The sequence below is a fragment of the Mycolicibacterium sp. XJ662 genome, from assembly GCF_053484035.1.
This window is the reverse complement of sequence record NZ_JBEFTL010000005.1, coordinates 228448-284659: the sequence shown is the minus strand read 5'-3', so window position 1 is coordinate 284659 and position 56212 is coordinate 228448. Positions and strand designations below refer to the sequence as shown.

Below are 56212 nucleotides of genomic sequence, written 5' to 3'. Positions count from 1 at the left end.
CACATCCTGAATAAACACCGAAAACATATAGCCACCCACAATCCCGATGACCACCACAAAACTATTGAGCAACAACGCCACCAACCCCGATGCCAACATCCGCGGCGTCACCAACCGCTGCACCGGATCAATCCCCAACACCTCCATCGCATCGATCTCCTCACGAATCGTGCGCGACCCCAGATCCGCACAAATCGCCGTCGACCCCGCCCCCGCCACAATCAACACCGTCACAATCGGACCCACCTGCGTCACCGCACCAAACGCAGCACCCGCGCCCGACAAATCCGCCGCACCCAACTCCCGCAACAAAATATTGAGCGTGAAACTAATCAACACCGTGAACGGAATCGCCACCAACAACGTCGGCGCCAACGCCACCCGCGCAATAAACCAACACTGCTCCAAAAACTCCCGCCACTGAAACGGCCGCCGAAACACAAACCGCACCGCATCAGCCGACATCGCAAACAACCCACCCACAGCCGCCATCGGCCCCGACAAATCACGCACCCGCGGCAACCCAACCGCCCACCGCTCCGGACCCCGAGCACCTTTCGACGACGCCACGACACCATCGCCGAGGACGTCTGGCACGGACATCGGCGCTCCTCGGGACTGCGTGGTCGGGCGACGTGTTGCGATGGTCTCCCGATCGCAAAGGTTCGCATTGAACCGCGGCGCCTCACACTGACCGTCCCGCTTATCGGGAGAACCGGTCAGCGGAACATTCCTCGGACGCACCCGGGTACGCGTGGCAGGCTTGGCGTGTGACTGATCTGCGTGAGATCCAGACGCCCTCAGGGGCGTTGCGCTACTACGACGCCGGAACCGGCCCGGTGTTACTGTTCCTGCACGGCTCCGGGCCAGGCGTGACCGGGTGGCGCAACTTCCACGGCGTGCTGCCCGCGTTCGCCGAGCACTTCCGGTGTTTGATCCTGGAGTTCCCCGGCTTCGGGGTCAGCGACGACTTCGGCGGGCACCCGATGATCACCGCTCAGGGCGCGGTCGTCCCGTTCCTCGACGCGCTGAATGTGGAGCGCGTCGACATCGTCGGCAACTCGATGGGCGGCGGCGTCGGAATCAACTTCGCGATTCACAATCCGGACCGCATCGGCAGACTGGTCACGATCGGCGGCATAGGAACCAACATCTTCAGCCCCGGCCCCAGCGAGGGCATCCGGCTTCTGCAGGAGTTCACCGAGGACCCGACGCGCCAACGCCTCGTCGACTGGCTCAACTCGATGGTCTACGACCAGTCGCTTGTCACCGAGCAGCTCATCGAGGAACGCTGGCAGCTGGCGACCGATCCGGACACGCTCGAAGCGGCGCGTCGCATGTACGGCAAGAAGGCCTTTGCCCAGATGATGGCGATGATGAAGGCCGCCGACCTACCGATGCCCTGGGCGTTGATGCACAAGGTGTCGGCCCCGACGCTGTTGACCTGGGGTCGGGATGACCGCGTGAGTCCCCTTGATATGGCGTTGATTCCGATGCGCACCATCCCCAACGCGGAGCTGCATGTGTTTCCCAACTGCGGGCACTGGGCCATGATCGAGGCCAAAGAGGCGTTCGAAAGCGCCGTGCTGGCGTTTTTAACGCGACGGTGAGCGCGGGGCAGTCGGTCGAGGACCGATCAACCCAACCGAAGCGGAATCGAGTTGTATGCACGGGCCCAGATGGACGTTATTCGTTCGGGCTCACCGGCGAGGGAACAGTCGGGAAAGCGCTGGAACCACTCGGCGAACGCTAGACGGGCCTCCAGCCGGGCCAACCCCGATCCCATGCAGAAGTGCACGCCGTGTCCGAAGGAGGCGTGGCGTTGCGCGCGACGAGTCACATCGAAGCGCTCGGGTTCGACGAACTCACGGTCATCGTGATTGGCTGCGCCCCACACCAGCATCACGCGTGATCCGGCGGGGATTCGGACGCCGTGCAATTGGACGTCTCGAGTGGCCGTTCGGGGCAACGCCTGAGTGGGTGCCTCGATGCGGAGCATTTCCTCGATCGCCGTCGGCCAGAGCGACGGGTCCCTGCGGACAAGGTCAAGCTGGTCGGGATGACTCAGCAGAAGCACGGTGCCCGAACCGATCAAGTTGGCCGTCGTGTCGTTTCCACCCAGGACCAAGAGCAGGCAGAAACCAAGCAGCTCTTGATCAGTGAGTCGCTCCCCATCAATCTCGGCGCTCAGGAGCGCGGTCATGAGATCGTCGCGTGGGCTGCGGCGGCGCTCTTCGAGCAGCTCGGCGAACATGGCGTAGATGTTCATCGCGGCTTCCAACGGTTCGCCGCTATCGGCCAGACCTATGAACGCCTCGGTCCAAGTGCGCATCGGCGCGAGGTACTGCTCATCGAGGCCGATCATGCCGCCCACCACGACGCTGGGGATCACCGAAGCGTAGTCGTGCTGGAACTCACAGGTGCTGCCGACGGCAATCTCATCGAGCAGCTGCCTGATGGACTTCCTGATCTCATCCTCCATCGCGGCCACTCGCCGCGCAGTGAATGCCCGGGATACCAACTTACGCAGCGCCGCGTGCCGCGGTGGATCGATGTAGATGAGCTGCGGCAGCAGCTCATTGGCCTCCGCGACGTGGCTGGAGAAGGTCTCATGGTCAGCGGCGGCGGTCCAGACGTCGGCGAACCGGGTCAGTGCGTAGAACTGACCGCCCGGGTCGCAATACACCGGGTGATCGTCTCGCATGGTGCGATAGACCTCCCAGAGTTCGGTCTGGAATTCGGGTGTAGACGGGTCGTAGAGAACTCGTGATCCGGTCATGTCGGGGCCCTTCGTTGACGCCCACAGGAGCCAAATGACGTTGCGCCGTGGGCTGTAACGCGAACGATAGGTTCCGCCTAACGCCGGAGGACCGATGCACGTCCACTAGGCGGGAAAGCAGTTCGGCCCGCCAGCCGATCATCGGTCATCAACGTTTTGGTCCGGTCCGGCGCTGAGGCGATGCCTGATCGTCTTCTAGACATGTTGTGCAATCAACGAACTCGCATCACCGGCGAAATGGAGGATCTGCTCGCCGACGTCGCGCACCTGTTCGAGAGTCAGGTGCTTGTATACCTGCGCCGACACCGACATCACGACCTCCCCGTGCTCGTCGAATATCGGGGCGGAGATGGTCGCGAGTGAAACCTGCTCGATCTGACGCAGTTCACTGGACAGGAAGTCGACAATGGTCAGATCTGCGACGGCGCCGGCCAACCGCATCGCCACGGGGCCGGCCACATCACCATCTTCTAGGGCCAAGAGCGCCGCATACACCTTGAGAAGGGGGTCGGTGAGCCGCTCGATGCCGTAGCCGCGGTGCTGGATTTCGTTGAGAACCTTCGGCATCCGCGCTCGGTAGACGTCGTTCACCGGGCCCGCAGCGTCCAACCACTGTTGACGCGCCGCCGCTGGTGCCCATGCGACGAATTCGCGCCCGAACGGCGCAACGAAAGGCAACCGTTGCCCAGCCTGCACGTGGGGGCGTCCGGAACCCGGAGCGATCGATTCGATGACCGCGATGGAGGCGTCCCTGACTTCGGAGATACAGGCTGGCATGCCGATCGCCGAGCACAGTCGACCCAACGGTTCACGCAGCGATCGCGAAACCGGCACGCTCCCCGGGTTGGGCCTGGGCATGCCACTGCCGAGTGCATACCTCCCGCTGAGCGGGTCGCGGACAACCCAACCGCACACGCAGAGCGTGGCCAGGATGGCGTGCGCGGTGGAGCGGCTGATGCGCAGGTCGTGGCAGATTTCGGCCAAGGTCACGGGTTCTGATCCGGCCTGTGCGAGGAACTCCACGATCGAAACAACGCGCCGGGTCGGCGGCGAAGGATCTTGACGCCGTTCCCGAGACGGCTCTAGCTTGTCGTTCATATATTCGGAGCCTATATCGAATATTCGGCACACGCGTAACGGCCTGGAGGACCGGATGCCTGACGGCGTACTGGACATCGATGATTTGACCTGCCCGAGGCTCGACCCTGTGCAGCGAGGGATCCTCGACCAGTTGGAAGGTGTGTCAATCGACCTGGAGCCGGCGACGTTGATTGCCGAGGCGATCGAGAAAACCGGGCTGGAGAATTTCGGGAGTGGCGATTTCCGGCCGCGGCTCGACGCGTACGCCGCGGCCGTCGAAGCCGACACCGGAAACACCAACCTCAACCGCCTCATCCTCCATAATCGGATCGTCCGACTGCTGTCACAGCGCCTGTTGTTGACCGATCTGCTGCACCGTTATCCCGAGATCCACGACATCGAGATCGACAGACCGATCATCGTGGTCGGGCTTCCCCGTTCGGGCACAACACATCTGGTGAACCTCATCGCCTCGGATGCCCGGCGGCGGGCTCTCCCGTACTGGGAGAGCCAGGAGCCGTTTGCACTGCGCGGCGAAGGCCCCGGCGTCGACGGCGTCGACCCCAGGTTCGCGCGAAGCGCCGCCGAGCACGAATCGTCGAAGACGATGACCCCACTGCTGCAGGCGATGCATGACCGGTTTCCGCAGGCGATTGAGGAGGAGGTCGAGCTTCTCGATCTCGACTTCGCGAGCTACGTGTTGGAGTGGCATGGCCGGGTTCCACAGTGGCGCGACTTCTACCTCGGCTTGAACCAGGACGAGCACTACGCCTATCTACGCACGGTTCTCAAGGCGCTGACGTTTCTGAGGGGGCCGCGGCGGTGGGTGCTCAAGTCCCCGCAGCACTGCGAACAACTCGGCCCGCTGATGCGCACCTTTCCCGACGCCACCGTCGCCTTCACCCACCGAGATCCGGTGGCGGTCATCCAATCGGCCGTCACGATGCTGGCCTACGGCGACCGCGTCCGGCGCAAAGCTATCGACCCGGAAACGCTGGTGGAGTACTGGATCGACCGAGTCGAGCGGCTGCTGCGGTCCTGTGTGCGCGACCGGGAACTCGTCGGCCCCGAGCACAGTCTGGACATTTCCTTTCATCAGCTCAACGGAAACGAGATGGCGATCCTGGAAACGTTATACGGCTACAACGGCACACCGTTGAGCCCACAGGCGCGGGCGGCGTTCCGCGGCTACCTCGACGACAACCCGCGAGGCAAGCACGGCCGGCTTCGCTATGACCTGCAGGGCCATTTTGGGCGGTCCCCGAGCGAGGTTCGTTCGCGGTTCGGTTTCTACTTCGACCGTTTCGACGTGCGGGAGGAAGCGTGACGCCCTATGAGCCCGTGTACCTGAGCCGACCCGGGGCCGACGAGATCGTCGGCGCGGGTGCGCCTGCCGAACAGGTCAGCCCCGGCATCTGGCTCTCTCCTGGGTTGTCGAACTCGTATCTGCTGACTACCGATGAGGGCCGGATCGTGGTGAACACGGGGATGGGTTTCGAGGGACCGGTTCACCGCGCCAACTATGACGCCATCAGCACCGCACCGATCCGCTACGTAATTCTCACGCAGGGACACGTCGACCATGTCGGGGGTATCGACACGGTCGCCGACCCCGACACCGAGATCGTCGCGCAGGCGAACTGGCAGACGTGGCGGCACGATAACGAGCGGCTGTCCGCGTTTCGGGCCCGCAACTCTGCGTTCGCATGGCTCGACAAGGTGCTCGCCACGATCGAAAGCACGACCGAACGGTTCGGGCCTCCGCCGCCGCAGAGCGTGCCGAACCCCACGGTCGTGTTCGACGACGAACTGATCATCGAGCTCGGTGGCCGCACTCTGCAGCTCATCTCCACCCCCGGGGGTGAAACGACCGACAGCCTGGTGGTGTGGTTACCCGACGAAGAGGTCTGCCTGTGCGGCAATGTGTTCGGGGCACTGTTCGGACACATTCCGAACCTGGTCACCGTCCGAGGCGACCGCTATCGGGACGCGCTGACCGTGGTGGAGTCGATCGATCGAGTCCGCGCGCTCGGCGCCGAGACGTTGCTGACGGGGCACTTCGGCCCGATCCTCGGAAAAGAGCGCATCGCGTGGGAACTGACCCGCCTGCGCGACGCGGTGACCTACCTTCACGACCGGACAGTGCAAGGGATGAACGCCGGCAAGGATGTTCACACGCTCATGCGTGAGGTCCAGTTGCCGCCGGAACTCGAGGTCGGCCAGGGCTACGGAGCCGTACGGTGGAACGTCCGCGCCATCTGGGAGAACTACGCGGGATGGTTCCACCATCGATCGACCGCCGAACTCTACGCCCAGAGCCCGGACCTGGCCGAAGCGGACTTGCTCGAACTCGCAGGCGCAGGACCGGTTCTGGACCGGGCGCGCTCGCTCCTTCAGTCTGGGGAACCCCTGCGTGCCATCCAGCTCGGCGAGATCGTGCACCGCGCCGACCCCGACAACACCGACGCCAAACAGTTGTTGGTCACCGCACACGACGTGTTGCTGCGAGACAGCTCGAATTTCTGGGAAGCGGCGTGGCTACGCAAAAAGATTGAGGACCTGTCATGAACAACCGCATATCGTTTGATTTCACCGGCGCGACAGCGTTGATCACCGGGGGCACCAGCGGCATCGGCCATGCCACCGCGACCCTGCTGCGCGACAGCGGTGCGCACGTGACGATCACCGGCACCAGGGCAGGACCGCGGGACTACGACGTCGACCTGGCGGGGCTGAAGTATCGCCAGTTGGCGCTGACCGATACGACCGGGATCGACGCGCTGGCCGCATCGTTTCCGGAGTTGGACATCTTGATCAACAACGCCGGGGGCAACTTTCCGGGGGGCCTCGACGAATCGACTCCGGAGGGGTTCGCCGCGTCGGTGGACGTCAACCTGCTGGCGCCGTACCGGTTGACCGAAAGGCTGCACGGCGCGCTGAAGGCGTCGAAGGCTCCCGGCGGCGCGAGCGTGGTGATGCTCGCGTCGATGGCCGCGATCCGTGCTGTCGCAGTGGTTCCGGGATACGGATCGGGAAAGGCGGGGGTACTCGCGATGACCCGCAACCTCGCGATGCGGTGGGCCGCAGACGGTATCCGGATCAACGCCGTCGTGCCCGGGGTCGTCACCACCCGCATGACCGCACCGATGGATCACGTACCCGAGATCAAACAGGAACAGGTCGACCACATTCCGCTGGGCAGGTTCGCCGAACCGACGGAGATCGCCGGCCCGATTGTTTATCTGTGCAGCGGCAACGCGTCGTACAGCACCGGGTCGGCGATTGTCGTCGACGGCGGCTACAGCATTTTTTGACGACACCGACCACATCGATCAGAAGGAAAACTGTTGTGAGAGCAGCGTTCATCACCGCTCCGCAGACCACCGAGATCCAGGAAGTGCCCACACCGCATGCCGGTCCGCGCGACGTGGTGGTGCGGATCCGGGCGTGCGGCATCTGCGGCTCGGACACCCTCTACATTTCTCTCGGTGGGCTGCCGCCGCGGCAAGGCAGAATGCCGATCGGCCACGAACCGGCTGGTGAGGTGGTGGAGGTCGGCGCCGAGGTGAGCGGCATCGCGGTCGGTGACCGGGTCGTCGTCAACCCGATGGCCCTGGCCGACGACATCATCGGCAACGGCGGCTCGACCGGGGCGCTGGCCGAGTACCTGCTCATCAGAAACGCCGTGCGCGGCAAGAGCGTCGAGGTCGTGCCCGCTCACGTCCCGTACGAGGTGGCGGCGCTCAACGAACCGATGGCGGTGGCGCGTCATGCGGTCAACCAGGTGGCGCCTCGACATAGTGACAAGGTGCTGGTCTTCGGGGCGGGACCGATCGGTCTGGGGATCACCCTGGCGTTGAAAGCGCGAGGCCTCGCCAATGTGGTCGTCGCCGACATCCTGCCGTCCCGGCTGGACAAAGCGCTCAAGGTTGGCGCCGACGCCGTCATCAATTCCGCCGACGAAGATTTGACGGCGCGGTTGATCGAGCTGCACGGGCCCGGGGACTCGATGTGGCCGGACAGGGCAGGCACAGACGTCTTTCTGGACGCCGCCGGTGTGCCTGCGGTCATCGACTCGGCGATGAGCGCCGCGAAACGCGGCGCCAAGCTCGGCGTCGTCGCCGTTCACAACGAGCCCGTCAACCTGGACCTGATGAACGTGATGAGCAATGAGCTGACGATCATCGGGTCCATGGGTTATCCGAGTGAGATCTTCGAGGTCACCGAGGACATCATCGCGAACTGGGAGAAGTACCGCGTGATCATCAGCCACACTTTCGATTTCAGCGATCTGGCCGAGGCGCTGCAGTGTGTCGCCACGCCGGGCAAGGCCGACAAGGTTGTCATCACGATGAACTGATTTACGGCGCCGAGATGAGTTGAAAACCCTTGTATCCGGCGTTGGCGACCTCGTTGCAGATGTCGAGGTACACCCCGAAGCCGCCGATGAACAACATGAACCCGCGCGGTTTTCCGGGCACGTTGGCGCCCATGTACCAGGAGTTCGCTTTGGGGAACAAGGTGGCTTCGGCGCGTCGGTTGCATTCGGCGATCCAGGTGTCCACCGCATCCGGCATGGCTTCCATCGCGGCGTACCCGTGCTCGTCGAGATAGCCGATCGCATCGGCGATCCAGTTCACGTGGGCTTCGGCATGCAGCACCATATTGGCCAGCACCGCGGGTGCGCCGGGTCCGGACACCAGGAACAGGTTGGGGAAGCCGTCGACGCCGAGGCCCAGATATGTTCGTGGCCCGTCGACCCAGTCGTCGCGCAGCTTCTGCCCGCCGCGGCCCACGATGTCGATCTTGGCCAGCGCGCCCGTCATCGCGTCGAAGCCGGTGGCCAGCACGATGGCGTCCACGTCGTAGTGGGCATCGGAGGTGTTGATACCGGCGGCGTCGACGGACTCGATCGGTGTCTTACGCACGCTGACCAGGGTCACGTGTGGCTTGTTGAAGGTCTGAAAGTAGTTGGTGTCGGTGCAGATCCGTTTGGTGCCGATCGGATGGTCGTCGGGGATGAGCAGGTCTGCGACCTCGGGGTCGTCGATGACCGCCCGCACTTTCTCCTCGTAGAACTTGCGGGCCTCTTCGTTGGCCGCCATATCGATCATCTGATCGCTGAAGGTCTTGGAGAACAGCACTCCGCCCAACTGCCAACGCTTTTCGAACGCCTCCCGGCGCTCCTCGGCAGTGGCCTCCATCGTGAGCTTGGGGTGGGCGATGTGCGGTGACCCGCCGCCGCTGCGCCACGACAGCCTGCGTCGCTCGGCGTACGTCGCCTTGATCTGAGCCCGCTCGTCATCGGAGAGCGGCCGGTTCCCCGACGGCACGCTGTAGTTGGGCGTGCGCTGGAAGACGTACAGCCGCTCGGCCTGTTCGGCGATCACCGGAATGGACTGGATCCCTGAGGATCCGGTGCCGATCACCGCGACGCGTTTACCCGTGAAGTCGACGGTCTCGTGCGGCCAGTGCGCGGTGTGGTACAGCTCCCCCGCGAAGCCGTCCAGGCCCGGGAAGTCCGGCGTCAGCGCCGCCGACAGCGGACCGGTGGCCATGATGCAGAACCGCGCGCTGACGACGTCGCCGCGGTCGGTGGTCACCGTCCACCGGATGGCCTCTTCGTCAAGCACCGCCGCGGTGACCCGGGTGTTGAAAGTGATGCCGTCGCGCAGTTGCAGCCTGTCGGCGACCCAGTTCAGATAGCGCAGGATCTCGGCCTGGGTGGCGTACTTCTCCGACCAGTCCCATTCCTGCTCGAGCTCGCTGGAGAACGAGTAGCAGTAGTCGACGCTCTCCACGTCGCAGCGCGCCCCGGGGTAGCGGTTGTAGTACCAGGTGCCGCCGACTTCGGGCGCTGCTTCAAACACCCGCACCGACAACCCCTGGCCGCGCAGCTTGTGCAGTGCGTAGAGGCCGGCGAATCCCGCACCGACCACGACGGCATCCACGTCGACCACCGAACGCTGCTGATCCGCGGAGCTACTCACGGCGCCACGGTAGGCCGGTCGCACCGCCGCTGCACGGTCGACTTCCCGGTCACCGGACGGTCGAGCCACTGAATCCAGTCCGCTGAACGGGATTGCCGCCCGAACGACCGCCGACTGCGGTAGACCATAAAACAGTCCACCCACAGATAGGACTTTTGAAGATGAGCGAGCGCGTACTCGACCGGCTGATGGAACTGGCCGACCAGTTCAAGGAGCAGGCCGTCGAGGCCGAGAAGATCGGCCAGCTGCCCGACGCCACGGTCAAGAGCATGAAGGCCATCGGCTCGATCCGGCTGCTGCAGCCCGAGTCGCACGGCGGATACGAGGTTCACCCCCGCGAGTTCGCCGAGTCGGTGATGGCCACCGCTGCGCTGGACCCGTCGGCCGGCTGGATCAACGGCGTGGTCGGCGTGCACCCCTATCAGTTCGCCTACGCCGATCCCCGGGTAGCCGACGAGGTGTGGGGCGAGGACCCCGACACCTGGATCGCCTCACCGTATGCGCCCCAAGGCGTGGCCAAGCCGGTGGACGGCGGCTACCTCTTCACCGGCCGCTGGCAGTTCTCCTCCGGCACCGACGCGTGCGACTGGATCATCCTCGGCGCCATGCTCGGCGACCAGGACGGCAAGCCGCTGATGCCGCCGCAGATGCTGCACATGATCCTGCCGCGCAGCGACTACGAGATCGTGCCTGACTCCTGGGATGTGGTCGGCCTGCGCGGCACCGGATCCAAGGACGTCATCGTCCGCGACGCGTTCGTGCCGGAGTACCGCACGATGGACGCCATGAAGGTGATGGACGGCACCGCTCAGATCGAGGCCGGCATGACCAAGACCCTCTACAAGATGCCGTGGTCGACGATGTTCCCGCTCGGGATCAGTTCTGCCACGATCGGAATATGCGAGGGTGCGCTGGCCGCGCATCTGGACTATCAGCGTGAGCGCGTCAGCGCCGCCGGCACCGCGATCAAAGACGATCCGTATGTGCTGTACGCCGTCGGCGAGGCGGCCGCTGACATCAACGCCGCGCGCCAGGAGATCCTGGCCAACGTCGACCGCATCTACGACATCGTCGACGCAGGCAACGAGGTGTCCTTCGCCGACCGGGCCGCAGGGCGCCGCACGCAAATCCGCGCGGTGTGGCGCGCCGTCATGGCGGTTGACCAGATCTTCACCCGCTCGGGCGGTAACGCGCTGCGCATGGACAAACCACTGCAACGGTATTGGCGCGACGCGCACGCGGGTATGTCCCATGCCATCCACGTGCCGGGCACCGTCTATCACGCCTCCGCGCTGAGTTCGTTGGGCGTGGATCCGCAGGGTCCGCTGCGGGCGATGATCTAGAAGGGCCACCCGATGAGCGATCTGAAAAGCCTTGGCTACGTCAAGGTTCAAGCCACCGATATGCAGCGCTGGCGCCACTTCGCGTTCGGCGTGCTCGGCTTCGCCGAGGGCTCCGGACCCGACCCGGACGCACTGTATCTGCGCATGGACGAGCGCGCCGCGCGCATCATCGTGGTGCCCGGCGACGTCGACAAGATCGTCACGGTGGGTTGGGAGGTACGCGATCACGCCGCGCTCGAGCGAGTGAAGGCTACGCTGACCGACGCCGGCATCGCGGTGAAGGAGTTGTCGCTTCAGGAGGCCGACGCGCGCCGCGTGGAGGAAGTGCTCGCGTTCGACGACCCAGCGGGCACGTCGACAGAGGTGTTCCACGGTGCGGTGCTCGATCACAGCCCCGTCGTCACGCCGTTCGGCGCCAAATTCGTCACCGGTGACCAGGGGCTGGGCCACGTGGTGCTTCCGGCGCTGGATGTGCCGGGCCTCTTCGAGTTCTACACGGAGGTACTGGGTTTCAAGTCCCGCGGCGCCTTCCGGGTGCCGACGCCACCGGAATTCGGCCCGCTGCGGGTGCGGTTCCTCGGGATCAACGAGCGCCACCACAGCCTGGCGATCTGTCCCGCGATGACGCTGCGCGACCCCGGGTTGATCCACCTGATGGTGGAGGTCGACAGCCTCGACACCGTCGGGCAGGCACTGGACCGGGTGAACAAGGACGGCTTCCAGCTGTCCTCGACGCTGGGCAGACACACCAACGACAAGATGGTGTCGTTTTACGTCCGCGCCCCCGGCGACTGGGACATCGAGTTCGGCACCGACGGTATGCGGGTCGACGAAACCTACTACACCGCAGAGGAGATCACGGCCGACAGCTACTGGGGTCACGAGTGGGTCAGCGACCTGCCGGCCGCGATGCGACCGTGACACCCGACGTCGACGTCACCGCCGTTCCCGCCGCGTCGGTCACCACCTGGGACCACGAAGCCGACGTCGTCGTCGCCGGATACGGCGTGGCCGGCGCCGCCGCGGCGGTGGAGGCCTGCCGGGCGGGCGCTGACGTGCTGGTGCTCGAACGCACCGGTTCGTGGGGCGGCGCGGCGTCGATGGCCGGCGGGTTCATCTACCTCGGCGGCGGCACTGCAATCCAAAAGGCCTGTGGTTTCACCGATTCCGTCGAGAACATGGCGGCGTTTCTCAACGTCGCGATGGGCCCCGGCGCCGACGAGAACCGCATCGCCGACTACTGCACGGGCAGCGTCGCCCACTTCGACTGGCTCGTGGACTGCGGCGTCGTGTTCAAGCCGGAGTTCTTCGCCGAACCGGGCTGGGAGCCGATGGGCGACGAGGGCCTGATGTACAGCGGCGGCGAGAACTCCTATCCGTTCAACACGATCGCCGATCCCGCGCCGCGCGGCCACGTGCCGCAGATGTCGAACAAGAAGCAGGGCGAGGCCAGCGCGGGCTTCATGCTGATGAAGCCGCTCGTCGAAACCGCCACCGCGGCGGGCGCGCGGGCGCTCTATGACGTACGGGTGCAGCGCCTCGTCGTCGAATCCGACGGTCGGGTGGTCGGCATCTGCGCGCGCCAGTACGGCACCGAGGTCACGATCCGCGCCCGCCGCGGCGTGGTGCTCGCCACCGGCAGCTTCGCCTACAACGACGCCATGGTCGCGCGGTACGCACCGCGCATCGCGGGCAGGCCAGCCGCGTCCATCGAGCAGCACGACGGTCAGGCCATCCGGATGGCGCAGGCGCTCGGCGCGGACCTCGCGCACATGGACGCCACCGAGGTGGCCATCTTCATCGATCCGCAACAGCTGGTGCGCGGCATCCTCGTCAACGCCCGCGGGCAGCGCTACGTCGCCGAGGACACCTATCCGGGCCGGGTCGGGCAACTCACGCTCTACCACCAGGACAACACCGCCTACCTGATCATCGACGGCGACGCACAGGAGGAGGCGATGGCCTCGTTGTCGCCGCAGTTGATGTTGCGTCCGCCGACGTGGGTGTGCGAGACCGTCGCCGAACTCGAACACGAAATTGGTCTCGCCCCAGGCGCATTGCAGGCCACCGTGAACGCCTACAACGAGGGCGCGCAGCGCGGTGAGGACCTGCTGCTGCACAAGAAGGCGCAGTGGCTCAAACCCATCGGCTCGCCGGTGGGCGCCATCGACCTGCGCGAGAGCACGGGCGGCTTTACCTTGGGCGGGCTGCACACCACCCTGGAAGGCGAAGTGCTGCACGTCAGCGGCGCGCCGATTCCCGGGCTGTTTGCCGCAGGCCGATGCACGGCCGGGCTGGCCGCATGGGGCTACGCCAGCGGCGTCTCCCTGGGCGACGGCAGCTTCTACGGCCGCCGCGCCGGACGCGCCGCCGCCAAGGCCTGACCCCTTTCTGACATCACCATCGGCCGTGAACACGGCCACTTTCGTCGATTCACCGTGAGACCGACCACACCCTGCTATATTTCTATTAGTCATATACCGACTAGAAACACTTGGTCGTCTCGGAGGACACATGGCAACGAAAGTCGAACCGTCTACCCCCAGTGCCGTCATCGACCGGGTCTCCCTGGTCCTCGACGCGTTCGACGGGCCCGGCCGGTTGACTCTCGCTCAGATCGTGCGCCGCACCGGCCTACCGCGGTCGTCGGCGCACCGCATGCTCGAACGGCTGGTGCAGTTGCGGTGGCTGCGCCGCAACGGCCGCGATTACGAGCTGGGCATGCGGCTCGTCGAGCTCGGGTCGCTGGCCGTGCACCAGGACCGGCTGCACCGCGCGGCGATCCCACTGCTGCACGACCTGCACCGGGCCACGGGCCTCGTCGTGCACCTGGCCGTGCTCGACGGCGCCGACGTCGTGTACCTGGAGAAGATCGGCGACCGGATGACCGCGGCCATCCCGACCCGCGTGGGCGGGCGCCAGCCCGCGCACTGCACGGCGGTCGGCAAGGCCGCGCTCGCGTACCGCCAGGACGGCCAGGACGGCCAGATCGACGTCGACCTCACGAACCGCAAGACCCGGTACTCGATCGGCACCGCCGCCCAGTTGAACGCCGAACTGGACAAGGTGCGCGGTCGCGGCGTGTCCTTCGACCGCGAGGAGTCGCTGGCCGGGTTCGGGTGTGTGGCCGCACCGATCGGCGGTCCTGGGGAAGCCGTTGCGGCCGTGTCGGTTTGCGGTCCGATGAGCCGGATGATGTTCGATCAGCGGTTGGCCGCGCCGGTCCGCATGACCGCGATGGGCATTTGGCGCAACGTCGAAGACGGGCCCCAACGGGTGGCGCCCACCTTGCAGCCGATCCGGCCGCTGCGCGCCGTTCCGACCCGGGAACCGGCTACGCTGCAGTACGCATGAGCCTGGACCCACAGATCGCCGGTTACCTCGAGGCACTCGATGCCGGCTTCCCTGCCGTGCACACCATGACCGGTGCGCAGGCCCGCGCGGTCATCAAGTCGCGGTTCGTCCCGCCGCGCGAGCCCGAACAGGTCGACGCGGTGACCGATGAGATCGTGGCTGGGCCGGATGGTTCGATTCCGGTGCGCATCTACCGGCCGCTCAATGGCGCCGGAACGCTGCCGGTACTCGTGTACGCGCACGGCGGCGGGTGGGTGTTCTGCGACCTCGACAGCCATGACGGGTTGTGCCGGGCGTTCGCCAACCTGCTTGGCGCCGTGGTGATCTCCGTCGATTACCGGTTGGCTCCCGAGCACCGCTGGCCGTCGGCGGCCGAGGACGTGTACGCGGTGACGCAGTGGACGGCGCAGAACGCCGACGTGCTCGACGTCGACGCGGCACGGCTGATGGTCGGCGGGGACAGCGCGGGCGGCAACCTGGCGGCCGTCACCGCGCTGATGTCGCGCGATCGTGGCGGGCCCGTGGTCGCGGCACAGTTGTTGGTGTATCCGATGATCGCCGCCGACTTCGACACCCGCTCGTATCGGATGTTCGGACACGGCTTTTACAATCCGCGTCCGGCGCTGCAGTGGTACTGGAACCAGTACGTGCCCTCAACCGCCGATCGCGGTCATCCGTACGCCTCACCCCTTTCCGCCGACCTGCAGGGGTTGCCGCCTGCCGTCGTGGTCATCGCCGGCCACGATCCGTTACGCGACGAGGGCGTCGCATACGCGGACGCGTTGGTCGCGGCCGGTGTGCGCACCGTGCAGTGCCACTACGAGGGCGGCATTCACGGGTTCATGACGATGGCGATGCTGGATCTGGCTCAGCGGGCCCGCGCCGAGTGCTGCGCAGAACTGTCCGCGCTCCTGGCCGGCAGAACGGCGGGCGCTCCGTAACGCTGCTCGGGATCCAGCACACAGTGTGTGCGCCCGAAGACGGTCACCATGCACTTGTTGTTGTGCGTGCAGCGGCTCTTGGTGTCGGGATCGGCGATCATCTTGTTGACGAGGTCGGGTTCACGCAGCAGCGCGCGGCCCATCGCCATCAGATGGAAGCCCTCGCGCATACCGGTCTCCAGATGTGTGCGATTGGTGATGCCGCCGAGCAGGATCAGCTTGGTGTGGCGCATGGTCGGGACGAATTGCCGTGCGGCGTCGAGCATGTACAGGTCCTCATACGGGTATTGGCCCATCGCCCACTTGCCCGCCAGCCGCACACCGGTACGCATACCCTTCGGCATGACCTCGGCGAACTCCTTGACCGGAACGTCGCCGCGGAACAGATACATCGGTTTGAAAACCGAAGAGCCCTGGGTCAGTTCGATGGCGTCCAGAGTCTTGTCGGCGTCGAGCAGCTGCGCGGTGCGCAGCGCCTCGTCCACCCAGATGCTGCCGGGCAAGCCGTCGTCCATGTCGAGTTTGGCGATCACGGCGATCGACGTACCGACCGTTTCGCGCACCCGCACGGCGATCTCGCGCACGAGTCGCGACCGGTTGTCGATGCTGCCGCCGTATTCGTCCCTGCGGCGGTTGATCAGCGGGCTCAGAAACGAGCTCGGCAGGTAGAGATGGCCGAAATGCAGTTCGACGGCGTCGAACCCGGCGTCCACCGCGACCTGCGCGGCGCGACCGAACTGGTCGATGACCTCGGCGATCTCGGCGCGGGTGATCTCGCGGCAGTACGCCATCGACGACGGGTTGACGAACCGGCTGGGCGCCACCGGTGTCACGCCGGTGAGCTTCTTGTGCGCGACCACACCGGCATGACCGAGCTGGGCCGAGATCGCCGCGCCCGCATCGTGAACGGCGCCGGTGAGCCTGCGCAGGCCGGGCAGCGCGGCGTCGCTCATGGCGATCTGTCCCGGCGCGCTCGCCCCTTCGGGCGACACGCAGCAGTAGGCGACCGTCGTCATCCCCACGCCGCCGTCGGCGTAGGAGCGGTGAAACTCGATCAGGTCATCGGTGACCAACCCGTGCGGGGAGCGGCCCTCCGACGTCGCCGCCTTGACCACGCGGTTGCGCAATGTCACTGGACCGAGTCGGACCGGCGCGAACGGGTCCGGCGTCTCAACGCTCATCTCAAAGACGGTGCGCCCCGCGGCCGCGGCGGTCAACGGTGACGTCCCGATGGCCGGGAGCGTGCGCGCAGTGCGTTGCCCAGCCGCCCTAGCCTCGCGGTATGGCCGACGGTGAGGTGTTCGTCATCGACCGCGTCGTCACCCGGCCCGGCTGCGCGCGACGGTTCGTCGACGCCTACCTCGCCGACTACGCGCCGGGGGCCCGGGACCGCGGCATGACGCTGCGCAGCGTGCTGCTCAGCCCGCCGATCTGGTTCCAGGACCAACCCAACACCGTCACGGTGACGTGGACGCTGCCCAGCCCGCAGGCGTGGTGGGAGATGACGTGGAAGGGCCGGCCCGACCCGTCGCTCGGACAGTGGTGGGATGGCATCGCCGAGCTGGTCGTGGCGCGCACCCGCGAGGTCGCGGCCGCGGCAGCCGATGTCGACGGGCTGGGCGATGTTTAGTGTGACGCGGCTGATCACCGCGGACGAAAGCGACCGGGACCGGCTGGTGCGCGACGTCCGCGCGGCGGCGTCGGAAACGGGTGCCGCGCATGCCGTCGTCGCAGCGACCCTGCCCGGCTCCCGCAACGGCGGCGACGTCCTCGCGCACCTGAGGTTCGCCGACCGCACCGAATGGGACAGTGTCGCAGCGCGATTCGACGGTGTCATGGCGGATCCGGCGGTCCGCCACGTCGACGGCGTGACGTATGCGGGCACGATGACCGCGTCGGCTCCGGACAGCCCGGCGACCGTGTACCGGACGCTGCTGCTGCGGGTCGCGCCCGGCACATCCGACGCCGTCGTCGAACGCTTCGAGGCCGACCTGCGGCTCATGCCGTGCTACGTCCGCACCATCACGGCGTGGCAGCTCAGCCGCGTCGAGTCGGCGATCGGTACCTCGCCGTGGACCCATGTGTTCGAACAGCATTTCGTCGACGTCGACGGATTGATGGGGCCGTATTTGATGCACCCGATTCACTGGGCCTACGTGGACCGCTGGTTCGATCCCGAGTGCCCCGACGTCATCGTGCGCGACCGGGTCTGCCACAGCTTCTGCCATTACGAGTGATTTCGGCGCGCTAACGACCCGTCACGGTCCGTGAGCGCGCCGAAATCCCTACATGCCGGCGGGCAGGATGTTCGGGTTGGCGGTGGCCGGCGGTTCCAGGGGCGGCAACACCGTGCGGCCGTCGAGGCTGTGCACCGGCAGTTCCTGCGACCACGGGTAGTGCAGGCTGAACGCCACCAGCCCGGTGCGTTCGGCGGCCGGCAGGTGACACATCGCGAGCACGGTCTCGGCGAGATACTCCACGGGTTCGGTCGGAAAGGTCTCGGGTATCAGCGATGCGGCGCCGGGGGTGCGGATCGCCGTCGAGGGGCCCACGCAGTTGACCGCGATGTTGGCGTCGAGCAATTCGGCCGCCACCCCCTGGGTGAACCGGTGCAGCGCGGCCTTCATCGACGCGTACACGACGTCGCCGGAGGTCTTGTTGTACTCCCGGTAGGGCCGCACCGGCGCGACCCCGGTGACCGATCCGATGTTGACGATCCAGCCCGCGCCCTGCGCCCGCATGTGCGGAATCGCCGCGCGGGTCAGCACGAACGGGGCCCGCAGGTAGTGCTCGACCGTGCGGTCGAACGTCTCCATCGTCATGTCTTCGACGAGGCCGTAGTCGGCGAAACCCGCGTTGTTGACCAGGATGTCGATGCGTCCGGTGCGGTCGAGCACCTCGTCGACCAGGTTTTCGCGCTGCTGCGGATCCTCCAGGTCCGCGGCGATGCCGATTGCCGTGCCACCGGCGGCCTCGATGAGCTCGATCGTCTCACCGATGGTGCCCGGCAGTTCCGTCGCAGCCGCGCGGCGCACCGAGGTCGACAGCTGATACGAGCGTGCGGTCACCACGACCGTCGCCCCTTCTGCTGAAAGACGTTGCGCGACAGCGCGTCCTATCCCCCGGCTGCTGCCCGTGACCAACGCCGTCCTACCGGCAAGACGTTTGCTCATCGCAGCGTGAAGTGGTCTTCGACGGGGGCGCGGTGCTGGTGCCACACGTCGACCAGCCGGTACGGCGACGCCACCACCACGCGTCCGGAGCCCGAACGGTAGTAGGTGTGGGCGGTCGGGGTGTGACACCACACGGTCTGCGACATCGCCTCGTCGATGTCGGCCACATACTGCTCGTAGGCCTGTCGGGTGACCTCCATGGTGGTGGCGCCGCGCAGCGCCATCAGTTGCAGGCACTCGATGACGAAGTGCGCCATCACCTCCATCGAGAAGTTTGCGCCCGCCCCGTGACCGGGGCTGTAGTTGGGCGCCGAGTTGATGAACAGGTTCGGGAAACCGGGTACCGTGCCGCCGCGGTATGCACGTGGGCTGTCACCCCACTCCTGTTGCAGGGTGCGCCCGTCGCGGCCGCGGATGTCAATGGTGGACAGGAAGTCCAGGTGGTAGCCGGTGGCGTAGATGATCACGTCGAGATCGATCTGCCGACCGTCCTGGGTGACAATACCTTTCGGGTTCACCTCGGCGGGTTCGGCAGCCTCCACGTCGACGTGGTCGCGGGTCAGCGCCGCGTAGTAGCCGCCGGGATCGCGCACGATCCGTTTACCGTACGGCGCGAAGTCCGGCGTGACCTTCTTGGCCAGCTCGGTGCCCTCGCCGAAGGTTCGGTTGATGTAGTCCAGACAGATCTGCAGCAGAACGTCGTTGGCCGGCGATATCGAGAGGTTCTTCTCGGCCCATTCCGGGTCGCGCAGGATGACCGGGTAGTTGTTGTCCGCGGTACCCCAATAGGACTTGAGCCGGTGCCATTTCGCGTAGTACGGCAGGTGGCGGCCCAGAAACCGGCGGTGCTCGGGCACGTCGTCGGACAGCCGCTTACGTGGGGCCACCCAGTGCGGCTGGCGCTGGAACACGGTCAGGTGCTCGACGTCGTCGACGCACGCATCGACGATCTGCACCGCTGTGCAGCCCGCGCCGATCACCGCGACCCGCTTACCTTTCAGGTCCAGTGAGGAATCCCAGAGCGCCGAGTGAATGCTGGTGCCGGCAAACGTGTCTCGGCCGGGCACGTCCGGCCAGCGCGGACGGTTCAGATAGCCGGCCGCGGTCACCACCACCCGCGCGTAGCTCACATCCCGGTTGCCGTCGCGGTCGACCGAATGAATCTGCCACTGGAGGCGATCCTCGTCCCACCACAACGCCTCCACCTGGGTGCCGAACCGGGTGTGCTCTCGCAGCCCATGCTTGTCGGCCAGGTCCACCAGATACGCCTGGTATTCGCCACCTTCCGGGTAGTAGCTCGTCCAGTCGGGATTCACTTCCCGCGACAACGAGTAGTAGGCAGATGGGGTGTCGACGCCGATGCCCGGATAGGTGGTGGTCAGCCAGGTCCCGCCGACTTCGTCGTTGCGGTCGAAGATCTGGAAGCTCACCCCGGCGTCGGCCGCGGACAGCGCGGTGATGATGCCGGCCAGCCCGGCGCCGATGATCGCCATCGTCATCGTCTCCGGAATCGGCACCGTGCGCGGCAGGGTCGGTTGCGAAAGCGCGAAGCCGCCCTGTTCGAGCAGCAGCGGAACGAACTCGTCATCGACGTCGGAGCCCAACGCCACGGGCAGCAGGCGGGTGAACAACTCCGGGTCGTCGGCATTTCGTGCATCCGGGGCCCGCGGGGTGTCCAACGCGTCGACGATCGCGCTGACCAGTTCCTCCATGGTGGCGGGGTCGGTGACACCGGAACGTTCGGGTGGATCGGGCACGTAGGAGATCTTGGGCCCGAACCGGTCGATCACCGCACCATCACCGGTCAGCTGGGCCAGTACCGCCAGCAGGACACCGGGGTCCGCCTGTCGCAGGTGCGCTCGAAGTTCAGCCGCATCGACGGGCACGCGCGATGTCGTGGCCTGCGCATCAGTCGTCACACCGACGAGTATCGATGCGAACCGCTCGAATGAACATCGTGATGCCTACTGAGCGGGACACCAACCGGCCGGGACCCGCCGTCCCGGCCTACGCTGCGGTTCATGCAACGGTCGCAGGATCTGGACGCCGTGATCGCACAGGCACGCAGCCACAGCCTCGGCGACATTCCGCGTCGGTCGGCCCGTAAACAGCCCGACAAAATCGCGATCATCGACGGCGAACTGCAGCTGACGTTCGCCGAATTCGACCACGTCGTCGACCGGGCGGCGGCTGCGTTGCACGACAACGGGTTTCGGCCGGGCGACCGGTTGGCCCTGTTGTCACGCAACTGCTGGCAGTACGCGGTGCTGGCATTCGCGACGGCCCGCACCGGGGTGGTGCTGGTGCCGATCAACTTCATGCTCACCGCCGAGGAGATCGCCTACATCCTCGGCCACAGCAACGCCACCGGGTTCATCGTCGAGGCCGAGCTCACGCCGACCGCGGAAGAGGCGATGCGCTCAGGTGGTGCCGTCACGACCACGGCGGCGCTGACACCGGCAGGGCACACGCCGCCGCCGGGCTGGGCCGACTTCGCGCAGTGGCTGACCACCACCTCGCCCGCACCGACACCGCACATCGACGACGACCAGCTGCTGAGGCTGATGTACACCAGCGGCACCGAGTCGCGGCCCAAAGGGGTCATGCACTCCAGCCGCAGCCTGATCTGGCAGTACGTCAGCACGATCATCGCCGGCTCGATGTCCGGCGACGACATCGAGATCCACTCGCTGCCGCTGTACCACTGCGCGCAGTTGGACAACTTCCTGGCCACCGACATCTACCTGGGCGCCACCAGCATCATCCTGCCGCGACCCGATCCGGAGCTGGTGTTGCGCACGATCGAGCGCCACCGCGTCACCAACTACTTCGCCCCGCCGACGGTGTGGATCTCGCTGCTGCGCTCACCGGTTTTCGACGAGGTGGACCTGTCCAGCCTGCGTAAGGGCTACTACGGTGCCTCCGCGATGCCGACCGAAATTCTGGCCGAGATCCGCCAGCGGCTGCCGAGCTTGCGGCTGTGGAACTTCTACGGCCAGACCGAATTGGCGCCGCTGGCCTCCGCGCTGGGCCCCGAAGAACAGGGCGCGCACGCGGGCGCGGCCGGACGGCCGGTGGTCAACGTGGAGACGACGATCCTCGACGACGACAACAACCCGGTGGGCACCGGTGTGGTGGGTGAGATCGCGCACCGCAGCCCGCATTTGATGCTCGGCTACCTCGATGACGCCGCCAAGACCGCGGATGCGTTCCGCGGCGGCTGGTTTCATTCCGGCGACCTCGGCTACTACGACGAGCACGGTCTGCTGCACGTGGTGGACCGTAAGAAGGACATGATCAACACCGGCGGCGAGAACGTCGCCAGCCGCGAGGTCGAGGACGTGCTGTACCGGCACGGCGGTGTCGAGGAGGTCGCGGTGTTCGGGCTGCCGCACCCGGTCTGGGTCGAGGCCGTGGCGGCCGCCGTCGTTCCCCGCGCCGGCGCCGCGCTGACCGAGGACGACGTGCTGGGCCACTGCCGCCGGCATCTGGCCGGGTTCAAGACACCCAAACAGGTGTTCTTCGTCGACGCGTTACCCAAGAACCCGAGCGGCAAACTGCTCAAACGTGTGCTGCGCGAACGCTTTCGCGCCGAGCAGCACACATCCGACTGAACCGAGAGGAACCCCGTGTTCACTGGACGGATCGCGCGATTCGACGCGCCGGGAAGGCCGTTCGAGATCGAGACCGTGAGCCTGCCCGAGGTGGGGCCCGGCGAGATCCTGATCAAGGTGAGCCGCACCAACATCTGCGGTTCGGACGTGCACGCCTGGCACGGCACGTTCGCCACCGGCGGTTTGGGTGGACAGTTGCCCACGGTGCTCGGCCACGAGATGGTGGGCGCGGTGGAGGCGCTCGGGGACGGCGTCGCAGCGGACTCCAACGGCGCGCCGCTGACGACGGGCACCCGCGTGGTGTTCCCCTACTTCTTCGCCTGCCACACGTGTCGAAACTGCCTGGCCGGCCGGCGCAACGCGTGTGCGAACCTGAAGATGGCGATGCTGGGCCGCGCCGACGAGCCGCCGTACTTCGTCGGCGGTTACGGCGACTACTTCCTGTTGCCCGCGGGGGCGGTGGTCTACACCGTGCCCGACAGCGTCCCCGACGACGTGGCGTCCGGCGCGAATTGCGCGCTGTCGCAGGTGATGTACGGACTCGAACGGGTGGATCAGCAGCTCGGTGAGTTCGTGGTGGTGCAGGGCGCCGGCGCGTTGGGCCTCTACGCCGTCGCGGTGGCCAAGGCCCGCGGCGCGGCCCGCGTCATCGCCATCGACGGGGTGCCGGAACGGCTCGAGCTGGCACGGGCTTTCGGCGCCGATGAGGTGATCGACATCAACGAGGCCGCGACGGTGAAGGACCGCACCAAGATCGTGCGGAAACTGACCGACGGCCAGGGTGCCGACGTGGTGGTCGAAGTCGTGGGCCACCCCGCCGCGATCGACGAGGGGCTGAAAATGCTGGGTCAGTTCGGTCGTTACGTCGAGATCGGCAACATCAACATCGGCAAGACGTTCGAGTTCGACCCGTCGCGGTTCGTGTTCGGCAACAAGACGATGGTCGGGGTGTCGCTGTACGACCCCGCGGTGCTGTCGCGGGCGCTGAGCTTCCTCGAACAACACCAGGACCGGCTGCCGCTCGCGCGTCTGGCGGCCGCGCAGTATCGGCTCGAGGACATCAACGCGGCGTTCGCCGCGGCGGAGGCCCGAAGCGACGTGCGCGCCAGCATCGTCTTGTGACCGGGTTCGAGGGGCTCGGCCAGACCAGCTCTCTACAGTTGCCGTCATGAGCATGCAGACAGCCCCCAGGCTGGTGCCACCCGCGGCCGTCGACGCCGCCGCGACGGCGGCCGTGCGCACCGAGGTCCGCGAGTTCCTCGCCGAGCAGCTGGCCGCGGGCGCGTTCACCCCCGCGGTCGACGCATGGCTGACGGGATGGGATGAGGACTTCACGAAAGCACTTGCCACACGGGGCTATCTCGGGATGACGGTGCCCGTCGAGTATGGCGGGCACGGGCGGTCGTTCGTCGAACGCTTCGCCGTGACCGAGGAGCTGCTCGCCGCGGGCGCACCGGTGGCGGCGCACTGGATCGCCGACCGGCAGATCGTGCCGTCGCTGCTCAAGTACGGCACCGAAGCGCAGAAGCAGAACTTTCTGCCGCGGATCACCCGGGGCGAGTGCTACTTCGGCATCGGCATGAGCGAACCCGATTCCGGGTCGGATCTGGCCAGCGTGCGCACCAAGGCGGTGCAGGTCGACGGCGGTTGGTCGCTGTCGGGCACCAAGGTGTGGACATCGGGTGCGCACCGTGCGCACGCGTTCATCGCGTTGGCCCGCACCGCACCCGTCGATGAGCAGAACCGGCACGCCGGGCTCAGCCAGTTCATCGTCGATCTGCGCGGACCGGGCGTGGACATCCGTCCCGTCGTCTCGATGAACGGCGCACACCATTTCAACGAGGTGATCCTCGACGAGGCGTTCGTGTCCGACGACATGGTGTTCGGCGAGATCGGCCAGGGTTGGCGACAGGTGACCTCCGAACTGGCCTTCGAGCGCAGCGGACCCGAGCGGTTCCTGTCGACGTTCGTCCTGTTGGCCGCATGCGGCGAAAACATGGCTGCGCAATACGTTCCGCGCGATGCCGACCTGGGCCGGCTGACGGCCCGCATCGCCGGCCTGCACCAGATGTCCACCGCCGTCGCCGGTGCCTTGGAGCGACGCGAGCCCGCCGACATCCCCGCAGCCGTCGTCAAGGTCCTGGGCACCACCACCGAGGGCGACATCGCCGACTTCGCCGACACCATCACCGGCGACACCACCGATCCCGAGTTCGCCCAACTGGTTTCGAACGCCGTCGACCAGCGGCCCGGCTTCACACTGCGCGGCGGAACCAACGAGGTGCTGCGCGGTGTGATCGCGCGAGGATTGGGGCTGCGATGACCGCGAGCGTCGACCCCGCACTGATCGAGATGATGGGCGCCGTCTTCGCCGAGTACCGCGAAGCCCACCCGCCGGTAACGGTGATCGAACGTGACCCGCAGTTGTGGGGACGCCTCGACGAACTGGGCCTGGTCCGGTTGACCGGGCCGGAGAACCGCGGCGGCAGCGGGGCCGGCTGGTTCGAAGCCGCCGAACTGCTCGCCGCCGCGGCACGTAACGCGGTGCGGATCCCGCTGGCCGAACACGACCTGCTGGCCTGCTGGCTGCTCGACGCGAACGACATGCCCGGCGACAGCGCCACGCGCACACTGACCCTGCTGGACGACGACGCGACCGCGCACAGCGTTCCCTGGGCCGCGGGCAGCGACCGGGTGGTCGTGGTGTGGCACGACGGCGGCGGCCACCGCGTCGCCGACGTCGACACCGGCGCGCTCGAGATCACCGCGGGCGCCAACCTGATCGGTGAGCCGCGCGACACGGTGGTGGCCGACGTCCGCGCGCTCGACGGCGTACCCGTCGCCGCGGAGACCGTCGAGCAGCTGCGGCTCAAGGCGGCGCTGGTGCGGGCGATCCAGGTGTGCGCGGTGCTCGACGAGACCGTGCGGTTGTCCATCGACCACGTGGGCTCGCGCATCCAGTTCGGCCGGCCGCTGTCGCGCTTCCAGGCGGTACAGCACCTGATCGCCGACCTCACCGCGGAGGCGGCGCTGGCGCGGGCGGCGACCGAGTCGGCGTTGACGACGGCGGTCGGCAGCGACTGGGCGGCGACGAACCTGCGCTTCCGCGTCGCGGCCGCCCGGTCCTGCGTCGGGCATGCGGCGTCGGTGGTCGTGCGCAACGCCCACCAGGTGCACGGTGCGATCGGCACCACCCACGAACACCGCCTGCACGAGTTCACCCGCGCCGCGCTCGCGTGGCGCTCGGAGTACGGATCGGTGCGCTATTGGGACGAGCAGGTCACCGCCGCGGCGCTGGCCCCGGGCGCGGACGTGTGGGCGCTGATCACCGACTGAGCCCGGTGTTCCACTCAACGGGCACCGCGGTCCCAACTCGGCCTCGCCGCAGGTTGACTCGCTGCCATGAGCAACGACATCACGCTGTCTGAGGTCCAGGAGTTCATCGCAGGCTTCTGGTACCACTACGACCAGGGCCACTTCAGCGAACTCGGCGCCCGGCTCGGCGACGAGGTGGAGTACCTGAGCCGGTCGGATTCGGGTAACTGCCCGTTCGAAGACCTGCTCGCCGCGGAGTTGCACGGCAAAGACGAGACGTTGGCGTGGCTGACCCAGCACCGCAACGAGAACCCCTACCCGCTGCGCCACCACGCGACCAACATCTTCCGCACCGGCGTCGACGGCGCCGTCACCTCCGCCCGCTTCTACCTGTATGTCAACCAGGTCACCAACAACGTCCCGTTCGACGTCTCCAGCGGCGTGGTCGATGTGGGCATCCGGCGCTCGGAGGACGGTGGGCTGGTCTTCACGTCGATGACCGTGATCCTCGACGCCGAGGACTCCATCCCGTTCGCCGAACACGCCGCCAAGTCGGCCGCGACGGCTTCGTAACAGGTGGACGCGCGGGCCGCCTTCGGCGGTGGGGTCGCGGTCATCACCGGCGCCGGCAATGGGATCGGCGCGGGCCTGGCGCGCCACGCCGCCGCCCTGGGCATGACCGTCGTCCTGGTCGACGTCGACGCCGCAGCCATCGCCGCGTTACGTGAGGAACTCCCCGGCTCGGTGGACATGGTGTGCGACGTGCGCGACCCAGGCGCGCTCGAAGACGTTGCCGCACGGGTCTACTCGGACATCGGCCCGGTACGGTTGCTGGTCAACAACGCAGGCGTCGAACAGTTCGGGTACCTCTGGGACATCCCCGTCGCGAATTGGGACCGGCTGGTCGACATCAACGTCAGCGGGGTGTTCTACGGGATCCGCGCGTTCCTGCCGCGCATGTTGGCCGCCGACACCCCGGCGTGGGTGTGGAACCTGTCGTCCATCGGCGGGGTGGTCGCGATGCCGTTGCAGACGCCCTACATCATGAGCAAGCACGCGGTGCTGGCGTTGACCGAATGTCTGCGCCTGGAGGTGGAATTGGCTGGGCACGGTGACCGGATCCACGTGCAGGCGGTGGTGCCGGGCGCGGTGCGGTCGAACATCTTCGAGGCCGCCGGTGGGGTCGACGACGGCGACGTCGAGGCCGCCGAATCGCACCGGGCCGCGATGCTCGACATCAGGGACACGGCAATGGATCCGCTGGAGGCGGCGCGTGTGGTGTTCGATCAGTCGGTCGCCGGTGACTTCTATCTGCTCACCCAGCCCGAGTACGTCGGCAACGCGATGGCCGAGCGGGCCGCCGTGCTGGCCGAGCGCCGCGCACCGATGCTGCGCACCAAGCAGCGCTTCGATCCCGCACGGCATTGACACCCGCGAAGTACCGTCTGGATCCCGACGCCGCCGAGCGCGTCTCGGCCTTCGGGCCGATCCCCCCGATGCGGCAACGCGGTCTGAGCGAGGTGCGCCGGACTCTCGAATCCGCGCCGCACCCCGACGACATGCCGGAGATGGCCGAGGTCGAGAACCGCGTCATTTCCGGTCCGGGGGGCGCCATTCAGGTCCGGGTCTACCGGCCGACCCACGCCGACCGCTCCCCCGTTCTGGTCTATTTCCACGGCGGCGGAATGGTTTTGGGGTCGAACCATTCGTTCGAACCGCTCGCCCGCGCGCTGGCTGCCCACAGCGGCGCCACGGTGATGTCCGTCGAATACCGGCTGGCACCCGAAGCGCCGGCGCCTGCACAGTTCGAGGACGCCTACGCGGCCACCTCATACGTCGCCGCCAACGCCGGCGAACTGCGGATCGACGCCCGACGCCTGGCCGTCGTCGGCGACAGCGCGGGCGGCTCGTTGGCCGCAGCGGTCGCGCTGGCCGCACGTGACCGCGGTGGCCCGCCGATCTGCTGTCAGGTGCTGCTGTATCCGGGCCTGGACCGCGACATGACCTGCGCGTCGATTGTGGACATGCCCGACGCGCCGATGCTGCACCGCGACGACATCGACTACATGCACGAACTCGCCGACCGCGACGTGCGCATCCCGCCGGACCAATACCGTTTTCCCGCAATGGCAACCGACCTGACCGGGCTGCCGCCGGCCGTCGTCGTCACCGCCGAATACGATCCGATCCGCGACTGGGGCGAGCGGTACGCGCTTCGGCTACGCGACGCCGGCGTCCAGACCACCTTGACCCGCTATCCCGGCATCTACCACGGATTCCTGATGCGCTCCGACGCGACGGCCAGAGGACGGTTGGCGATCGCCGAAATCGGTGCGCTGCTGCGCGCGAAGTTCGCCAACTTCTAGGCCGAGCAGACGCAGAAGGTCACAAATTTGTGCCGGACAACGGCCTTCTGCGTCTGCTCGCCGGAAAAAGGGTGTCCCGATCACCGGACAGGTGCGCAGGCGACGGTCACGGACCGCGCCAGAATCAAGCCATGCTTACCGAACAGCAGCGGATCGAGCTTTCCGACGTCCTGCGGCCGGCCTCGCCGCCGCGGGAAATCGACAACGTTTACACCGACGACCAACGCGAGCGGCTGCTCGATGTGGTGCGCACCCAGGGGCCGTGGCGGCTGATCATCGCCCAGCATTTCGCGTCGGCCGAGGAACTGATGGCCACGATGAGCGGAATGTTCCCCGAGGGGTTCACGCCGTCGCTGGACCTGTTCCTGACCGCGACGTTCCGTGGCTACCTGGCGAACTACGGCACGGTGCTGTACCCGCAACTGCACGACTGCTTCTACAACCAGCGCTTCGTCGAACTCGCCAAGAGCTACTGGGGCGCCGAGTACGCCAAGCCGCAGATGATGCTGTTCAACATCAACGGGCCGTGCGCCAACCGCGATCCCGGCCACCTGGACGCGCCGAGCTTTCGCGGTGTGCGCCACGAGAACGCGCCGACCTGGCTGACCAGCGTGATGGGCAAGTCGGGCTTGTTCCGCGACTACCTGATCAAGATGGCCCAGGTGATCACCTGGTTCTCCCTCGACGAGGGAAGCGGTTTCACCTACTGGCCCGACGGTCCGCTCAAAGAGCCGCGGCGCATCATGCCGCCGATCTACAACCGCGGCGTGCTCGTGCAGAACGAGATGATGGTGCACCGCGGCGAGGCCAACGGCCCACTGGACCTGCAGACCCCTCCGGGTCTGGCCTTCGACACCGTGTTCACCGGTGACCCCGCCGATCGCGACCACTGGCTGCTCAAGAACGGCGGCGACGTGATCGCCCGCCACCACACCGACGAGTTGCGGTTCCTGGTGCACTGGTCGGCCGAGGTGTTCTCCGACTTCGACGAGCTCAAGAAGAACATGGACGGCAGCGACGACCTCACCGTCGACAAAGCCATCGACATGCTCGTCGACGACGTGCACAAGAAGGGCATCAAGCTCGACGTGCCCGGCGAACCGCTGCACGACCCGGAGTTCATCGCCGCGCTGAACGCGGTCTACGACCTCGGCGGTCCGACGACCTATCCCGAGGAAGCCCCGATCAGCGCGTTCCAGCTGACCTGACGCTCAGCGCACGATCACGTCGCTGGGTGGGCGCGGTGCGCCGAGCATGTCGCGGTGCGACGGCGGCTGCCTGCCGTCCTCGTCGGTGATCTCGTAGCGCTGGGCGAGTTCGGCGGCGATCAGGGTATGCCCACTGTGCTCGCCGCGCTGCGGGTCGCGATACAGCGCGTCGATCACATGCCCGACGAACTCGGGTGTCTCGGCGTGCTGCGCCATGGCCGGCAGCCCTTCGGGGTTGGCGTCGAAGGCGCTGCGCAACTTCTCCGTCAGCAGTATCCCCATCCAGATCGACGCGGTGTGCACGGCGGTGCCGCGGAAGTCGACGGCCATATCGGCGGCCATCTTGTCGACGCCTGCCTTCTGCGCCCCGTAGGCAGGACCGTGCATGTAGCACACCGAACCCGGCGAAGACGTGAACACGATCAGTCCCCGCTCGGCACGAAGCAGCAGCGGCGCCGCGAAATAGGATGCGACGTACGCCGATCGCAGACCCACGTCGATGATCTCGGCCAAGCCGATGGGCTTGTCCCAGAACGGTTTCGGATCGGTCAGCGCGTCGTGCACCGCGGCGGCGTTGTTGACCAGCAGGTCCAGCCGGCCGTAGTCGGCGTCGACCCGGCTAAACAGTGCGGCGACGGCGTCGTCGTCGCGGTGGTCCAGTGGCACCGCGACGGCCCCGTCGCCGGTGTCGGTGACGGTGCGGCCCGTCGCGTACACCCGCCAGCCGCGGGCCCGCAGTGCCCGGGCGATGCCGTGGCCCGCGCCGCGGCTGGCACCTGTCACGACGGCGACGGGCGGGTCGTGGTTTTCGGTCACGCACCAAAGACTACGGCGCGGGCCGCCCCGCGACCCCATCCGACAACAACAGCCGCGCCTCCGCGCGGCCGTCGAGGGTGCGGGTGGTGCGGTTGGTGATCTGCCAGCGCCCGTCGATCCGGTTGAGCCGGAAGTGGTTTGCGGCTGCGCGCCACACCGTGTAGCCGTCGTCGCGACGGGTCACCACCAGCGATTCGCACACCGCGACGGCTTCGTCCCCGTGCACGGTGGCGACCACCGGACCCAGGAAGTGGGTGCAGCCGCGTTCGATCAGGCCTCGGTGCGCATCGGAGGCCACCATCGCGGCGACATCGGCACGGCTGCGCATCGGCCAGCCCTCGACGTCGTAGACGCCGTCGACAGCCCACAGCGCGGCCGCCGCATCGGCCTCACCCGCGTCGACAAGCGGGCCGTATGACGCGATGATGCGTTCGATCGCGCGCTCGTCCTCGATGCGCTGCAATCGCGCTTCGAGTTCTGCCAGTCGGTCGTCGGTCACGACGGCTCCTCACATATCGTCGGCCACCGTGCGGAGCGCGGCGAGTTGGTCACAGTAGTCGTCGGGGCTCGACGCGGCCAGCGAGCAGGTGACGGCCATGGCGCCGAGGTCGGCCAGCTTGCCCAACCGGCGCAGCGTTGTGTCGGCGTCCCCACGCGGATCCAGCGGGCCCACCGGTAACACGACGTCGAACTGCGCCGGAAGCGTCACGGCGGCAAGCAGTCTGGCGATCTCGTCACTGCGCAACCCGAACGGCATCCAGCCGTCGGCCAACTCGACCGCACGACGCAACGACCGCGCGCTGCGGCCACCCACCCAGATCGGAACACGTGGCTGCACCGCGCACGGTTCGACCACCATCGAGTCATACCGGTAGTACTGGCCGTCGTAGGTCGGATGCGGTGTGGACAGCGACGCCCGCAGGGCGCGGATCGCGTCGTCGGCGCGGTCGCCCCGGTCCGCCCACGCGGCGCCGAGCAGGTCGAACTCGGCGGTCAGCGAGCCCACGCCGACGCCGAGCACCAGCCGGCCGCCGCTGACCCGGTCCAGCGTGCCGTAGCGCTTCGCGATCGCCAACGGGTGGTGGTATCCCAGCACCACCACCGACGTGGCCAGCCGGATGCGTGACGTGCGGGCCGCCAAGAACGCCAACGTGGCCAACGGATCCCAGTAGACCGCACCGCGCACCGAGGTGTCGTCGTCGGGGACGGCGACATGCTCCGAACACGTCAGGTAGTCGAACCCGAGTTCGTCGGCCACCTGCGCGATCCGCGCGATGTCCTCGATACCGGCGTCGCGCTCCCAGGAGCCGGCCACACCGGGCATCTGAATGACCACCGGTGTCGATAATCCGATTCGCACAGCTTCAGTTCTAGTCGATGTCTTCGTTGCCGATGAGCCGTTGTATCGCCCGGTGCGCCCCCAGCACCACCTTCGCCCGGTCCGGGTGGGTGCGCCGCGCGACGTCCTCGGCGTTGCCGCCCGCGACGAACACCGGACCGTTGGGCAGTTGCTCCAGCCCTTCGCGGGCCACATCCTGCGGTTCGGCCACGCGCATCCCCGGCACGTCGAAGTTCAGCCCGACGCGTTCCATCGCCGGCGTGCGGGTCACCCCCAGCACCAGCTCCAGGACGTGCACGTCGTAGTCCCGGAGCTCCAGCCACAGACTCTCGGCGAAGATCCGACCGAACGCCTTCACCCCGCCGTACACGCTGTGGCGCATCGAGCCCAGGTAGCCGACCATCGAACCGACGAGCAGGATTCCGCCGCGGCGGCGATCGCGCATCGGGCGGGCGAAATGCTGGACCACGGCGAGCATGGCGCTGACGTTCAGAGCGATGACCCGTTGAAAGTCCGCGAGCTCACCGTCGAGGAAGTTCTCGCTGCAGGTGTTTGCGCCGGCGTTGTAGATCAGCAGCCCCACCTCGAGGCCCTCGGTGGCCTCAACGATGCGCGCCACGGCCCCGTCACTGACCAAATCCACTGACAGTGTTCGGACTTCAACGCCGTGTTCGCGACACGCGGCGGCGGTGGCGTCGAGCGGGCCGGGTTTGCGCGCCAGCAGGACGAGATTGATTCCGGAGCGCGCGAGCAGCTGCGCGAACTCCGCTCCGACGCCTTCTGATCCGCCCGCGATGACCGCCCATGGCCCGTATCTCGCTAGATCTGTCATAGCTTGATTCTGCGTCACGACGACGATGCGTCCGCCGTTTCGTCGACGATACGCACCGTGCCGTTGTCCACCGCCTCGTCGATCGAGTTGCGCAGGTCCGAGCACGACAGGAACACGCCGCCGCCGTGGTTGTCGAGTTCGTCTGCCTGCCGTCGTTGCGGGCACCGCGCGGTTGCTTGCGCGTTCCACTGGATGCTGGTCTGTTGCCAGCTGCTCTTGCGCACCAGCACTTCAGCGGCGCAGCGGCTGCACCTCACCGGCACCGGCGGCAGGTCCTGCAGGCGGTTGTCGGCCCGGACAGCCATTTAAGCCTGCGCGGCGCGTGCCGCGATGTTGTCCTCGACCTGCTTCTGCCACGCCTCGCGGGGGCGGGTGACATCGATCTCGTATTCGAAGCGGTCGACCATATCCGGTTCGACGTCGGCGACGTCGACGTAGAACTGCTCATACCAGCGCCGCAGCTGATAGACGGGGCCGTCCTCCTCGCACAGCAGCGGGTTGTCGATACGGGCCTTGTTCTTCCAGATCGCCACATCCTGTTCGAAGCCCACCTTGACCCAGTCGCCGAGCGCGATCGCGGTCTGCGTCGCGGCCTCCTCCGGCAGGCTCGCGGACTTCTTGACGATGATCCCGTACTGCAGCACAAAGGAATTCGCGTCGATCGGGTAGTGGCAGTTGAGCAGTATCGTGTTCTGGTCTTCGTGCTCGAAGTGGTAGGTCAAATCGTCGATCATGAACGACGGGCCGAAATACGACGCCGCCGATGTGGTGCCGAGCATCTTCGGTTGGCCCTCTGGATGCGGTATGTCCTCACGGGCGCCGCTGTTCATGTACTGCGTGGCGACGTGTCCTTCAAAGATGTTCTTGAAGTAGGTCGGCATCGACCCGTGAATGTAGAAGAAGTGCGCCATATCGACGACGTTGTCGATGATCTCGCGGCAGTTGGTGTGCACCACCGTGGTGTACCAGTGCCAATCGGTCCACTCGTCGCTTCCGGCGCCTTCGATGCGCGGAATCGTCACCTCGTCCGGCGGCGGGTTGCCCTCGGGGTCGTTCCACACGAACAACATCCCGTCCTGCTCCAGCGTCAGCCAGGTCCTCGTCCGGGCCAGCCGCGGCGCCCGCTTGCTGTAGGGCACCTTTTTGCACCGGCCGTCACCGCCCCACCGCCAGTCGTGGAAGGGGCACGCGATCTCGTTGCCCTTGACTTGGCCTTGGGACAGGTCACCGCCCATGTGCCGGCAATAGGCGTCGAGCACGTTGATCCTGCCGTCACCGCTGCGGAACACCACCAGCTTCTGGCCGAAGGCGTTGACGGTGTGCGGCTTACCGTCCCCGAGTTCGCGGGCCAGGCCCAGGCAGTGCCAGCCGCGAGCGAACCGCGTCGGCGCCTGCTCTGTTTCGATCTCGCGGACCTCGACATCAGTCTGCAACGTCATGGCTGAAGTTCTACCGCAGAAGACCGGCCGGGTTCGAAGATCGTCCCGCTGGTAGGGATGCTGAATTCGGGCTGCCGCACCTGCTCTCTACTGTCGACAAACGTGACGGCTCACGACTCAAACACGATCCCTGCCGGGTTAGGAATCCAGGACACCGTCGTCGACCTTCTGGTCGTCGGTTCTGGCACCGGGATGGCCGCTGCGCTGGCCGCCAAGGAGGTCGGGTTGTCCGTTCTGCTCGTCGAGAAGTCGTCGCACGTCGGGGGTTCGACCGCCCGGTCCGGCGGTGCGCTGTGGTTTCCGGCGAGCCCGGTCCTCGAGGAGAACCGGGCCGGTGACACCGCGTCGCGCGCGCAGCAGTACCTGGACTCGGTCGTCGCCGAAACCGCGCCCCGACACCGCTCCACAGCGTTTCTCGCACACGTCGGACAGACGGTCGAGTTGCTGCGGCGAACCACGCCGATGCGGTTGTTCTGGGCGAAGGACTATTCCGACTATCACGCCGAAAAGCCCGGCGGCACAGCGGCCGGTCGCACCTGCGAGTGCCGGCCGCTGAACACGTCGATCCTCGGCGTCTACCGCAGCCGGCTGCGCGGCGGGGTCATGGAAGTCAAGATCCCGATGCCCACGACCGGTGCGGATTACCGGTGGCTGAACCTGATGTCGCGGGTGCCGCGCAAAGGGCTGCCGACGGTCGTCAAGCGCTTCGGCCAAGGGTTCGGCGGGTTGCTGCTCGGCCGCCGCTACGCCGCCGGCGGTCAGGCGCTGGCCGCCGGTCTGTTCGCCGGTGTGCTGCGTGCGAACATCCCGGTCTGGACCGACACCGCGTTGCGCCGCCTGACCAGCGAGAACGGCAGGGTCACCGGCGCCGTGCTGGATCACGACGGGCGCGAGGTGACCGTCACCGCGCGGCGCGGTGTGGTGCTGGCGGCCGGCGGTTTCGACCACAGCATGGAGATGCGGTGGAAGTTTCAGTCCGAAGCCCTCGGCGAGCACATGAGCCTGGGCGCCGACACCAACACCGGTGACGCGATCCGCTGCGCACAAGAGCTCGGCGGCGCAATCGATCTGATGGATCAGGCATGGTGGTTCCCCGCTGTCGCCCCGCTGCCGGAGGCGGCTCCGTTGGTGATGCTGGCCGAACGGTCGCTGCCGGGCTCGGTGATCGTCGACCAGGACGGCACCAGGTTCGTCAACGAGGCGACCGACTACATGTCGTTCGGCCAGCGGGTGCTGGAGCGCGAGCGCGCAGGTAACCCGGTGGAGTCGATGTGGATCGTCTTCGACCAGCAATACCGCAACAGTTACGTCTTTGCCGCCGAACTGTTTCCGCGGATGGCCATTCCCCGCGCCTGGTATGACGCGGGTATCGCGCACCGGTCAGACGACCTCGACGAGCTCGCCGACAAGATCGGGGTGCCCCGGGCGCAGTTCGTCGCGACGATGACGCGGTTCAACGCTATGGCGCGTGCCGGTCACGACACCGACTTCCACCGCGGAGGTGGCGCATACGACCGCTACTACGGCGACCCGACCATCAAGCCCAACCCGAACCTGCGGGCCCTCGACAAGGGGCCGTTCTACGCGGTCAAGATGGTGCTCAGCGATCTCGGCACGTGCGGCGGTCTTCGCGCCGACGACCGCGCCCGGGTGCTGCGCGAAGACGGCAGCGTCATCGAGGGCTTGTACGCGATCGGCAATACCGCGGCCAACGCGTTCGGTGCGGCGTATCCCGGTGCGGGAGCGACCATCGCGCAGGGTTTGGTGTTCGGATACATCGCGGCGCGGCACGCTGCCGGCGTCGCGGCGCTTCCCGGCTAGTCGGAATCTTCCGCGTCGGCCTTCTTCTCGATCTCGTACCAGTATTCCGGTTTGGGCCAAGGGATTCCAGCTTCGGTACCATCGGTGGCCTGGGCGAACACCGCTTGCGCGTCGTCGAGGTCCTTGATCATCTGCAGGGTCAGTTCTCGTTCGGCGGCGTAATGCCGCTCGGCCCACTGCAATCCGACGCGGGCGAACGCCCATGCCGGCTCCACGTCGGCCCAGCGCGCATCTTTGGCCGCCTCGGCGTGCATCTGCTCCGCCCAGGCCAGGTGCTCCTGCAGGATCTCCTTGAGCCTGGCCGGATTGGTCAGATGGCCCAATGTCACCCGCAGAATGGCACTGTGCTTGAGCACCGGCGGATCCAGCGGCGCCTCGTTGGCCCAGCGCGTCACGGCCTCCATACCGGATTCGGTGATCTTGTAGAGCCGACGGTTACGGGCGCCTGCGCTGCTCTCCACCCGCGACGTGACGAACCCGTGCTGTTCAAGCTTCTTGAGCTCGGAGTAGATCTGGCTGTAGGCGGGGCTGCCGTAGAAGAACCGCATGCTCCAGTTGATCCATTTGCGAATGTCGTAACCGGACAGCTCCGTGTCGTACGACAGCATGCCGAGCAGCGCCCACGCGGTCGCTGTCAGGTTCGGCATCGCCGAGGTCGATTCCACCGGTCAAGGCTATCAACGGCGGTGTCGGCGCCCTTGTTAGCTGCCGCTCACCGGGACACGGCGTCGCTGGGTTCGCCGCCGATGTCAGACTGTGTGTGTCATCGAAGCGGCGATGGAGGCAGATGTGGCTGCGTATGACCAGGTCGTCGACGTCCTGGTGGTCGGCTCGGGCGGTGGTGTCACCGGCGCCTATACCGCGGCGCGCGAAGGCCTTTCGGTGGCGCTGGTCGAGGCGACCGACAAGTTCGGCGGCACCACGGCCTATTCGGGCGGTGGCGGTATGTGGTTTCCGTGCAACCCGGTGCTCCAACGCGAGGGCAGCGACGACACCGTCGAGCAAGCCCTGGCCTACTTCCACGCCGTCGTCGGCGACCGCACTCCTCGGCAGCTGCAGGAGACCTACGTCCGCGGCGGCGCCGCGCTCATCGAATACCTGGAAGCCGACCGGCATTTCGAGTTCGCCGTGCTGCCGTGGCCCGACTATTTCGGCGCGGTGCCCGGCGCGCGAACCGACGGCCTGCGCCACATCGTCGCCAAGCCGATTCCAGCAGCGCGGCTCGGACCGTACGCCGGTTCGGTGCGCGGACCGCTCGACAGCGAGCGCCTCGGCGCCCCCCAACCCGATCTGCTGACCGGTGGACGTGCGCTGGTCGGCCGGTTTCTCGCCGCGATGCTCGACATGCCCAACGCTTCGATGAGTCTGAATTCAGCGCTGGTGGAACTGATTACGGAGGACAACGCCGTCGTGGGTGCGGTCCTGGAGCGTGACGGCAAGCGGGTCGTCGTCGGCGCCCGTCGTGGTGTGCTGCTGGCGGCGGGCGGATTCGAACACAACCACCGCATGCGCGAGCGCTACGGAGTTCCCGGCCGCGCCGCGGACACCATGGGAGCACCAGGCAACACGGGCGCCGCGCACGAGGCCGCGATCGGGGTCGGCGCGTCCACCGACCTGATGGAGCAGGCGTGGTGGTCGCCGGGTTTGACCCATCCCGACGGTCGTTCGGCGTTCGCGCTGTGGTTCACCGGCGGCATCTTCGTCAACCAGGCCGGAGACCGCTTCGTCAACGAATCCGCGCCATACGACCGGCTTGGCCGCGAGATGATCCGTCAGATCGACAGTGGGGCACTGCGGTTGCCGTGCTGGATGGTCTACGACGACCGCGAGGGCGAGGTACCGCCGGTCAAGGCGACCAATGTGTCGATGGTCGAAACCGACCGCTACCGCGCCGAGGGCCTGTGGCACACCGCGGACACGCTCGAAGCGCTCGCATCGCTGATCGACGTGCCCGCCGACCGCCTCGCGGCCACGGTCAAGCGCTTCAACGACCTGGTGGCCCGCGGCGAAGATGACGACTTCGGACGTGGCAATGAAGCCTACGACCGGGCCTTTTCGGGTGGACAGCTGCCGATGGTTCCGATCGACAAGCCACCGTTTCACGCCGCGGCGTTCGGGCTGTCGGACCTGGGCACCAAAGGCGGGCTGCGCACCGACACCCGCGCGCGCGTGCTGGACACGTCCGACAGGCCGATCCCCGGCCTGTACGCGGCCGGTAACACGATGGCGGCGGTCAGCGGCACCGCATACCCCGGCGGTGGCAACCCGATCGGCGCGTCGATGCTGTTCAGCCATCTGGCGGCGCTCGACATGGCCTCGCGGGGACCGCGCGCATGACCGACGACTTCGAACCGCTCACGCAGTCGGTACGGCAGCTCATCGACGCCACCATCCGCAGCGAGGTGGGCCGCGACGTGGCCGCCGAGGCCAAGAGCCACGTCGACCGGGCCGTCGAACTGTTGTCCGCCGAGTTGATCCCCGGTTCCTACGGAGTGCGCGCCACCGCCGAGGGCCGGCCGACGGCGCTGGGCAACGTGTTGATCGGGGCCCGCAACGCCGTCGCTCCCCCGCTGGTGATCCACCATGAGGCGGGCGGGCGCGCAGCCACCGAGTTCGAACTCGGCGCCGCCTATGAAGGCCCCGCGGGACACGTGCACGGCGGGGTCTGCGCGCTGATCCTCGACCACGTGCTCGCCGCTCCCGCCCACCAACCGGACAAGCCCGCCGTCACCGGAACCATCACCGTCCGCTACGTCCGCCCGACCCGGCTGGGCCGGCTGCGCGCCGAGGCGTGGGTAGACCGCGTCGAGGGCGCCAAGACCTACGTGGTCGGCCATATCGCCGATGCCGAAGGTGCCACGGTCGAAGCCTCCGGCGTCTTCATCCGGCCCAAGCAGCGGTGAATTCGCGACATCTGGCTGACACCCGGTGTCCGACAGTGTTGTATCGGCCCATGGCATCTCTTCAGCGATACACCGACCGTCGTGTGCTGATCACCGGCGGTGGTTCGGGCATCGGGCAGGCCACCGTCCTTCGCGTCCTCGACGAGGGCGCCTGCGTGGTGGCCGCCGACATCAGCGAGGCCGGGTTGAAGGACACCGTCGCCAAGGCCGAACCGCACGGTGACCGGCTCACCACACTGGTCATGGACATCAGCAGCGAACCGTCGGTGCAGGCCGGCGTCGCCGAGGCGGTGCGGACGCTGGGCGCACTGGACACCCTCGTCAACGCGGCCGGTGTGCTGCGCTCCGCGCACTTCCTGGACACGACGCTGGCCGACTTCGAGCAGGTGCTGCGGATCAACCTGGTCGGCACCTTCCTGGTGACGCGCGAAGCTATCCCCGCGCTGCGCAAGGGCACCAAACCCGCTGTGGTGAACTTCAGTTCGACGTCGGCGGCGTTCGCCCACCCGTACATGTCTGCCTATGCCGCGTCCAAGGGCGGCATCCAGGCGATGACGCACGCGTTGGCCCTCGAGTTCGCCAAGGAGGGTATCCGGTTCAATTCCGTTCAGCCCGGCTCGATTTCGTCGGGTATGACCGACGGCACCGGGGAATCCAAGCAGAGCGTCGGCCCCGGTCTGCCCGCTGACACCGACTTCACCCTGTTCGGCAAGGTGCAGCCGGTGCTGCCCGTCGACGACGGGGCAATGTTCGCCAAACCCGACGCGGTCGCCGCGGTGGTCGCCATGCTCGGCAGCACCGACGCCTACTTCGTGACCGGCACCGAGGTCCGCGTCGACGGCGGCACCCACATGTAACCTCCTGCAGATGAGCGCACCCCGACCCCTTCGCGTCATCCAATGGACCACCGGCAACATCGGCAGGCGGTCACTGCACGCCATCCTCGGCCGCGACGACATGGAACTGGTCGGCGTCTACGCCCACGGCGCGGACAAAATCGGCGTGGACGCCGCGCAGCTGGGCGGCTGGCCCGAACCGACCGGGGTGACCGCCACCGACGACGTCGACGCGTTGATCGCCCTTGCACCCGACGCCTGCTGCTACAACCCGCTGTGGCCGAAAATCGACGAGCTGGTGCGGCTGCTGGAAGCCGGCGTCAACGTCTGCTCGAGCGCGGCGTGGATCACCGGCGGCAAGCAGTCACCCGAAGACCTCGACCGCATCCGAAAGGCTTGCGAGAAGGGCAATTCCACAATCTTCGGCAGCGGCGCGCATCCGGGCATGTCCAACATGGTCGGCATGGTGCTGTCCGGTGCGTGTGAACGGGTCGACGAGATCCGCATCACCGAGTCGGTGGACTGCTCGACCTACGAGTCGGCCGGAACCCAGACCGCGATGGGCTTTTCGCAACATCCCGACACGCCGGGCCTGGCCGAGAGCGTGCGGCGCGAAAGCGAGGTGTTCGCCGAATCCGCGGCGATGATGGCCGACGCCATCGGCGCGAAACTGGACCGGATGACGTTCGACGTGACGTTCACCGCCGCCACCGGCGACAGCGACCTGGGCTTCATGCAGATCCCGGAGGGCACGGTGGCCGGGGTGCACGGCTATCACCGCGGCTGGGCCGGCGATCACAACGTGGTCAGCGTCGGGTTCAACTGGATCATGGGTAGCCACGTCACCCCGCCCAAACCGCTCGAACACGGCCACGTCATCCAGGTATTCGGGCTGCCCAATATGCGCACCGTGCTGCACTGCCTGCCGCCCAAGGACTGGACCGAACCCGGTTTCATGGGGCTGGGCATGATCTACACCGCGCTGCCGGTGACCAACGCCGTGCCGGCCGTCGTCGCCGCCGAGCCGGGCATCGTCACGCTCAAGGACCTGCCGCCGGTCACCGGCCGTGCCGCGGTGTGAGCGTCACTGCGGTTCGCCGCCGACGAGGCTGACATAGCGACCCAGGTACAGCGGCCAACCGCCGTCGCCGCCAACACCTTCCGCGACCGCCTGCCAGCCCTCGCCGTGGCGTTCGATGTGACGGTGTTCGAGATCGACGCGGGTGCGGTCGGCGGCTTCGGCGGTGAAACGAACTTCGACTTCGCTACACCGGGAGCTGTCGGCCTCCAGCTGCCACGTCGGACCGATGTTCCAGCTGAAGACCACCCGGTTCGGCGACTCGTAGGCGATGACGGTCGCCCACTTGCACAGGCTGCCGTCCACGCCACGGTCATAGATGTGCCCGCCGACGCGGGGTTCGAAGACCGTCTCGGCGATCGGACCGCCGAGCAGATTGTGTTCACGTGGCTTGAAATCACCGAACTGCTCGGTGAATACGCGAAACGCCCGCTCGAGCGGTGCAGCCACGACGACATGGTGGCGGATGGTTTCGGGCCGAGTTTGCGTCATGGTTGGTCACCTTCCATAGATTCGACGGTCTCTTTGAATCCGGCCAGCGTCTGCGCCCAGAACCGGTCGAGATAGTTCCGCAACGCCATCAACCCGGCCTCGTTGACGCGGTAGATCCGCCGCGTTCCGGCGATCGATTCGACCACGAGATCGGCGTCCTTGAGTACGCGCAGATGCTGAGATACCGCGGGCCGGGAAATCGGCAACTGCTCGGCCAACACCCCGACCGCCGCCGGTCCGTCGGCCAGCTTTTCCAGAATGGACCGCCGGGTCTTGTCGCCCAGTGCGTCGAGCACAGCGGATGCAGTTGCAGACACATCCGTAAGTCTGCGCTAACGGTAAGCTTGTGTCAACCGTTCGTTGTTACTTACGGATCGACCTGGACGACGATGCCCACCGCCCCGGCGCCCACGTGGATCGACAGCACCGGCCCCATATCGGAGACCGTGAGCGACTCGATCTGCGGCAACCGCGTCGTCAACTCCGCACCGATCGCGTCGGCGCCGTCATGGTTGTCGACGTGGTGCACCGCAACCGCGGCCCGGCCGTCACCGACCACATCGACCACCCGGTCCACCATCGCCGCATGGGCTTTGGTGACCGTGCGGATCCGCTGATCGAGCACCAGCCGCCCGTCGACGTCGAGGCACAGCAGCGGTTTGACGGCCAGCGCGGTGCCCAGCCACGACGCGGCAGCCCGGATGCGTCCGCTGCGGCGCAGGTTGTCGAGGCGGTGCACGACGAGAAACACCCTGCCGCGGTCGCACGCCTCGCGAGCGGCGGTTTCCACGGTGTCGAGGTCCGCACCCGATGCCGCGGCACGCGCGGCGCTCAGCGCGACGAAACCCACACCCATCGCGACCGATCGCGAGTTGATCACCCGCACCGCCGGGCCGAACTCGCGGGCAACCTGCACCGCCGAACTGTACGAGCTGGACAGGGCCGCCGAAAGGTGCACGGCCACAACGCCGTCGCCGCCGCTGTCCTGCAGCGCCTGCCGATAGGTCTCGGCCAGCTCGGCCGGCGTCGCTCCTGCGGTGCTGGCCCGCGGCAACACATGGATGTCGTAGGGCACCTCGTCGACGCCGTCGCGCAGGTCGACCTGGTCGACCAGCACATGCAACGGAACCTGCCGGATCTGCCACTGCTTGAGCTCGTCTGGGTGCAGCCGCGACGACGAGTCCGTGACCACCACTACGGGCACGAGACCCCCGCCTCCACCAATGCCTTGATCATCAGTTCGGCAACGGCCTGATGGCCCTCGAAGTTCCAGTGGATGCCGTCGGGGTTGCCCTGGCCGGCCATCACGTATTCGCCGACGGCCGCCTTGAGGTCGACGAGCGGAACGTCGTGGCGCTCGGCCCATTCGGTGATCGCGCGGACCGTGGGTTCGCGGCCGTGGTGTGCGCGGCCGTAGGTCTCGGCGATGTGCACCGACGGCAGACACGCCACCACCGGTATGCCGGGCCGGTTGAAATCGATGGCGCCGCGGGTCATTTCGAGATACTCCGCCGATAGGTGCCCCGGCAGCGCCGAGCGCGAGACCGGTGAGAGCCGCGGCTGTAGCCAGCCGTAGCCGTCGCGCACCCAGCGCCGCAGCCACGGTGGACGCACATAGCGGATCAGTTCCCGCAACGCGGTCGGCAGCGGTGACGGCAGCGAATCCATCCCGCCGGTCGCGAAGATCACCGCACCGGCCCACGGCAACGCCGCCCACGCCCGCGGATCCTGGGTGGCCGCCCACCACACGTCGCGGCAGGTCCAGCCGATCCGCCCGATCAGCTCGACATCCCAGTCCAGTTGTCGGGCAACGATGTTGGGCCAGATCCGCGGGTCGTCGGCGGGCAGTCCCCCGGCCGGCCCGTAGTAGGACAGCGAGTCGCAGAAGATGAGCAGGGTCGGGCGGGGTGGTGGGTCACAAGACATCGTTGGCAACCTGCGCCGAGGCGTTCCACACATCGAGGCGCCAGCGGATGTCCTCGACGGGGGCATCGGCGTCGCTGTGCGCGGACAGCTGCACCCAGCTGGCGTTGCCCATTCCGCCCAGGATCGGCCAGTTGTCGACCGGCAGCCGCAGCAACGCGGCCGTCAACGCCGCGATCAGTCCGCCGTGGGCGACCAGCACCACCGGCCGTTCGGGCGCCTCAAGGCCCCAGTCGGGCTGGTCGGCGACCAACTCGGTGACCAGCGGCATGGCCCGGGTGGCGACGTCGACGCGGCTCTCCCCGCCGTGCGGTGCCCAGCGGGCATCCTCGCGCCAGGCCAGCCGCGCGCCCGGCGCGACGGCGTCGACCTCGAGGTGCGTCATCCCCTGCCAGTCGCCGAGGTGCGTCTCGCGCAGCCGGGTGTCGACCAGCACCGGCAGCCCGGCGCGGTCCCCCAGCACCACCGCGGTGTCCAGCGCGCGGCGCAGGTCCGAGGACACAACGACCCGCGGCTGACGCTTGGCCAGCACCTCGGCGGCCGCGACCGCCTGCTCGCGGCCCAGCTCCGACAGGTCGGTGTCGAGCTGGCCCTGCATGCGGCTGCCCGCGTTGTACTCGGTCTGGCCGTGGCGCAGCATGACCAGGCGGCGGATCCTCACGTCTGGCCGTCCAGGTCGACGGGTACTTCCGGGCAGTCGCGCCAGAGCCGGTCCAGCGCATAGAAGTTGCGTTCGTCCTCGTGCTGGATGTGCACGACGATGTCGACGTAGTCGAGCAGGGTCCAGCGTCCCTCGCGGGCGCCTTCGCGGCGCGCCGGCTTGTACCCGGCCACCCGCATCTTCTCCTCGACCTCGTCGACGATGGCGTTGACCTGACGCTCGTTGGAGGCCGAGGCGATGACGAAACAGTCGGTGATCACCAGCTGGCTCGAGACGTCGATGACGACGACGTCGTCGGCCAGTTTGGCGGCGGCGGCCCGCGCGGCCACCGTGGCCATCTGGATCGCTTCGTCAGAGGCGCTCATTGCTGCTTTCCCTGTGTCGCTATCGGTGGGGCGGCGTAGAGCTTGCGCTTCGCCACGTACTGAACCACGCCGTCGGGCACCAGGTACCAGATCGGGCGGTTCTGCTCGGCGCGTTGCCGGCAGTCGGTCGACGAGATCGCCAGTGCAGGCACCTCGACGAGGGTCAACGCGTCCTTGGGCAGGTGTTTGCCCGCGGCCGCGATGTGCTCGCCGTCCAGCTCGTAGCCGGGTCTGCTGACGCCGACGAACTTCGCGATCGCGAACATCTCCTCCCAGTTCTGCCAGGACAGGATCGACGCCAGCGCGTCGGCGCCGGTGATGAAGTACAGCTCGCTGTCGGGGTCGAGGGCATGCAGGTCGTCCAGCGTGTCCTTGGTGTAGGTGGGCCCGCCGCGGTCGATGTCGACGCGGCTGACCGTGAACCGCGGGTTGGAGGCGGTGGCGATCACGGTCATCAGGTAGCGGTCCTCGGCTGCGGTGACGTCACGGTGGTGCTTCTGCCACGGTTGGCCGGTCGGCACGAACACCACCTCGTCGAGCTCGAACAGGTCGGCCACCTCGCTGGCGGCGACCAGGTGTCCGTTGTGGATGGGGTCGAACGTCCCACCCATCACACCCAGCCTGCGTCCAGAAGCCACAAGCAGCGAGCTTACTTCTCGCGCCGAGTGTGGGCGCGTGTCACGGTTCCGGCCGCGACAGTGTGCGGGTAACCCACGTTCGCGCCGGACCTAGACGGGCAGCAGCGCATCGATGACCGTCGCCAGCTGTTTGGCCGAGCGGCATTCGTGCATGGGGATGACGTCCTCGTAGCGCGGCACGGCCGAGTCACCGCTGCCCCACAGGTGCCGCGGCTCGGGGTTGAGCCAGTGTGCATGCCGGCTGGAGCTGACCATGTGGGCCAGCAGTTCGGTCTCCGGGTTGCGGTAGTTGTTGCGGCCGTCGCCGAGCACCAGCAGCGAGCTGCGCGGCGACAACACGTTGGGCCAGCCGTCGAGAAACGACACGAACGCGTGGCCGTAGTCGGAGTGCCCGTCGCGGGTGTACACCGCGGCCTCGCGGGTGATGCGCTGCACCGCGACGGCCAAATCGGCGTCTGGGCCGAACAGTTCGGTCACCTCGTCGGTGGTGTCGATGAAGGCAAAGACGCGAACCCGACTGAACTGCTGGCGCAGCGCGTGTACCAGCAGCAGCGTGAAGTGGCTGAACCCGGCGACCGACCCCGACACGTCGCACAGCACCACCAGCTCGGGACGCGCCGGATGCGGCTTCTTGAGCACGACGTCGATCGGCACGCCGCCGGTCGACATCGACTTGCGCAGCGTCTTGCGCAGGTCGATCTCACCGGCCCTGGACCGGCGCCGACGCGCCGCCAGCCGGGTCGCCAACGTGCGCGCGAGCGGCGCGACCACCCGGCGCATCTGGTTGAGCTGCTCGCCCGACGCGCGCAGGAACTCGACGTTCTCGGCCAGCTGCGGCACCCCGTACATCTGCACGTGGTCGCGGCCCAGCTGCTCGGCGGTGCGCCGCTTGGTCTCGGCCTCCACCATCTTGCGCAGCTGGGTGATGCGTTGGGCAGCCATCGCTTTGGCGATTTGCTCCTGGGTGGGCGTCGGCTCGTCACCGTAGGGCGCCAGCAGCCCCGCCAGCAGCCTGCCTTCGAGGTCGTCGAGGTTCATCGCCTTGAGCGCCTGATACGACGAGTACGACGGGCCGCGGCTGGAGTTGTACCGGCCGTAGGCCTCGACGATCTGGGCGATCATCGCGGCCATCCGCTCGTCGAGGTTGGCCAGCTCCTCGTTGTCGGCCAACAGATCCAGCAGCATCGCGCGCATCGCCTCGACGTCCTCGGGCGGCAGGCCGTCCTCGTCCAGCAATGGTTGGTCGTCGTCGTCGAGCAAGACCGTCCTGGCGCCCAGTGCCGCGGGGAACCACAGATCGAACATCGCGTCGTAGGTGTCGCGGTGCTCGGGGCGGCGCAGCACCGCACATGCGATGCCCTCGCGCAGCGCCTCGCGGTTGCCCAGGCCCAGCACCGAGATCACCCGGCCGGCGTCGACGGTCTCCGACGGCCCCACCGAAATCCCTTGTTTGCGCAGCGCTTCGACGAACCCGACCAGGTGACCGGGGATACCGTGGGGCGCCAGCGGCTGCGGCGGACGGGTGCGGCGGACGGCCATCGATGGGCTCCTAGTTCAGGCGGAGTTCGCCGCTTGCCTTGATCTGATCGGACTGGTGTTTGAGCACCACACCCAGCGTGGCCGCGATCGTCGCGTCGTCGATCGTGTCCATCCCGAGCGCCAATACGGTGCGGCCCCAGTCGATGGTCTCGGCCACCGACGGCAGCTTCTTGAGCTGCATCCCGCGCAGCACCCCGATGATGCGGACCAACTCGGCGGCCAGATGTTCGGGGAGTTCGGGCACCCGCGACAGCAGGATGCGCCGCTCCAACTCGGCGTCGGGAAAGTCGATGTGCAAGAACAGACACCGCCGCTTGAGCGCCTCGGAAAGCTCACGGGTGGCGTTGGAGGTCAGCAGCACGAACGGGGCGCGCTCGGCGGTGATCGTGCCCAGCTCCGGGACCGTCACCGCGAAGTCCGACAGCACCTCCAACAGCAGGCCCTCGATCTCGATGTCGGCCTTGTCGGTTTCGTCGATCAGCAGCACGGTCGGCTCGGTGCGCCGGATCGCGGTCAACAGCGGGCGCGAGAGCAGGAACTCCTCGGAAAACACGTCGTCGCGGGTGCTGTCCCAGTCACCCGAACCGGCCTGGATGCGCAGGATCTGCTTGGCGTGGTTCCACTCGTAGAGCGCGCGCGCCTCGTCGACGCCCTCGTAGCACTGCAGCCGCACCAGACCCGATCCGGTCGACTGCGCGACCGCGCGGGCCAGTTCGGTCTTACCGACCCCGGCGGGCCCTTCGACCAGCAGCGGCTTGCCCAGCTGGTCGGCGAGGAAAACCGCGGTGGCCGTTGCCGTGTCGGGCAGATAGCCGGTTTCGGCCAGCCGCCGCGCGACATCGTCGATGTCGGCGAACAGCGGTGCGGGGCGTGCGGGGACAGTCAATGTAGTAACTCCTGATTCAGGCCGGGCGGGTGTGGCCGTCTCCCCACACGATCCACTTGGTTGACGTGAGTTCGGGCAGCCCCATCGGGCCGCGGGCGTGCAGCTTCTGGGTCGAGATGCCGATCTCGGCGCCGAACCCGAACTGCTCACCGTCGGTGAACGCCGTCGACGCGTTGACCATCACCGCGGCCGCGTCGACCTGGTCGGTGAAACGTTGGGCCGCAGCCAGATCGGTGGCCACGATGGCCTCGGTGTGCCCGGTGCCGAACTCGTTGATGTGGGCGATCGCGCCGTCGACGCCGTCGACCACCGCCAGCGCGATGTCCATCGAAAGGAACTCGGCGCGCAACTGGTCCTCCGAGGGGCTGCCGTGCACGGCCACCCCGGCGTCGGAAAGCGCCTTGGTCAACCGCGGCACCGCCTGCTCGGCGATCGCGGCGTCGACGAGCACCGACTCGGCGGCGTTGCACACGCTGGGCCTGCGTGTCTTGGCGTTCAGCAGGATCCGCTCGGCGACGTCGAGGTCGGCCGACTTGTCAACGTAGACATGGCAGTTGCCCACCCCGGTCTCGATCGTCGGCACCGTCGCGTCGCGCACCACGGCGTCGATGAGGCCGGCCCCGCCGCGCGGGATCACGACGTCGACGAGGCCGCGGGCCTGGATCAGGTGGGTGACGCTGGCGCGGTCCTCGCTGGGCAGCAACTGCACGGCGTCGGCGTCGAGCAGTTCGGTCGCCAACGCCGCGCGCAACGCGTCGACCAGGGCGGCGTTGGAGCGCGCTGCGGACGAGCTGCCCCGCAGCAGCACCGCGTTACCGGACTTCAGCGTGAGCCCGAACGCGTCGACGGTCACGTTGGGCCTGCCCTCGTAGACGATGCCGACGACGCCCAGCGGGACCCGCACCTGGCGCAGCTGCAGCCCGTTGGGCAGGGTGCTGCCGCGCAGCACCTCGCCGAGCGGATCGGGCAGCCGCGCGACCTGCCGCAGTCCGTCGGCGATGCCTTCGACGCGGTTCGGGTTCAGCGCGAGCCGGTCGAGCATGGCCTCCGGTGTGCCCGCGGCCCTGGCGGCCTCCAGGTCGGCTTCGTTGGCCGCGAGGATCCCGCTGACGTGCATCAGCACGTGGTCGGCGGCGGTGTTCAGCGCGCGGTTCTTGGTTTCGGTGCTCAGGGTGGCCAGCGCGCGGGCCGCGACGCGAGCGCGCCGGGCGGCGTCGTGGACCTGTTCGCGCAAACCGGGTAGCGAGGGGGCCTGCACAGTCATTACCCCAGCGTATCGAACGGTGTCCGGGCCGTTGGACATGTGTCGGGTAGGCGCGGACGATAGCTCGACCGGTACTTCTACGGCGGAACTCCGACGAGAGGGCCGGATGGGGTGACCTACCGCCGACAGTTGTCAAACCGCACAGCGCTCTTTAACGTCCGGAGAGTGGCGCGGGTGTGCGTAGTGGGCAGCGTGAACCTCGATCTCATCTTCGCCGTGGACGCGCTACCCCGACCCGGCCAGACCGTCCTGGCGTCCTCGATATCGACGTCGCCGGGCGGCAAGGGTGGCAACCAGGCGGTGGCCGCTGCACGGGCCGGCGCTCGGGTGCGCCTGGTCGCCGCGCTGGGCACCGACGCGGCGGCCGACCAACTCCGGGCCCACCTGCGCGCCAACGACGTCGGGCTCGACGGCGTGGTCAGCCTGCCCGGGCCCAGCGGCACGGCCGCCATCACAGTCGACGCCTCGGCCGAGAACACCATCGCGGTGGCCCCCGGCGCCAACGCCGCGCTGAGCGTGGACTCCCCCGAGGCGCAGGCCGTCATCGCCGACTGCGACGTGATGCTGCTGCAATTGGAGATCCCGGTCGCGACCGCCATCGCCGCCGCGCGCACGGCACGCACCGCAGGCGCGGTCGTCATCGTCAACGCCTCCCCGACCGGCGCCAAACCCCACGACCTGCTGACCCTGGCAGGATTGGCCGACGTCGTCGTGGTCAACGAGGCCGAAGCACGCGAATGGCACTGGCCGGTCCCGCACCTGGTGATCACCCGGGGCCGCCGCGGCGCCAGCTATCTCGGCACCGACGAACGGTTCGACGTGCGCGCGCCGACGGTGAAAGCCGTCGACACCACCGGCGCGGGTGACGTCTTCGCCGGCGTGCTGGCCGCCGGCTGGCCGCACGGTCACGAGGACGCGCTGCGCCGCGCATGCGCGGCCGGGGCCCTTGCCACGCTGGTGCCGGGCGCGGGCGACTGCGCCCCCTACGCCGAGGCGATCGACGACGCAGTAACCAACCGGAAGGCAGAAAAACAGTTATGACGACCACCCAGCCGAGCAGCAGCACACCCCGTCCACCCGACGGCGACTGGCTGGGCACCCCGTATCTGCGCTTCACCCGCGAGGGGCCGTTCGGGGTCTGCACGCTGGACCGGCCCGAGGCGCGCAACGCGATGACGCCCGCGATGTACTTCGGCATCCGCTACGCGGTGCGCCACGTCGACGCCGACCCCGACCTGGCCGGCCTACTCATCACCGGCGCCGGCGACGTCTTCGCGCCGGGCGGTGACCTGGGCGGCGGCGACGGCAGCGACAACTGGCTGACGTTCGGTTCGGCGCTGGGTATGGACGTGACGCCGTTCGAGACGCTGCGCCAGTCGGTCAAACCGGTGGTCTCGGCGGTCAACGGGTTGTGTCAGGGCGGCGGCCTACAGATCGCGCTGTGCAGCGATATGGCCGTCGTCAGTGACCGCGCCACGTTCCGGGTGCCCGAACTGCTGCGCGGTATCGCCGACACCTACTACAGCCAGATGCTGACCCGGCTGATCGGGCCGGTGCGCACCCGCGACCTGATGTTCACCGGCCGCACGCTGAGCGCGCAGGAAGCGCTGGACTGGGGCATGGTGGCCCGGGTGGTGCCACACGAGGAGTTGCTCGAGCAGGCCCGCGAGGTGCTCACCCAGTGCGCGCGGACCGCGCCGGGCGCTCGGGGTGTGGTCAAGTCGAGCATCGACAACTATCTCGGGCTGTTCGACCGCATCGGGATGCAGGCCAGCTACTCCTCCCCCGAGGCGGTGGAGGGCTTCCGGTCGTTCAAGGAGCGGCGATCGCCGGAGTGGGTGCACCCCGACCTGCGCGTCGACGGCCGCCTCTAAGGGGTGGGAGGGATAGTACAGCTTAGGCTGTACTATCGAGTGCATGCAGACGGTCACCCACCGCGACGCGTTGGCCCGGTTCGGCTGGGCGCTGTCGGACCCGACCCGCGCCGAGATCCTGCTGATGCTGCGCGACGGCGCCGGCTATCCGTCGGAACTGGCCGACAAGATCGGGGTGTCGCGGCAGATCCTGTCCAACCACCTGGCGTGCTTGCGCGGGTGCGGGCTGGTGGTCGCGCAGCCCGAGGGTCGGCGCAGCCGTTACGAACTCGCCGACGCCCGGATCGCCCATGCGCTCGACGACCTGGTCGGTCTGGTGCTGGCGGTCGACCCGGCCTGCTGTTCGGCGGCTGATTCGCAGGGGTGCTGTTGATGCCGGCGACGACGGCTGCCCGGCGCGACGTCCTGATCCGCCGCGTGCGCCTGTTCGTGGCAGCGACCATCAGCTACAACGTGATCGAGGCGATCATCGCGCTGGCCGAGGGCAGCCGGGTGTCCTCGACGGCGCTGATCGGGTTCGGGCTCGACTCGGCCGTCGAGGTCGCCTCCGCCGCGGCGGTCGCCTGGCAGTTCGCCGCGCCGAATCCGGAGACGCGGGAGAAGGCCGCGCTGCGGTTCATCGCGTTCTCGTTCTTCGCGCTGGCGGCCTACATCACGGTCGACGCGGTGCTGTCGCTGTTCGGGATCGGCGAGGCGGAGCCGTCGCGCATCGGCATCGCGCTCGCCGCGCTGAGCCTGGTCATCATGCCGGTGCTGTCGTGGGCGCAGCGCCGCGCCGGACGCGAGTTGGGGTCGGCCTCGGCGGTCGCCGACTCCAAACAGACGCTGCTGTGTGCGTACCTGTCGGCGATCCTGCTGATCGGGCTGGTTCTCAATGCGTTGCTCGGGTGGTCGTGGACCGATCCGGTGGCCGCCCTGGGCATCGCGGTGATCGCGGTTCGTGAAGGCGTCGAGGCCTGGCGCGGAGATCCGTGCTGCCCATGAAGAGCTGAGGTCATGCCCGTCGTCGCGCTCGTGCTGTTCGGTGTCTTCGCGCTGCTCGGATTCGGTTGGCGCAGTTGGGTTCAGTGGCGACGCACCGGTTCGACGGGCTTTCGCGGTCCCCGGCCTCGGGCGATTTCGGTGCGCTGCATAGCGCTCACCGCTGCTTAGCGCACCGAAACCGCTCATTAGACTGCCGGGTATGGCGATTGTTGGAAAGCTGCTCCGCCGATTCCGCGCAGGCGCACACCGCAGCCCGCTGGCCGCACCGGAGTACGCCGGCGCCGACACCATCGACGTCACCAGCCCGGCGTTCGGCGAGGGCGCCCCGATCCCGCAGAAACACGCCGGGTCAGCCGTCGGCGACAACGTCTCGCCGCCGCTGCGCTGGAGCGGGGTGCCCGCGCCGACCCAACAACTCGCGCTCGTCATCGACGACGTCGACGTACCCGGCCCCAAACCGCTGATGCACACCATCGCGCTCATCGAAGCCGACCGCCGCAGCCTCGACGAGGGCGAGCTCACCACGGGCGCCACCGGCGTGCGCTTCGTCAAGGCGTTCGGCGACTCCTACGTCGGGCCCGCGCCCATCCCCGGTCACGGTGCCCACCACTACCGGTTCATGCTGCTGGCGCTGGACACCAAGGTGGCCGACGACGTGGCCGACCACAAGGCGTTTCTGGCCGCGATCGCCGGTCACGTGCTGGCGCGCGGCGCGCTGACGGGCACCTACGAGCGCTGACCGGACCCGTCATCGGTGCGCGCTACCGTGGACGTGATGGCACGCAGACAGGTGAACACCAAGCAGGAAGCGGGCTGGCTCTGGATGCCGTTGATCATCGGCCTGATCATCGGTGTGACCGTGGCCGCGATGACCGACCAGTGGTGGTGGTCGACGGTCGGGGCGCTGGCCGGTGCGGCCGTCGGCGCGATCGGCGCCGGCAAGCTGCGCCGCAAACGCTAACCCGACTCGGGGATCTCCCGCTCGATCTCGTCGAGCCACACCCGCGCTGACATATCTGACGGCGCGCGCCAGTCCCCGCGCGGCGAGAGTGAACCGCCGTGAGACACCTTGGGCCCGTTGGGCACTGCTGACCGCTTGAACTGGGCGAACGAGTAGAAGCGCTGGGCGAACACCTGCAGCCAGCGCCGGATCTCGTTGAGCGAGTATGACGGTCGCTTTTCCTCCGGGAACCCGGCGGGCCAGTCACCGCGGTCGACGTCGCTCCACGCATGCCACGCCAGAAACGCCACTTTCGAGGGCCGGAACCCGTACCGCAGCACCTGGAACAACGAAAAGTCTTGTAGCGCATAGGGCCCGATCTTGGCTTCGCTGCTCTGGATCTCCTCGTCCTCACCGGTGGGCACCAGCTCGGGGGTGATCTCGGTGTCCAGCACCGACTGCAGCACTTCGTTGACCTCGTCGTCGAACTGGTTTGAGACGACCACCCAGCGGATCAGGTGCTGGATCAGCGTTTTGGGCACTCCGCCGTTGACGTTGTAGTGCGACATCTGGTCGCCGACCCCGTAGGTGGACCAGCCCAGCGCGAGCTCGGACAGGTCGCCGGTGCCCAGCACGATGCCACCGCGCTGGTTGGCCAGCCGGAACAGGTAATCGGTGCGCAGCCCCGCCTGCACGTTCTCGAACGTGACGTCATAGACCGGTTCCCCGCGCGAGAACGGGTGCTCGATCTCCTTGAGCATCAACTCGGCGGTGTCGGAGATGTCGAGTTCGGCGAACGTCACGCCCAGGGCTTCGGCGAGCCGCACCGCGTTGCCCTTGGTGCGGTCCCCCGTCGCGAAACCCGGCATAGTGAACGCGAGAATGTCGCTGCGCGGCCGCTCTTCTCGATCCATCGCCCGCGCGGCGACGATCAGCGCGTGGGTGGAGTCCAGCCCGCCGGACACGCCGAGCACGATCTTCGGATAGTCCAGGGCACGCAGGCGCTGCTCGAGCCCGGACACCTGGATGCTGTAGGCCTCGTAGCAATCCTGTTCCAACCGTTCGGGATCGGACGGCACGAACGGGAACCGCTCGACCTGGCGGCGCAGCCCGATGTCTCCCGAGGGCGGGTCGAGTTGAAACTCGATGCGCCGGAACGTGTCCGGGCTGATGCCGTGGTGAATGCGGTTGTCGTCGAAGGTGCCCATCCGCAGCCGCTCGTTCCGCAGCAGCTCGAGGTCGACGTCGGCGACCGAGCGTCGCTCGCCCTTCGGGAACCGTTCGGACTGCGCCAAACACACCCCGTTCTCCCAGATCATCGTCTGACCGTCCCAGGCCAGATCGGTGGTGGACTCGCCCTCACCGGCCGCGGCGTAGACGTAGGCGGCCAGGCACCGCGACGATGCCGAACGGGCCAGCAGACAACGGTCCTCGGCGCGTCCGACCGTGATCGGGCTGCCGGACAGGTTGGCCACCACCGTCGCACCGGCCAGCGCGGCCTGTGCGCTCGGCGGGATCGGCATGAACATGTCCTCGCAGATCTCGACGTGCAGCACGAACCCGGGCATGTCGACGGCGGTGAACAACAGGTCGGGTCCGAACGGCACGTCGGTGTCGCCCATCCGGATCGCGCCGCGCACGTTGTCGCCGGGGGCCATCTGGCGGCGTTCGTAGAACTCGCGGTAGGTGGGCAGATACGACTTCGGGGCCACGCCGAGCACCTGGCCGCGGTGGATGACCACCGCGGTGTTGTAGACCCGATGCGCGTAGCGCAGCGGCGCACCGACCACCAGCACCGGCAGCAAATCCGCCGATGCCGCGACGACGTCGAGCAACGCATCTTCGACGGCGTCGAGCAGGGCGTCCTGCATGACGATGTCCTCGATCGAATACCCCGACAACGTCAGTTCCGGAAACACCGCGAGCGCGGCGCTGTCGTCGTGGCAGGCGCGGGCGAGTTGCAGCACCGACTCCGCGTTGGCCTGCGGATCCGCGAGGGCGGTGTGGTGTGTGCAGGCGGCCACGCGCACGAACCCGTGCCGGTACGCCGAGTAGAAATTCATGCTTCATTGTTGCCCGAAACCCGAACCGGGTATGCAAGAGCCCATGAGTGACACCGCTGTGCTGGTCATCGACATGATGAACACCTACCGGCATCCCGATGCCGAAAAGCTGAGCCCGCACGTCGCGGAGATCATCGATCCGCTGGCCGATCTGGTCTCGCGGGCCCGGGAGCGCGACGACGTCGAGCTCATCTACGTCAACGACAACTACGGCGATTTCACCGCTGAGTTCAGCGACCTCGTGCAGTCGGCGCTCGACGGTGACCGGCCCGACCTGGTCGAGCCGATCGTCCCGCAAAAGGGGTGCCGGTTGATGACCAAGGTCCGCCACAGCGCCTTCTACGCCACTTCGCTGGCGTATCTGTTGACCCAGCTCGAGCCGCGGCGGGTGATCCTCACCGGCCAGGTCACCGAGCAGTGCATCCTCTACACCGCGCTGGACGCCTACGTGCGGCATTTTCCCGTCGTCGTCCCACCCGACGCGGTGGCCCACATCGACCCCGAGCTCAGCGACGCCGCGCTGACCATGATGCGCAGCAACATGGACGCCGAGATTCTCAGCGCGTCCAAGTGCTTGGACTAGCCCCGTACCCTCGAGGACATGGAGGCTGCGGAACTCGTCGCGCTGCTACGGGGACGGCGGGTCGCGGTGCTCACCGGTGCGGGGATGTCGACCGACTCCGGCATTCCGGACTACCGCGGGCCGGACTCCCCGCCCAGCAACCCGATGACCATCGGACAGTTCACCTCTGACCCGGAGTTTCGGCAGCGATACTGGGCGCGCAACCACCTCGGATGGCGGCACATGGACGACACCGCGCCCAACGCCGGTCACTGGGCGCTGGCGCGACTCGAGCAGGCCGGCGTCGTCAGCGCGCTGATCACCCAGAACGTCGACCTGCTGCACACCAAGGCGGGCAGCCGCGCGGTGGTGAACCTGCACGGCACCTACGCCGAGGTGATCTGCCTGGACTGCGGGCACGCGATGTCGCGGGCGGCGTTCGCCGACCTGCTGGAAGCCGCCAACCCGGGCTTCGCGCAGCGCGCCCAACGGCTCGGCGGCATCGCCGTGGCCCCCGACGCCGACGCGGTGGTCGACGACACCGCGTCGTTTCGCATCGTCGACTGCGCGCAATGCGGCGGCATGCTCAAACCCAACATCGTCTACTTCGGCGAGAACGTTCCTAAAGACCGTGTCGCACAGGCGTTCTCGATGGTCGACGCCGCCGACGCGTTGCTGGTCGCCGGGTCGTCGCTGACGGTGTACTCCGGCTACCGGTTCGTCCGGCACGCCGCGGCCGCCGGGATGCCGATCGCGATCGTCAACCGCGGCCCCACCCGCGGCGACGACCAGGCCACGGTCAAAATCGACCACGGCTGCTCGGAGACGCTGACGTTATTGGCCGACGAACTGATTTGTGCACGAAAATCGGCGCTCACCGCCGGAAATCGTGCACAAATCGCTTAGACGGCGACCAAGTCGTCGGCGTGCACCGCGGGGCGGCGCATCTCAGCGGGCAACTCTGACGTCGAGCGGCCCAGCATGGTCTCCAGCTCGGCGTGGTCGTAGGCCACCACGCCACGCGCGACCATCGTGGCGTCCTGCGCCCGCAACTCCACGACGTCACCACCGTAGAACCGACCGGACAGCGACGTGATCCCGGCGGCCAGCAGCGACCGGCGTTGCCGCACGACCGCCTGCACCGCGCCGTCATCCAGCGTCAACGACCCCGACGCCTCGGCCGCGTAGCGCACCCAGAACCGGCGCGCCGACATCCGTTCGCCGCGCGGGGCGAAGACGGTGCCGACCGACGCGTCGCTCAGCGCGGTGGCGGCGTCTGATGCCGCGGCCAGCAACACCGGCACCCCGGCGTCGGCGGCCAGCAGCGCCGACGACAGCTTCGAGGCCATCCCGCCGGTGCCCAGGTTGCTGCCCCGCCCGGCGACCACACCGTCGAGGTCGCCCGGCCCGGTCACCTCCGGGATGAAGTTCGCCGCACCCTTGCGCGGATCGGCGTCGTAGAGGCCGTCGATGTCGGACAGCAGCACCAGCGCGTCGGCCCCGACCAGGTGGGCCACCAGCGCCGAGAGCCGGTCGTTGTCGCCGAACCGGATCTCGTTGGTGGCCACGGTGTCGTTCTCGTTGACGATCGCCACCGCATGCAGCGCGCGCAGCCGGTCCAGGGTGCGCTGGGCGTTGGTGTGCTGTACCCGCATCGAGATGTCGTGCGCGGTCAGCAGCACCTGCCCGACCGTGCGGTCATAGCGGGCGAACGCCGTGCTCCACGCGTTGACCAGCGCCACCTGCCCGACGCTGGCGGCGGCCTGTTTGGTGGCGAGGTCGGCCGGGCGCTTG

At 67.7% G+C, this 56212-nt stretch carries 58 protein-coding genes and 2 pseudogenes (2 of these 60 running past the window's edge); 34 read left to right on the top strand and 26 right to left on the bottom strand.

Annotated elements, in window-relative coordinates; all coding sequences use genetic code 11:
• Positions 1 to 492, bottom strand: partial view of an MlaE family ABC transporter permease gene (locus ABQE93_RS16945; RefSeq protein WP_448409127.1) — the 5' portion only. 252 nt of this gene lie to the left of the window's left edge; 492 of the gene's 744 nt are visible here — the first part of the coding sequence; its start codon is at positions 490 to 492; its stop codon lies off the left edge, out of view.
• 278 nt (positions 493 to 770) lie between these two features.
• Here ABQE93_RS16945 and ABQE93_RS16940 point away from each other — a divergent pair, with 278 nt between their 5' ends.
• Positions 771 to 1610 carry an alpha/beta fold hydrolase gene (locus tag ABQE93_RS16940; RefSeq protein ID WP_448408771.1) on the top strand — a complete coding sequence of 280 codons (840 nt, stop codon included), beginning with the start codon at positions 771 to 773 and terminating at the stop codon, positions 1608 to 1610.
• A gap of 26 nt (positions 1611 to 1636) precedes the next feature.
• On the opposite strand, the gene ABQE93_RS16935 is transcribed toward ABQE93_RS16940, so the two are convergent.
• Both ABQE93_RS16935 and ABQE93_RS16930 read right to left on the bottom strand, forming a co-directional pair.
• Positions 1637 to 2704 (bottom strand): cytochrome P450, encoded by a 1068-nt coding sequence (locus ABQE93_RS16935; RefSeq protein ID WP_448412421.1) that lies wholly within the window; start codon positions 2702 to 2704, stop codon positions 1637 to 1639.
• Between the two features lie 270 nt (positions 2705 to 2974).
• Entirely contained in the window at positions 2975 to 3955 is a 981-nt protein-coding gene (locus ABQE93_RS16930; RefSeq protein ID WP_448408773.1) for a helix-turn-helix domain-containing protein, read from the bottom strand.
• Between ABQE93_RS16930 and ABQE93_RS16925 the strand changes: the two genes are divergently transcribed.
• The 4 genes from ABQE93_RS16925 to ABQE93_RS16910 are packed head-to-tail and all read left to right on the top strand — an operon-like array spanning position 3933 to position 8219.
• Positions 3933 to 5186 carry a sulfotransferase family protein gene (locus ABQE93_RS16925; RefSeq protein ID WP_448408774.1) on the top strand — a complete coding sequence of 418 codons (1254 nt, stop codon included), beginning with the start codon at positions 3933 to 3935 and terminating at the stop codon, positions 5184 to 5186. The genes ABQE93_RS16930 and ABQE93_RS16925 overlap by 23 nt on opposite strands.
• Complete coding sequence (locus ABQE93_RS16920) at positions 5183 to 6427, top strand: alkyl sulfatase dimerization domain-containing protein (RefSeq protein ID WP_448408775.1); 1245 nt, start codon at positions 5183 to 5185, stop codon at positions 6425 to 6427. The genes ABQE93_RS16925 and ABQE93_RS16920 overlap by 4 nt, the downstream gene beginning before the upstream one ends.
• The gene (locus tag ABQE93_RS16915; RefSeq protein WP_448408776.1) at positions 6424 to 7173 is read left to right on the top strand and encodes an SDR family NAD(P)-dependent oxidoreductase; all 750 of its coding nucleotides are present in this window, start codon (positions 6424 to 6426) and stop codon (positions 7171 to 7173) included. The genes ABQE93_RS16920 and ABQE93_RS16915 overlap by 4 nt, the downstream gene beginning before the upstream one ends.
• A gap of 35 nt (positions 7174 to 7208) precedes the next feature.
• On the top strand, positions 7209 to 8219 hold the full coding sequence (locus ABQE93_RS16910; protein WP_448408778.1) for a zinc-dependent alcohol dehydrogenase: 1011 nt from the start codon (positions 7209 to 7211) through the stop codon (positions 8217 to 8219).
• 1 nt (position 8220) lies between these two features.
• Here ABQE93_RS16910 and ABQE93_RS16905 read toward each other — a convergent pair whose 3' ends face one another.
• Positions 8221 to 9849 (bottom strand): flavin-containing monooxygenase, encoded by a 1629-nt coding sequence (locus ABQE93_RS16905; protein WP_448408780.1) that lies wholly within the window; start codon positions 9847 to 9849, stop codon positions 8221 to 8223.
• Positions 9850 to 10010: 161 nt separating this feature from the next.
• On the opposite strand from ABQE93_RS16905, the gene ABQE93_RS16900 reads away from it, so the two are divergent.
• The 5 genes and pseudogenes from ABQE93_RS16900 to ABQE93_RS16880 all read left to right on the top strand — a co-directional run bounded on the left by ABQE93_RS16900 (position 10011) and on the right by ABQE93_RS16880 (position 15487).
• Entirely contained in the window at positions 10011 to 11192 is a 1182-nt protein-coding gene (locus ABQE93_RS16900; protein ID WP_448408781.1) for an acyl-CoA dehydrogenase family protein, read from the top strand.
• 12 nt (positions 11193 to 11204) lie between these two features.
• Complete coding sequence (gene bphC / locus ABQE93_RS16895; protein ID WP_448408782.1) at positions 11205 to 12113, top strand: biphenyl-2,3-diol 1,2-dioxygenase; 909 nt, start codon at positions 11205 to 11207, stop codon at positions 12111 to 12113.
• Positions 12110 to 13576 carry an FAD-dependent oxidoreductase gene (locus tag ABQE93_RS16890; RefSeq protein WP_448409129.1) on the top strand — a complete coding sequence of 489 codons (1467 nt, stop codon included), beginning with the start codon at positions 12110 to 12112 and terminating at the stop codon, positions 13574 to 13576. The genes bphC and ABQE93_RS16890 overlap by 4 nt, the downstream gene beginning before the upstream one ends.
• A gap of 130 nt (positions 13577 to 13706) precedes the next feature.
• Positions 13707 to 14375, top strand: a pseudogene (locus tag ABQE93_RS16885) (IclR family transcriptional regulator); the annotation flags it as partial.
• Between the two features lie 167 nt (positions 14376 to 14542).
• Positions 14543 to 15487 carry a LipP1 family hormone-sensitive lipase gene (locus tag ABQE93_RS16880; RefSeq protein ID WP_448408785.1) on the top strand — a complete coding sequence of 315 codons (945 nt, stop codon included), beginning with the start codon at positions 14543 to 14545 and terminating at the stop codon, positions 15485 to 15487.
• Here the strand turns inward: ABQE93_RS16880 and ABQE93_RS16875 are convergent.
• Positions 15415 to 16668, bottom strand: coding sequence for an NADH:flavin oxidoreductase (locus ABQE93_RS16875; RefSeq protein ID WP_448408787.1), 1254 nt, complete (start codon positions 16666 to 16668; stop codon positions 15415 to 15417). The genes ABQE93_RS16880 and ABQE93_RS16875 overlap by 73 nt on opposite strands.
• A 101-nt stretch (positions 16669 to 16769) precedes the next feature.
• Here ABQE93_RS16875 and ABQE93_RS16870 point away from each other — a divergent pair, with 101 nt between their 5' ends.
• Both ABQE93_RS16870 and ABQE93_RS16865 read left to right on the top strand, forming a co-directional pair.
• Positions 16770 to 17117, top strand: a complete 348-nt coding sequence (locus ABQE93_RS16870) for a hypothetical protein (RefSeq protein WP_448408788.1) — start codon at positions 16770 to 16772, stop codon at positions 17115 to 17117.
• A complete protein-coding gene (locus ABQE93_RS16865; protein WP_448408789.1) occupies positions 17110 to 17724 on the top strand; it encodes a Dabb family protein in 615 nt (204 codons plus the stop codon). Before ABQE93_RS16870 ends, ABQE93_RS16865 begins: the two co-directional genes overlap by 8 nt.
• A gap of 48 nt (positions 17725 to 17772) precedes the next feature.
• Here ABQE93_RS16865 and ABQE93_RS16860 read toward each other — a convergent pair whose 3' ends face one another.
• Together ABQE93_RS16860 and ABQE93_RS16855 are read right to left on the bottom strand one after the other, a co-directional pair.
• Entirely contained in the window at positions 17773 to 18660 is an 888-nt protein-coding gene (locus ABQE93_RS16860) for an SDR family NAD(P)-dependent oxidoreductase (protein ID WP_448408790.1), read from the bottom strand.
• On the bottom strand, positions 18657 to 20579 hold the full coding sequence (locus ABQE93_RS16855; protein ID WP_448408792.1) for a flavin-containing monooxygenase: 1923 nt from the start codon (positions 20577 to 20579) through the stop codon (positions 18657 to 18659). Before ABQE93_RS16855 ends, ABQE93_RS16860 begins: the two co-directional genes overlap by 4 nt.
• 102 nt (positions 20580 to 20681) lie before the next feature.
• Here ABQE93_RS16855 and ABQE93_RS16850 point away from each other — a divergent pair, with 102 nt between their 5' ends.
• The 8 genes from ABQE93_RS16850 to ABQE93_RS16815 all read left to right on the top strand — a co-directional run bounded on the left by ABQE93_RS16850 (position 20682) and on the right by ABQE93_RS16815 (position 29163).
• Positions 20682 to 22274, top strand: a complete 1593-nt coding sequence (locus ABQE93_RS16850) for an acyl-CoA synthetase (RefSeq protein ID WP_448408793.1) — start codon at positions 20682 to 20684, stop codon at positions 22272 to 22274.
• 15 nt (positions 22275 to 22289) lie between these two features.
• Positions 22290 to 23396 (top strand): zinc-binding dehydrogenase, encoded by a 1107-nt coding sequence (locus ABQE93_RS16845; protein WP_448408795.1) that lies wholly within the window; start codon positions 22290 to 22292, stop codon positions 23394 to 23396.
• A gap of 46 nt (positions 23397 to 23442) precedes the next feature.
• Complete coding sequence (locus ABQE93_RS16840) at positions 23443 to 24597, top strand: acyl-CoA dehydrogenase family protein (RefSeq protein ID WP_448408797.1); 1155 nt, start codon at positions 23443 to 23445, stop codon at positions 24595 to 24597.
• On the top strand, positions 24594 to 25610 hold the full coding sequence (locus ABQE93_RS16835; protein ID WP_448408798.1) for an acyl-CoA dehydrogenase family protein: 1017 nt from the start codon (positions 24594 to 24596) through the stop codon (positions 25608 to 25610). The genes ABQE93_RS16840 and ABQE93_RS16835 overlap by 4 nt, the downstream gene beginning before the upstream one ends.
• 66 nt (positions 25611 to 25676) lie before the next feature.
• Positions 25677 to 26162 carry a nuclear transport factor 2 family protein gene (locus ABQE93_RS16830; protein ID WP_448408799.1) on the top strand — a complete coding sequence of 162 codons (486 nt, stop codon included), beginning with the start codon at positions 25677 to 25679 and terminating at the stop codon, positions 26160 to 26162.
• A 3-nt stretch (positions 26163 to 26165) separates the two neighbouring features.
• Entirely contained in the window at positions 26166 to 27017 is an 852-nt protein-coding gene (locus tag ABQE93_RS16825) for an SDR family oxidoreductase (protein ID WP_448408800.1), read from the top strand.
• 68 nt (positions 27018 to 27085) lie between these two features.
• Complete coding sequence (locus tag ABQE93_RS16820; RefSeq protein ID WP_448409131.1) at positions 27086 to 27955, top strand: alpha/beta hydrolase; 870 nt, start codon at positions 27086 to 27088, stop codon at positions 27953 to 27955.
• Between the two features lie 131 nt (positions 27956 to 28086).
• Positions 28087 to 29163 (top strand): hypothetical protein, encoded by a 1077-nt coding sequence (locus ABQE93_RS16815; RefSeq protein ID WP_448408802.1) that lies wholly within the window; start codon positions 28087 to 28089, stop codon positions 29161 to 29163.
• 3 nt (positions 29164 to 29166) lie between these two features.
• Here ABQE93_RS16815 and ABQE93_RS16810 read toward each other — a convergent pair whose 3' ends face one another.
• Genes ABQE93_RS16810 through ABQE93_RS16785 form a run of 6 tightly spaced genes read right to left on the bottom strand, consistent with a single transcriptional unit; the run spans position 29167 to position 33589 of the window.
• Entirely contained in the window at positions 29167 to 30018 is an 852-nt protein-coding gene (locus ABQE93_RS16810; RefSeq protein WP_448438071.1) for an SDR family NAD(P)-dependent oxidoreductase, read from the bottom strand.
• Complete coding sequence (locus tag ABQE93_RS16805) at positions 29990 to 30478, bottom strand: nuclear transport factor 2 family protein (RefSeq protein WP_448408805.1); 489 nt, start codon at positions 30476 to 30478, stop codon at positions 29990 to 29992. Before ABQE93_RS16805 ends, ABQE93_RS16810 begins: the two co-directional genes overlap by 29 nt.
• A 9-nt stretch (positions 30479 to 30487) precedes the next feature.
• Positions 30488 to 31339: an LLM class F420-dependent oxidoreductase gene (locus ABQE93_RS16800; RefSeq protein WP_448408806.1), complete on the bottom strand. Its 852-nt coding sequence runs from the start codon at positions 31337 to 31339 to the stop codon at positions 30488 to 30490.
• 10 nt (positions 31340 to 31349) lie between these two features.
• Entirely contained in the window at positions 31350 to 32150 is an 801-nt protein-coding gene (locus tag ABQE93_RS16795; protein WP_448408808.1) for an SDR family NAD(P)-dependent oxidoreductase, read from the bottom strand.
• 14 nt (positions 32151 to 32164) lie between these two features.
• Positions 32165 to 32455, bottom strand: coding sequence for a ferredoxin (locus ABQE93_RS16790; RefSeq protein WP_448408809.1), 291 nt, complete (start codon positions 32453 to 32455; stop codon positions 32165 to 32167).
• Positions 32456 to 33589, bottom strand: a complete 1134-nt coding sequence (locus ABQE93_RS16785) for a 3-ketosteroid-9-alpha-monooxygenase, oxygenase component (protein ID WP_448408810.1) — start codon at positions 33587 to 33589, stop codon at positions 32456 to 32458. It lies immediately after the preceding gene.
• A gap of 102 nt (positions 33590 to 33691) precedes the next feature.
• Between ABQE93_RS16785 and ABQE93_RS16780 the strand changes: the two genes are divergently transcribed.
• On the top strand, positions 33692 to 35410 hold the full coding sequence (locus ABQE93_RS16780) for a 3-ketosteroid-delta-1-dehydrogenase (protein ID WP_448408812.1): 1719 nt from the start codon (positions 33692 to 33694) through the stop codon (positions 35408 to 35410).
• Here the strand turns inward: ABQE93_RS16780 and ABQE93_RS16775 are convergent.
• The gene (locus ABQE93_RS16775) at positions 35407 to 36057 is read right to left on the bottom strand and encodes a PadR family transcriptional regulator (protein WP_448409133.1); all 651 of its coding nucleotides are present in this window, start codon (positions 36055 to 36057) and stop codon (positions 35407 to 35409) included. The two genes, ABQE93_RS16780 and ABQE93_RS16775, sit on opposite strands and share 4 nt — an antisense overlap.
• 142 nt (positions 36058 to 36199) lie before the next feature.
• On the opposite strand from ABQE93_RS16775, the gene ABQE93_RS16770 reads away from it, so the two are divergent.
• The 4 genes from ABQE93_RS16770 to ABQE93_RS16755 are packed head-to-tail and all read left to right on the top strand — an operon-like array spanning position 36200 to position 40230.
• The gene (locus ABQE93_RS16770) at positions 36200 to 37747 is read left to right on the top strand and encodes an FAD-binding protein (RefSeq protein WP_448408813.1); all 1548 of its coding nucleotides are present in this window, start codon (positions 36200 to 36202) and stop codon (positions 37745 to 37747) included.
• On the top strand, positions 37744 to 38313 hold the full coding sequence (locus tag ABQE93_RS16765; RefSeq protein ID WP_448408815.1) for a PaaI family thioesterase: 570 nt from the start codon (positions 37744 to 37746) through the stop codon (positions 38311 to 38313). The genes ABQE93_RS16770 and ABQE93_RS16765 overlap by 4 nt, the downstream gene beginning before the upstream one ends.
• Before the next feature lie 50 nt (positions 38314 to 38363).
• Complete coding sequence (locus tag ABQE93_RS16760) at positions 38364 to 39170, top strand: SDR family NAD(P)-dependent oxidoreductase (protein ID WP_448408816.1); 807 nt, start codon at positions 38364 to 38366, stop codon at positions 39168 to 39170.
• A gap of 10 nt (positions 39171 to 39180) precedes the next feature.
• Entirely contained in the window at positions 39181 to 40230 is a 1050-nt protein-coding gene (locus tag ABQE93_RS16755) for an NAD(P)H-dependent amine dehydrogenase family protein (protein ID WP_448408817.1), read from the top strand.
• Positions 40231 to 40233: 3 nt separating this feature from the next.
• Here ABQE93_RS16755 and ABQE93_RS16750 read toward each other — a convergent pair whose 3' ends face one another.
• The 10 genes from ABQE93_RS16750 to ABQE93_RS16705 all read right to left on the bottom strand — a co-directional run bounded on the left by ABQE93_RS16750 (position 40234) and on the right by ABQE93_RS16705 (position 47995).
• Complete coding sequence (locus ABQE93_RS16750; protein ID WP_448408818.1) at positions 40234 to 40719, bottom strand: SRPBCC family protein; 486 nt, start codon at positions 40717 to 40719, stop codon at positions 40234 to 40236.
• A complete protein-coding gene (locus ABQE93_RS16745; RefSeq protein ID WP_448408819.1) occupies positions 40716 to 41036 on the bottom strand; it encodes an ArsR/SmtB family transcription factor in 321 nt (106 codons plus the stop codon). Before ABQE93_RS16745 ends, ABQE93_RS16750 begins: the two co-directional genes overlap by 4 nt.
• Before the next feature lie 50 nt (positions 41037 to 41086).
• On the bottom strand, positions 41087 to 41923 hold the full coding sequence (locus tag ABQE93_RS16740) for a DegV family protein (protein WP_448408821.1): 837 nt from the start codon (positions 41921 to 41923) through the stop codon (positions 41087 to 41089).
• Complete coding sequence (gene octT, locus ABQE93_RS16735; RefSeq protein ID WP_448408822.1) at positions 41914 to 42645, bottom strand: diglucosylglycerate octanoyltransferase; 732 nt, start codon at positions 42643 to 42645, stop codon at positions 41914 to 41916. Before octT ends, ABQE93_RS16740 begins: the two co-directional genes overlap by 10 nt.
• Entirely contained in the window at positions 42635 to 43303 is a 669-nt protein-coding gene (gpgP, locus tag ABQE93_RS16730; protein WP_448408823.1) for a glucosyl-3-phosphoglycerate phosphatase, read from the bottom strand. Before gpgP ends, octT begins: the two co-directional genes overlap by 11 nt.
• Positions 43300 to 43668: a ribosome silencing factor gene (gene rsfS / locus ABQE93_RS16725; RefSeq protein WP_448408824.1), complete on the bottom strand. Its 369-nt coding sequence runs from the start codon at positions 43666 to 43668 to the stop codon at positions 43300 to 43302. Before rsfS ends, gpgP begins: the two co-directional genes overlap by 4 nt.
• Positions 43665 to 44306: a nicotinate-nucleotide adenylyltransferase gene (nadD, locus tag ABQE93_RS16720; RefSeq protein ID WP_448408826.1), complete on the bottom strand. Its 642-nt coding sequence runs from the start codon at positions 44304 to 44306 to the stop codon at positions 43665 to 43667. Before nadD ends, rsfS begins: the two co-directional genes overlap by 4 nt.
• Positions 44307 to 44396: 90 nt before the next feature.
• A complete protein-coding gene (locus tag ABQE93_RS16715) occupies positions 44397 to 45845 on the bottom strand; it encodes a vWA domain-containing protein (protein ID WP_448408828.1) in 1449 nt (482 codons plus the stop codon).
• Between the two features lie 10 nt (positions 45846 to 45855).
• Positions 45856 to 46731 (bottom strand): AAA family ATPase, encoded by an 876-nt coding sequence (locus ABQE93_RS16710; protein WP_448408830.1) that lies wholly within the window; start codon positions 46729 to 46731, stop codon positions 45856 to 45858.
• 16 nt (positions 46732 to 46747) lie between these two features.
• Entirely contained in the window at positions 46748 to 47995 is a 1248-nt protein-coding gene (locus tag ABQE93_RS16705) for a glutamate-5-semialdehyde dehydrogenase (RefSeq protein WP_448408831.1), read from the bottom strand.
• Positions 47996 to 48160: 165 nt separating this feature from the next.
• Between ABQE93_RS16705 and ABQE93_RS16700 the strand changes: the two genes are divergently transcribed.
• From ABQE93_RS16700 to ABQE93_RS16670, 7 genes and pseudogenes are all read left to right on the top strand, one after another.
• Positions 48161 to 49036 carry a ribokinase gene (locus ABQE93_RS16700; RefSeq protein WP_448408832.1) on the top strand — a complete coding sequence of 292 codons (876 nt, stop codon included), beginning with the start codon at positions 48161 to 48163 and terminating at the stop codon, positions 49034 to 49036.
• Positions 49033 to 49869, top strand: coding sequence for an enoyl-CoA hydratase/isomerase family protein (locus ABQE93_RS16695; protein WP_448408833.1), 837 nt, complete (start codon positions 49033 to 49035; stop codon positions 49867 to 49869). Before ABQE93_RS16700 ends, ABQE93_RS16695 begins: the two co-directional genes overlap by 4 nt.
• A gap of 43 nt (positions 49870 to 49912) precedes the next feature.
• Complete coding sequence (locus ABQE93_RS16690; RefSeq protein ID WP_448408834.1) at positions 49913 to 50242, top strand: ArsR/SmtB family transcription factor; 330 nt, start codon at positions 49913 to 49915, stop codon at positions 50240 to 50242.
• Positions 50242 to 50853, top strand: a complete 612-nt coding sequence (locus ABQE93_RS16685) for a cation efflux transmembrane domain-containing protein (RefSeq protein ID WP_448408836.1) — start codon at positions 50242 to 50244, stop codon at positions 50851 to 50853. Before ABQE93_RS16690 ends, ABQE93_RS16685 begins: the two co-directional genes overlap by 1 nt.
• 12 nt (positions 50854 to 50865) lie before the next feature.
• Positions 50866 to 50970: pseudogene (locus ABQE93_RS16680) on the top strand (isoprenylcysteine carboxylmethyltransferase family protein); the annotation flags it as partial.
• 82 nt (positions 50971 to 51052) lie between these two features.
• On the top strand, positions 51053 to 51592 hold the full coding sequence (locus tag ABQE93_RS16675) for a YbhB/YbcL family Raf kinase inhibitor-like protein (RefSeq protein ID WP_448408837.1): 540 nt from the start codon (positions 51053 to 51055) through the stop codon (positions 51590 to 51592).
• Between the two features lie 36 nt (positions 51593 to 51628).
• Complete coding sequence (locus tag ABQE93_RS16670; RefSeq protein WP_448408839.1) at positions 51629 to 51814, top strand: hypothetical protein; 186 nt, start codon at positions 51629 to 51631, stop codon at positions 51812 to 51814.
• Here ABQE93_RS16670 and ABQE93_RS16665 read toward each other — a convergent pair.
• Complete coding sequence (locus tag ABQE93_RS16665; RefSeq protein WP_448408840.1) at positions 51811 to 53856, bottom strand: NAD(+) synthase; 2046 nt, start codon at positions 53854 to 53856, stop codon at positions 51811 to 51813. The two genes, ABQE93_RS16670 and ABQE93_RS16665, sit on opposite strands and share 4 nt — an antisense overlap.
• 43 nt (positions 53857 to 53899) lie before the next feature.
• Between ABQE93_RS16665 and ABQE93_RS16660 the strand changes: the two genes are divergently transcribed.
• Entirely contained in the window at positions 53900 to 54439 is a 540-nt protein-coding gene (locus tag ABQE93_RS16660) for a cysteine hydrolase family protein (protein ID WP_448408842.1), read from the top strand.
• Positions 54440 to 54457: 18 nt separating this feature from the next.
• A complete protein-coding gene (locus tag ABQE93_RS16655; RefSeq protein ID WP_448408843.1) occupies positions 54458 to 55324 on the top strand; it encodes an NAD-dependent protein deacetylase in 867 nt (288 codons plus the stop codon).
• Here the strand turns inward: ABQE93_RS16655 and proB are convergent.
• Positions 55321 to 56212, bottom strand: the 3' portion of a protein-coding gene (proB, locus tag ABQE93_RS16650; RefSeq protein WP_448408844.1) for a glutamate 5-kinase. The gene runs 209 nt beyond the window's last position; 892 of the gene's 1101 nt are visible here — the last part of the coding sequence; its start codon lies beyond the right edge, outside the window; the stop codon is at positions 55321 to 55323. The genes ABQE93_RS16655 and proB overlap by 4 nt on opposite strands.

Coding starts and splice junctions, on each gene's coding strand:
- ABQE93_RS16755 (WP_448408817.1), top strand. CDS start 39,181: ATGAGCGCACCCCGACCCCTTCGCGTCATCCAATGGACCACCGGCAAC.
- ABQE93_RS16750 (WP_448408818.1), bottom strand. CDS start 40,719: ATGACGCAAACTCGGCCCGAAACCATCCGCCACCATGTCGTCGTGGCT.
- ABQE93_RS16850 (WP_448408793.1), top strand. CDS start 20,682: ATGCAACGGTCGCAGGATCTGGACGCCGTGATCGCACAGGCACGCAGC.
- octT (WP_448408822.1), bottom strand. CDS start 42,645: ATGTCTTGTGACCCACCACCCCGCCCGACCCTGCTCATCTTCTGCGAC.
- ABQE93_RS16935 (WP_448412421.1), bottom strand. CDS start 2,704: ATGCGAGACGATCACCCGGTGTATTGCGACCCGGGCGGTCAGTTCTAC.
- ABQE93_RS16685 (WP_448408836.1), top strand. CDS start 50,242: ATGCCGGCGACGACGGCTGCCCGGCGCGACGTCCTGATCCGCCGCGTG.
- ABQE93_RS16835 (WP_448408798.1), top strand. CDS start 24,594: ATGACCGCGAGCGTCGACCCCGCACTGATCGAGATGATGGGCGCCGTC.
- ABQE93_RS16760 (WP_448408816.1), top strand. CDS start 38,364: ATGGCATCTCTTCAGCGATACACCGACCGTCGTGTGCTGATCACCGGC.
- ABQE93_RS16870 (WP_448408788.1), top strand. CDS start 16,770: ATGGCCGACGGTGAGGTGTTCGTCATCGACCGCGTCGTCACCCGGCCC.
- ABQE93_RS16675 (WP_448408837.1), top strand. CDS start 51,053: ATGGCGATTGTTGGAAAGCTGCTCCGCCGATTCCGCGCAGGCGCACAC.
- ABQE93_RS16775 (WP_448409133.1), bottom strand. CDS start 36,057: ATGCCGAACCTGACAGCGACCGCGTGGGCGCTGCTCGGCATGCTGTCG.
- ABQE93_RS16915 (WP_448408776.1), top strand. CDS start 6,424: ATGAACAACCGCATATCGTTTGATTTCACCGGCGCGACAGCGTTGATC.
- ABQE93_RS16665 (WP_448408840.1), bottom strand. CDS start 53,856: ATGAATTTCTACTCGGCGTACCGGCACGGGTTCGTGCGCGTGGCCGCC.
- ABQE93_RS16660 (WP_448408842.1), top strand. CDS start 53,900: ATGAGTGACACCGCTGTGCTGGTCATCGACATGATGAACACCTACCGG.
- ABQE93_RS16815 (WP_448408802.1), top strand. CDS start 28,087: ATGCTTACCGAACAGCAGCGGATCGAGCTTTCCGACGTCCTGCGGCCG.
- ABQE93_RS16830 (WP_448408799.1), top strand. CDS start 25,677: ATGAGCAACGACATCACGCTGTCTGAGGTCCAGGAGTTCATCGCAGGC.
- ABQE93_RS16690 (WP_448408834.1), top strand. CDS start 49,913: ATGCAGACGGTCACCCACCGCGACGCGTTGGCCCGGTTCGGCTGGGCG.
- ABQE93_RS16655 (WP_448408843.1), top strand. CDS start 54,458: ATGGAGGCTGCGGAACTCGTCGCGCTGCTACGGGGACGGCGGGTCGCG.
- ABQE93_RS16820 (WP_448409131.1), top strand. CDS start 27,086: ATGCGGCAACGCGGTCTGAGCGAGGTGCGCCGGACTCTCGAATCCGCG.
- ABQE93_RS16785 (WP_448408810.1), bottom strand. CDS start 33,589: ATGACGTTGCAGACTGATGTCGAGGTCCGCGAGATCGAAACAGAGCAG.
- ABQE93_RS16860 (WP_448408790.1), bottom strand. CDS start 18,660: ATGAGCAAACGTCTTGCCGGTAGGACGGCGTTGGTCACGGGCAGCAGC.
- ABQE93_RS16795 (WP_448408808.1), bottom strand. CDS start 32,150: ATGACAGATCTAGCGAGATACGGGCCATGGGCGGTCATCGCGGGCGGA.
- ABQE93_RS16810 (WP_448438071.1), bottom strand. CDS start 30,018: ATGGGGTCGCGGGGCGGCCCGCGCCGTAGTCTTTGGTGCGTGACCGAA.
- ABQE93_RS16875 (WP_448408787.1), bottom strand. CDS start 16,668: ATGAGCGTTGAGACGCCGGACCCGTTCGCGCCGGTCCGACTCGGTCCA.
- ABQE93_RS16715 (WP_448408828.1), bottom strand. CDS start 45,845: ATGGCCGTCCGCCGCACCCGTCCGCCGCAGCCGCTGGCGCCCCACGGT.
- ABQE93_RS16900 (WP_448408781.1), top strand. CDS start 10,011: ATGAGCGAGCGCGTACTCGACCGGCTGATGGAACTGGCCGACCAGTTC.
- ABQE93_RS16790 (WP_448408809.1), bottom strand. CDS start 32,455: ATGGCTGTCCGGGCCGACAACCGCCTGCAGGACCTGCCGCCGGTGCCG.
- ABQE93_RS16705 (WP_448408831.1), bottom strand. CDS start 47,995: ATGACTGTGCAGGCCCCCTCGCTACCCGGTTTGCGCGAACAGGTCCAC.
- ABQE93_RS16840 (WP_448408797.1), top strand. CDS start 23,443: ATGAGCATGCAGACAGCCCCCAGGCTGGTGCCACCCGCGGCCGTCGAC.
- ABQE93_RS16930 (WP_448408773.1), bottom strand. CDS start 3,955: ATGTCCAGTACGCCGTCAGGCATCCGGTCCTCCAGGCCGTTACGCGTG.
- ABQE93_RS16695 (WP_448408833.1), top strand. CDS start 49,033: ATGACGACCACCCAGCCGAGCAGCAGCACACCCCGTCCACCCGACGGC.
- ABQE93_RS16925 (WP_448408774.1), top strand. CDS start 3,933: ATGCCTGACGGCGTACTGGACATCGATGATTTGACCTGCCCGAGGCTC.
- ABQE93_RS16865 (WP_448408789.1), top strand. CDS start 17,110: ATGTTTAGTGTGACGCGGCTGATCACCGCGGACGAAAGCGACCGGGAC.
- bphC (WP_448408782.1), top strand. CDS start 11,205: ATGAGCGATCTGAAAAGCCTTGGCTACGTCAAGGTTCAAGCCACCGAT.
- ABQE93_RS16880 (WP_448408785.1), top strand. CDS start 14,543: ATGAGCCTGGACCCACAGATCGCCGGTTACCTCGAGGCACTCGATGCC.
- ABQE93_RS16765 (WP_448408815.1), top strand. CDS start 37,744: ATGACCGACGACTTCGAACCGCTCACGCAGTCGGTACGGCAGCTCATC.
- rsfS (WP_448408824.1), bottom strand. CDS start 43,668: ATGAGCGCCTCTGACGAAGCGATCCAGATGGCCACGGTGGCCGCGCGG.
- ABQE93_RS16670 (WP_448408839.1), top strand. CDS start 51,629: ATGGCACGCAGACAGGTGAACACCAAGCAGGAAGCGGGCTGGCTCTGG.